The sequence below is a fragment of the Tabrizicola sp. TH137 genome, from assembly GCF_002855575.1.
In the GTDB taxonomy this organism is placed as follows: Bacteria; Pseudomonadota; Alphaproteobacteria; order Rhodobacterales; family Rhodobacteraceae; genus Paragemmobacter.
This window is the reverse complement of the sequence record NZ_PKRQ01000006.1, coordinates 330564-371224: the sequence shown is the minus strand read 5'-3', so window position 1 is coordinate 371224 and position 40661 is coordinate 330564. Positions and strand designations below refer to the sequence as shown.

Sequence of the window (40661 nt, the reverse complement as noted above, 5' to 3'; positions counted from 1 at the left end):
ATGAAACGCGCCCCTCGCAGCCGTCAACGCCATGATTTATATGCGAAATATCACGATTACGACAGCGAAATCAGCGACTTACTTGGAGAATGTGGGTTCTCAGCAGCGGCGGCATAATTTGAGGCTTGGAACAGGTAAGCGCCCTGCTTGTTCAGCTCTGCTATGCGGCTTTCGATAGCGCCCAAAATGTCGCGCAACTTTGCATCCACTGCGTCTCTCGGTTTGGAGAGGTCCCGGTAGCTCTCTTTTTCAAAGACCCCATCTTCAAATGCGCGTAATCTGTTCACGATTGTCTTATTGATTTCTTCTTCTGACGGAATGTCTTCTGGCGGCGTCCAATCCAGTTCATTCGGATCAGGCAATGTCCTATGAAGCGGAGTAAACGTTCCCTTTGTTTCGTCGCTCATTCTTCGTCCTCCATTCCATATTAAGCTTCAAGAGGAGTCATCGCCGAAGCTCCGGGATGTCGCTGCGATCCAATCTAAAATCAGCATTCTTCACCTTTGCCCACGTATCCGCTCGTTTTGCTACTTCAGAGAACTGTTGACCCGGAGCGATCCTATTGAACTCCAAATTTATGATGACGGCCCAATCCCAGAGCAGGTCGCGCAGACCACCTGAAATCCCTTGCCGCATCCAGATCTGTTCAAGATCGAGCCTGTCGCCAAGTCTGTCAGCGGCCACCGAAACGACGTAGGTTGCGATGTTGACCCATCCCTGGCGAAACACCTCCTTTGCTTCCTTGGTCTTGATCATGCTCTCGATTGCTTTGAAAAGAATGACCTTGGCGATCATCGTCCGATACCAACGGGCATCGAGAGGGCTCGGGACAATGGTCGGATTATCATCGAGTGCAGCCATGAAGGCAGCGAAGTTCTTCTCGCCGGCCATGGCGACCTGGTTCGGCTTGCCGCGCCACGCTTCATGGTACTTCGCGATGTCGTTCTTGGTCAGTTTGCGTTTCGGCGGGATCATCTCTTTCAGGTTTCGCCTTTTGGCAGGCGTGGTGCCTTCTCTCAGAAGCATGACATTGTAGGCGCCAGCTGCGCGCTCGTAGAACCATCGCGTTGCACCGTCAGGGCACCACGTGTCGTTCGCGAGTTTCTCAAGCTCTCGGTGGAACGGGCGGTTTGCCGACAGGTCGGACATTTTGACCGCGTTCTGACTGTTCGCATAGCGGGACACGTTGCTGATCAGTCTCTCGCGCGCTTCGTCCTGCGATCCCTTGAGGATGATGATCTTGGCCGGGACCATGACGTGGCTGAGATCGATGGTGCGATCGTCGCGGGATGAGAAGTAGATGGTCGAGGTTGTTTGGCCGCCGTTCACGATCTGCAGACCCTTCAAGAAAGACAGGCCTAGGTTGCCGTCCTCAGTTCGCTCGAAGGCCGCTTCGTCGCAGACAAGTACGAGGCCATTGTTGAACGCGAGGAAGTGCTCCGGCTCCTTTCGGAGCGTCTCAACGATGCCATTGTTCACGGATTTCTTTCGGCTGGCCCCCAAGAAGGTGCGAACATTTGCCTCCAACAATCGAGTTCCGAAACGAAGGTAAAGGTCCCGAATAAGCTGTCCCGGAATTGCCGTCAGGGCGTACTCATAGTCGGCGTCGGGATCAGGTACGTGGACACATGGCAGCGGACGACCGATCGACTGCACAAGACTCACAGAGAGTTCGTCGCGAGGTTTGCCCTCGGTGTGGCGGAACAGCCTCTCCATATCCATGGCCTCGACAGCCACCATCTTCTGGTGAACTTCCTTGTTCGAGAACCGTTTGGTCTTGGTTTTGCCGTCCGTAATTACGAAAACACGAAGTCGGTCGATTTCACCCCAGCGAGAGCGAATGGTTGCCACAAGGTCCCTGACCGGATGGGTCGGATCAATTCTTGCGTCGAGGTTGCCGCTGGCCGCACGAAAGAGAAAGCGAACGCCCTCGCTTGCAGTTGCCGTCGCATCCGAGTCCTTGAGATCGTTCAGCTCGTCGGTCCCGAAATAGTGGGTCACGAAGAGGTCGAGAGACGTTTCATCAGAACTGAGCGCATAACCGGTTATGCGGAGTGTGGCGTTTCCAACCTTGCCGCTCCAGTGGCAAACGATTGGCGACTCGCAGATCCCTGTTTCTGCGACATGCTCCATGACCATTTCCGCAAAGACGAGTTCATCCGAAGGAAATGGACCTTCGCCAGCCTCGACGCGCTCGGCGATTATGGTCTGCAGGTCAGAACGAAAGTTGCGGTGAAATTCTTCGAGGCTCATGTCAATCCAGTCCAAATTCATTGATCAACTCCGAGAGTCTGATCGAGGGAACTTCGAGCGCGTCGAGGTCGAGCACATAGGCAGCTGAGCGGATTGCAGCTGGAAGCATAGCGCGCGTGAGACGCGGCATGTCACCTTCCGCACGGACTACCCTCGCGTCCTTCAATGTCACTGTTCGCCCGTAGAGAGCCGCATGCTCGTCGAGGTATCCCATCACCATGAGCAGCGCTTCGAAGCCGCGTCGCACTCCGGCCATTCCGAACCTCTCCCGGAGTTCCGTCACGAGAGCGACGAGCGAGATCCCATCGGTGTTTTCCTCGAAGCGGAAGGCGCACAAGAAGATGGGCGCCCGGTCACCATCCAGCTGTTCGATGCTGTTGATCCGCGCGAGGAAGCTACCGGTCCGGACCGTGCTCTTCACCTCTACAGCGCCTCCCCGAATGTGGAAGTCCTGCGCCGCCCGCAGCGGTCCCTGCCAGCAGTTGAGAGCGTCCGCCCCAATCGAAGTGTCCGCCAGCAATCTGAGCATCCAGAGTTCGCCAAGCAGGCCGATCTGCGCGTCGGACGAAAGAGGGCGGTGCGTTCGAGCCATGAAAGCCTGCCACTCCCTGACCCGCTCGAGGAAGGCCTCCATGACGTCGCGACCCGCACCGCTGGCTGCAGTCTCCAGCGCTCTCAAGACATCCACGACCATGATGGCGAAGATGTCGGGCGAGCCCTCCGGCCGCCTGACGAGAGAAATCGCCGTCTTGCCTGTGAATACGGATTGACCCTCGATGCGGGAGACGTCGAAGCCCTTGCCTTCAGGAAGCCTAGCCGGATTCACCGGCCACGATCCTGGAAAGGAGACGATCAACGCCTCCCGTCCGAGGGGGAAGTGACACCCAGCTTCGACCGAGACAGCGCCCATATCGGTGAGATGCACAAAGCGCCAGTCTTCCGCCCCTTCCTGTCGTGCGAGCGCTCGCCAGGCGCGTGCAATCCCATCTTCAGTCCACCCAGTCATTGAGGCCTCCCCAAAGTACGCTGTTGGCGATGTACCTCGAATTGGAGACTCTTCTCTCGGAGTTGCTTGATGGAAAACTGATTGCCCATGCGACGACGGGATCGGCATCCTTTAGCTCTTCTACCTCGGCACCCTCGGGATCGAGCAGATAGAGCATCAGGAGACCACGCTCCCGGCGCGCCCGGACGCCTGCTTCGGTGTCTCCTTCCCCGAGAACGTGACGGATCTGCGGACCTCTCGGCTCTGAAGGAGGCTCCTTGCCCTCGTTACGATCGGTATCGTTGCGCCAAGTTTTCTGGCTGAGGCCGAGCGCAGCCTTCCATTCTGCTTCCGTCAGATCGATGGCCTGATCGCGAGGCGAGATCAGGGTCTTGATAGAATATCGATCCGCATGTTCTGTCGTTCTCCTCCGCTTCAGCATGTTGACCGAAGAGCCGCCGACCTTTCGGTACTTGTCGTCCGGGCCCGTGTCCTTTCCGATCAGCGCAACGGTCCAGCTCGTGAGCTCGCTATCCTTGTTCATCTCCTCGATGAAGTCCGCAATCAGCGGACTCATGATCCGGAAACTGGCAGGGTGGGTTCTGTAATCCCGCAGGAACGAGATGACGCTCAGGGCTTGTACAGCTCGCCAAAGGTGACCGTTCCACTTCTGACCTTGTGGAACGAAATGCTGATCATTCAGATCCGTCGATGGACCGAGAGCGTTGATGAACCGATCCGCGGCCTTGAAGTTCGCCGTGATGTCGTCCTTGCGGTTGGGGAAAACGATGGTTTGCAGAAGGTCTCCCGAATAGGTCAGCTGCATCGCTCGAGCGTTTCTCATTTTGGCCCGAGAGGTCACCGTCAGTACTGAATGCGATTTCACCCGCAGACCGAACTGTTTTGGCGTGGCGCCGGCCGCGACCATGTTGTCGAATTCCTGGCGCAACTCTTCGGCAGCATCGGCGATATGGCCGAACCACTCCACCATTTCCTGCGATGTGTAGAGGCGGCAGACATCGAGGTAGCCGTCGCGGTAGCCGAACCAGCGCCCCATCTGCATGAGCGTGTCATACATGCGCGCGGTCCGAAGGAAGTAGCTTGTGCAGAGACCCTCCAGCGTCAGACCGCGCGCCAGCTTGTCGCCGCCGATGGCAATCACCTTGAGGCCGGTGCCATCATTTTCGGCGTAGTCGAGTGCGTCCTTGGCCGTGCCATTTATCTCGCGGACACGAATGTCGGACAGCACATCGGGGAGGACGACGCGAATGTCGGCCCACGAGAAGTCCTCCAGCGCTTCGCCTTCGACGAGGGCGGAACGGATACGCTGCATCCCTGGCAGAAAGGTTTCCTCATACTCCGTGCGCATGGACGCCTCGAGGTCTGCAAGCTCGATGCCGCGGGTGTAGCGGCTCTTCAGATCCCGCACGTACTCCGCGACCTGGTTGACGACGGCGCTCTGCACCGAGGTGAAGCGGGTAACGTGGATGAGCATCGATGAGTGCTTGCTGCCTTGTCCGCGCAGTTTCCTCACGGCACAGGCATAGACGAATGAGCGGATCGCTTCTGCGAGCGAGTCCGGCACACGGTCCTCCCCCTGCCATCGCGGCCGATAGCCGTTCTTGTGTCGTGGCGGCATCCAAGGCTGGAACTCATCGTCCGACAGCGGGCGCACCAGAGGCAGGCCGTCCGGAGTGCTGGAAGCAGATCCAAAGACACGACCTGGCCCGACATAATTCGATGGTGCCGCAAGGCTGGTGATGAAGGCAGCGGGGAAGAGGTCCGGTCCGTACTCCTGAGTTTCCCCTCGGTCATGAATGAAGATGTTCGCAAACGGTGTCGCCGTGTAGCCGACATAAGCCTTTCGCGAGAAATGGTGAAGGATCGACCGGATCAACCTGTTGATCGTCTTGGGTTCATGGTCGAGATCCGGATTGCCGAACTCGTCCACCACATCTTCACCGGTGTCGACAGATCCGTGATCGGACTCGTCGTCAATCACCATGAGAGGCAGGTTGGTGACGAGTTTGCGACCCGTTTCGGGGTCGACGTGATTGGCGACACGGTTGCGGATCCAGTGCAGCAGGCGCTCGAGCACCGTCTTGTTCTTCTTGACCACGAACAACCACGGTCGCTGTTCCGGGCTGATGTTCATCTTCGCCGCAACAGCCGTATTGAAATCGCCCTTGTCGCTCCGATTCGTTGCGGCGTTGGGACGGACCGACCTGTCCTTGTCGATCAGCCCCACGCCTACTGCTGGGAGCTCGTCAGCATCCGCAATGGTGGCAAAGCCGAGGAACCCCTCGTCCAGTCGGATCTGGGTCTGTGATCGAAGGTTATTGTGCAGGCCAGCCAGAACGATGATGATCTTGTAACCGGAGTCAGCAGCCTTGCAGATCAGTCCGGTGTAATTGCCTGTCTTTCCCGACTGAACGTGGCCGACGACAAGTCCGCGTCGATCCCAAGCGCCTTCCCGGGTAGGGTCCTCGAGTTGTGCAAGGACTTCGTCAGTGGCGACGTCAAGGGCGTCGAGGGCCGTCCAAGGGATGCGCGCTTCCATGTATTCCGAGTAGCGCTGCCAATAGGTCCAGCCCTTCTTCCTTTCTGCATCAAGCCAGGCGACATGGTCCTCACCGCTCGACAGGGTGGCGTTCTCGCCCACGGTGCGGCTTGAACGGCGGATCAGTTCGTCAACGAGCGCGTCCCGATCAACAAGGGCGAAATCGTCTTCCATCATGATCGACAGCTTGGTCAGCTCCTTCTCGATCATTTCCGGAGTGACAGGGCTCTGAGCGCGTTCCGCAGCAAGGCGAAGCATGTTCTGGGCCATGGAAAGGATTGAATCGAAGGCCTTCTGGTTTGAAATCGTCATTGCGCGTCTTTCGCTTCAAGGGCTGCAACCAGGTCGAGGTGCCGGTCGAATGGGGGCGTGCGACCGAGCCGCTCGCGCGCCTCGGTCGGGCTGAGCCCGCGGAACTTCACCAGTGCTTCAAACATCGAGGACAGGGTCTCCATCACCTCGTTCTCGGCCGCTCCGGTGAAACCAGTTCTCGGCGTCTCCCTGTCTTCCGCAGTATCCAGCCAGATGCGCTGCACGGGCACTGTCTCTTCGATCAGCCTCAGGAGAGCGCGGATGTCGGGCTTGAGAGGGCCGGCGCGATCGAGGATCGAGGCGACAAGATCATGGTCGAGAGCAATCCGGTAAGACGTTCCTTGTGCCGAACGCCGAACTTGCCAGGCTTCAGCGACGGCGTTCGGGCGCGCGCCTGAGGCCGGGGTCACGTGTCCCCGGTGGGCAAAGACCCGCCGCGCCGTGTCGCGTGTTTCTTTTGCGAGACGATGAAGCTGGGATCGCAGGCGCACCGGGGGGCTGGCCGTCGATTTCAGGACATTGATCTTCCATTCGGCATCCGCGCTGTTCGGTATGTCGAGCCGGATACGAGCGAGCCTGTGAGCCTCATCGCGCAGCCATGGTTTGCCGCCATCGCCGAGGCCAAGCCAACCCCCAGCGAGAAGGAGACGCTTGTTGCGGTAGACGTAGAAACCCTCTTGCTGTGTCCATCCTCCGGGCCCCGCCGCGACTTCCTGTTCGACAGGCTTGAGCATGTCGCGATGCGGAAGGACGTGGCATTGCACGGTCACACCGGTGGTGTGGAGTATTCGATACTCAGGGCTTTCGAGCGCCTTGCCAGGATGACCGATGAGGTACGGGTCCCAAGGCTTCACTCCTCTGCCATTAAGAGCCAAGCGCAGCATGGGCAGTTGGCCGTCGAGAAGCCGATGAAAGGTCATAGCAAGATGCGCTTCCACGCGATCCGCGAGCTCGATCATGTCGGTGGCTGCGAAGCCATCAGTCACGATACGGTCCAGTTTCTCCCACAATACGACGGTGCCATGGGCCATCTGGTCCAGCGGCTCAAACAGATGCTCTGATCCCGGAGCCGGCCCCTCGAAGAGCGGCCATTCGGCCCCGGGTTCCTGATCGATGAGATCAAGGTCCCAGCGCAGGCAGACGACTGCTCCACCTTTCTTCCGACTGGCGACGGTCAGGCGACAAGCCTGAGAGAAGCTGGCTGTCTTTAGGCCCAGCCCGAAGCGCCCGAGGTCAGTGGCGGCGCGTTCCGCCCTCGGATCGCGAGCGCCAAGGCGCATGCCTGCCTCCAGAGCCGCGTCGTCCATGCCGTCACCGTCATCAACGATCCTTACCCAGCTCTCTGGACCGGCCCACTCAAGATGGACGGCGACGTCGCGCGCATTTGCGGCGATGGAATTGTCGATCAGATCGGCAAGTGCGGTGGGAGTCGCGTAGCCGAGACCACGAAGGGACTCGAGCATCGAACCGGCATGAGGAGGAGCATTTCTTACACCCATCCCGTCACATCCCCAGCAGTTCCTGGAGCCGACGCTTGCGACCCGGATGGGAAAGTCGATCGAGGCCTTTCGCTTCGATCTGACGAATGCGCTCGCGCGTCACGCCGTAGATCTGACCGATTTCCTCGAGGGTCATGTCGGAATCGCGCCCGATACCAAAGCGCATCCGGATCACATCAGCCTGACGTTCCGGCAGATAAGCCAGTGCGTCTGTCACGATACTTTCGGTTTCTGCTTGGTCGAAGACATCCACTTCTGGAGGTTCGGGCAGCAGATTGTCCCAGTCGTCGAGGCTTGCGGGATATTCGGCTTCACGCGGGATGCCGCGAAACTGTCTGACCTCGTCGATTGCCCATTCCAGCTCTTCGGCGAGATCAAGGTCGGAAACGGCACCACCGACCCAAACGTCCAGCCTGTCGAGGGCGCGATCAAGCTTGGTGACCTTCTCGTTCCGATGCACCGGGATGCGGATCGCCGCGCCTTCATCAGCGCGCCATCGCATGATGGCCTGTCGCATCCAGTAAGTGGCGTAGATGAGGAAGCGATAACCACGTTCGGGGTCAAACCGCCTTGTGGAACGCTGCAGACCCATGAACGCGACCTGAAAGACGTCCTCTGGATCCTCGCCTTCCTCCACGTTTCGCGAGGCAAACCGCCGGACGTAAGGCAGGTGCTCGCGGATAAGGTGTTCGGTAGCGGATTCGGAGATCAGGATTTCGGCTTCCAGCTGACTGGCCTCGGCTTGGCACGCTGGGAACTGCTCCAGTCTGCGGACCAACTCCTTTTGGAATGCCATAGAGAGATCCAATGCCTCGAGCGCACCAAGTGCCTCTCTTCGTCGTTTGCCGTCCATTACCCGGCCAGTAGTGTGCCACGACCTAAGGGTGTCCGCGGCGGCCATTACTTCGGACGTCTCCGCATGGCCCGGTCGCGAGGGAATAATGGTTCTCAGGGAGACCGAGCCAGGGTCTCGCGAACCGTCGCGGATGCGGTCCATGACGTCGAGGATCGTTTCGACGGCGGTCTCGGAGGCCAGAATGCCCAGCTGGAGTTCCTGCTTGGCCCGCATCATGGGCTCCAGCAGTTGCAGCTCTTCTGATTTGTCCATGACGAAGCGCTGTGTGCCGGGAAGCCGCGTCCGACGCGTAAGGGCTGCCTCTATCGCGTCAGCAAGGTCATCGGACGATGTGTCTGAGACGGCGTCCCAGATGTCGGCATGATGCCCCGTCGCCTGAGCGAGATCGAAGCCAGCCGTTTCCATGTTGCGCTGAAGATTGATGCGCAGTTCCTCGAGATCACCATTCCCTTCGCAATGGGCAACCAGGCGGTCGATATCGTCGAGTGAGCACCGACCCTTTGCCAGAATCTCTTCTGCCCAAGTGAAGCAGAGCTCCGGGTCGATCGACATCCGCGTGCCAGTCTGGACGACAGCGCGTTTGACCGATTGTCGGCCGCGGTTCCGGACTTTCAGGAAGTCGTTCTCTGCAGCATGATCGGCCGTCACCGCGGCGTTGGAGCCGATGCCTTCTCCGGCAATCGGCGCAGCTGAAAGGTCGAGATCCCAATCCCCGTCCTCGTTGTCCGAAACCACGGGTGACGGACTGACGAGCGCTACGAATATCCCCGATGCCGCATCGCCCGCGGACTGATCGAAGAATTCCTCTGGTTCTGCCTCAGCTTCGAAAATCAGAAGGCTATCGAGGTCGTCGGCCCTGTCGGCTGGCTCCGTCTCCTGAAACACAGGGACACGATGCTCCGGAATTCTATCGGGCGCGGTGAGATTCTCGACCACAAGTGAAACCTCGCGCTCGCCAACATTCTCGGTTTCCGCCTCCGGAGACCCCGCAACAAGCGAAGACAGAAGCTGCCCGGCGAGGCCGTGACCTTCGGCAAATGCCACATCCGCAGGTGTCTGTCGGTCGTGGTTCAGTGCGCCGGGGTCGGCACCTGACCGAATGAAGAGATCGCAAACGGCAAGATTCCCTATGCGCGCCGCAAGGTGGAGGGGCGTGTCCCCCTTCAGGTCGGCGGCGTAGAGGCGAGAAGATGCCGCAAATTCTGCAAGCCTCTCGAGCTTCCCTTCGGCGATCAGCCGGATCTCGAACGGCCCAAGAACATTGCTTTCCGGTTCGCTCGTAGCCTGGTCGCGACCGCCGAGGCTGCGGGACAGTCTATCCATGATCTTCATGAATGACCTCCCTGTTGAGAAGCACGATCTGCTGGTCCTGCGGCTTCCTCGCGCCGGGATCAGTATCAAGCCCGAGACGCCTGAGCGCGTAGTACAGGAGCGCGCGCCGGACCTTGATCTTCGCCTTGCCGCCATGCATCCCGTAGTCGAGCGCGATGACCTTGGCCTGGGTTTCGGAAAGGGCGGGGTGGGGCCCGATTTCCAGTGTGGCTTCAGTATTCCAGTCGCGGTCGTCCTTCGCGGACACACCGCTTTCACGACACTCTCCAGTATCGAGCATTCGCGAGAGCAGGAAGTCCTTGAAGGCTTCGTCGGTCAGGCAGAACGCCCGTGTGTGCCAGCGGAACCCGTCGAATCCGATGGCGTGCGGAGAGATCCAGCGCCAGCGTGGCTCCGGATTAGACAGGGACTGGTACTTAACCTCGATCGCCTCGGAGCGACGGATGGCGCCGACCACGGAGCGGAGCGTCACCGGATTGACGCCGCGCGCCGGGGTCGGGGCTGAGGCGTAGGGTGGGAGATCGGCGATCCAAGAGTCCTCGCGGTCGAGGATCCCATCCGCTACCGACCGAAGCTGGGCGAGGTACCGGCTTGCGTCGGGTTCGAGGAACCGGGGCTTGAACTGGGGGCCACGGACGTAGGTGCGCGCGCTCTTGTCGTAGACCATGTTGTCGGGCGCAAAGCCGGTGTACCGGTTCAGGTCAGTGGACGCCTGGTTCACCGAGACCCCGAACTGGTCCATCAGGTCGCTTCGGTTCACATGTCCCTCCCAGAACAGGCGGAACTCTATGAACTCGAGACGCTGCTCGACTCCCCAGCGAAGTTCAGACCTCTCGCTGTCCACCGCGGCCTCCCAGCCCCCTGATGCGCATGGTAACTATGCGCGCCCATTTTCTGGGTTGTCGTGAGGCTAGCCACGGGATGATGATCTGGCAATGGAAATGCTTCTCCTTGCAGCATCAATCGCGATCTAAGCGAACAGCGGCCATAAAGGGCTTGGGCAGAGGAGAAGCACACAGTAGCCCCAGCCAGAGCTGACGGGGGGATCGCCAAGCGGATCTTCAAGCTCGTCGACTGCCGGAAACAGATCGCCTTGGCCCGCAAAGGATTTAGCAGCATCCAGTCCGGTTTGACGATCAAGCTCAACCAACCGTGACTCTACCCACTGCAGCATCCGGCCCAAATCCGAGTCGACGGCTAGGCTGGCTTCCTGCGGCAGGCCGGAGATCCATTCGCGGATTTCGCGGGCCTCCCGACGCAGCTCAATGATCTGCCGGAGGTGAGAGAGTCGCGTCTCCTCGCGTTTGAGGCGGGCCTGTGCGAGCTGTCGCCGGTGCTGTAGGATTTTCCACTGCCTCTCGCGCTCCTCACGCTCCTCGCGGCGCACGCGAATGGTCTCTAGAATGAGCTCTATGCCGGCGACTATTTCGGGGACCATCCGTTCCACGCGTTGCGTCTTGCCGTCACCCCACGTCTTCCGCAGGCCGTCCGCCCACGCATCGATCGAGAACACGAGTTCGCCGGTCCACGCAGTCACATAGTCCGGCCAGGGTGGACTGCTGCCGAACGAAATGCTGTCCCAATCGTTGCGCCGAACGGACCGTGCCTGTTTCTCCTTCCTCTTATCCTCCCGAGCGATTTCTTCTGGGGTCGGTACGTATTTCAGCCTTTTCGTTCGTTCGAGCAGGGTGAAGCTGATCTTGTCCGCGCCCTTCTGAACGGACATCTTCCCTCCGTCCGCTGTCAGGCTCAGCCCGACCTCGTCGAGCGTCCGCGCCAACGCGTCGAGGAAGAAGCAAGCACGTTCGGCGGACGCAGCGCTGACGATCACGCCACACTGGCCTGGTGCCGTGGCACTGAGGACGCCCTCCTTGTCCGGCTTCCTGGTCCGAAGGAACTTCACCGTTTTCGCCACCGAGGCGTGTGGGTTTTCTACCAGAGGCATTGGGGATTCTGGCGTCGCTTTGATGGTAGCAGCCCGGACTTCCCGCTCAGCCTTTCGCTTGCGGGCAAGTTCGGCGACGCCGTCAGGAAGAGCTGAGGTGGCCCCGCGAATGCTTACCCGATCGAGGCTTCGATCCCTAAGGTCGAGGAACGGCGGCACTTTCGGTTGTTCTCCGGCAGCAACCTTGGCCCAGTACCCCCGGGGCGGTACGGGAATACGATGACGACTGCAGACCTTCGCGAGCCCCCGATCCGATATCCCGAAGTCCTGTGCAAGCGCTGTCATCGGTTTGCTCCAGACAAGGTCGTAGAGGTCCCGACGACTAAGTATCTGTGAAGGCGACAATTCTTGAACTCTCCGCAATACAGCTTCGCGCGGAAGCAATATCCCGCAGCGCCATTTTAGCTGTCATCGCCACCCGAGTGAAACCTGGAGAAGGTTGGATATCAGGCCCATCCCCTCCGCCACTTGCCCTCGCGAAAGCGTTCTCCCGATCCGGCGGAGGCCGGATTTTTCCGTTGTTTTCGGGGGTTATGCGGGTTGGGCTGAGCACTGGCAGTGGCGCAAGCAGGTCTGGAAGCGGTCTCTCGGGGCCGGTATTCTCCGGACCTCTCGACTGCGCCTATTCTGTGTAGCGCCCGTAACCGTGGGAAAACATAAGGATACTTCCTCGCACAGGCTAAACACTTCGACGCCAGTGGCATGATTGACAAGGTACTGGGATCGGACATAACTCCGCTGCGCTTGACCTGCCACTGAACTTTCATCCAGCCGCGACCGGAGCCGGTAGCTGATCTACGCCTTTTGGCGCGGGTTGAGCAATCGCCCGGCGCGCGGAACCCTCATCGCGTGCAGCGGGTCGGGCGATTGCGGTTGTCAGGTTCAGGGCAAAACCTGCGGGGGTCTGGTAGCCGAGGGCCGAGTGGGGCCGCGCAGTGTTGTAGTCGGTAACCCAGGCCGTAATCAGATCGCGGGCATGGGCGAGGTTGCGAAACAGCGTCTCGTTCAAGAACTCGTCCCGCATCCTGCCGTTGAAGCTTTCGACAAAGCCGTTCTGCATCGGCTTGCCAGGCGCGATGTAGTGCCATTCGATCCTGTGCTCGGCGCACCACTTCAGGATCGCGTTCGAGGTTAGTTCGGTCCTGTTGTCAGACACGATCATCCCCGGCTTGCCGCGGCGTTCGATCAAGGCGGTCAACTCCCGCGCCACGCGGCGGCCCGAGATGGACGTGTCCGGGATTGCCGCAAGGCACTCGCTCGTCACGTCGTCCACCACGTTCAGTACCCGAAAGCGCCGCCCGCAAGCGAACTGGTCATGCACGAAATCCAGCGACCAGCGCGCATTGGCCCGCGCCTCGATCAGGATCGGGGCCCTTTTGCCGGCTGCCTTGCGGCGCGCCTTTCGTTTGCGCACGGTCAGCCCTTCCTGTCGGTAGAGCCGGTAGATGCGGTTGATCCCCGTCGGCTGCTCCCCCTCGCGCCGGAGCAGCACGAAGAGCCGCCGGTAGCCGAACCTGCGCCGCTCATTGGCCAGATCCCGCGATCGACCCCGCAGCGCCGTATCCGGGGCGCGCTGCGACCGATAGCGCACCATCTTCCGGTCCGCCCCGGCAATCTGGCACGCCCGCCGTTCCGACAGCCCGAGATGGGCCTTCAGATGCGCGACAGCCTCGCGCTTCACGGTATCGCCATGGCCTTGAACCAGTGGCGGCACATGGCTCTACGTCACCATTTTTTTGACAAGAGCTCCTTCATCGCCGCCATGTCGAGCATCTGCTCCGCCAGCAACTTCTTCAGCTTGGCGTTCTCGTCCTCCAGCGCCTTCAGCCGATTGGCTTCGGACACCGTCATCCCGGAATACTTCGCCTTCCAGGCGTAGAACGTGCCCTCCGACATCCCATGCTTGCGGCACAGGTCAGCACACTTCGCCCCGTTCCGCATGGCCCTCGAACCAATGGCAGGCTCATGCCTCACCATGCTCCTGCAAGATGCCAATGATCTGCTCTTTCGTCAGTCGTGCCTTCTTCATCGTCCGTCCTCTCCATGGGCCGGACTCTAATCGCAGTTGGAGGAAAAATCCCGTGGCAGGTCACGGCCTGCGCCTGCGCTTCATCTATCGCCGCAGGGGGCCCAGCCTGCTGGTGGCCGAGGGGCGGTTGAACACGAAGGGCTGGGCGTTCGGCAGGCTTACGCAGCCCCACAGGGGCCACGGTCCTGCCTCACCATCACGGTCGAAGACCGGCCGGGGCCTCGTGACCGCGCCGATCTTCCTGCTGGTGCCGCAGGTCAAGCTGCAGAAGCGGCTGGACCTGGCGCGGGATGCGGAGTGGGCGCATGACGCAGTGCCGGGGCTGATCCTGTTGGGGTGGCGCGCATTAAATCCTTGAAAGTCAGGATCGCACTTCAATTCAGTGCCGAAATGTCAAGCGGGATGGAACGCGAAAAACACGTCGCCGTTCAGAAGCAGCTTTCGTCCTGGCAAGGACTCGAAGAAGGCAAGCATTGCCTCTCGGGCCTGCACGGTATGGTCTTTCGAGTGTCTGCAACACACCCTTGTTTTGAAACCCTTCCGCACGCCGTACTCTTCCATGATCTCCTCATGAAACGGCCCAAGATCATCGCTTGCACTCCAGATTTCCCAAACGCCGTTAGCGGAACGAGCCGCATCGTTGAGGCGGCGTTCCAAGTCCGCCTCGCCTAGATCCGAATAGACAGAATACTCAATTGCCATCAGAGTTCTCAATCGTCCCATCGGGACGCACGATCAAGACACGTCCCAGACCGTCAATCGGCCAATCCGCAAACTGCCTTGTGGGTGGAGGGCAATTGGCCTTAGTTGAATCAAGCCACAATTACAAAGAGGACGCCCATGTCTGAAAGTCCTTGAGAAGCCGACGAATACCATCGTTGGAAATGACCCAGTCTGACCTGGATTCCCTGAACCAAAAAGATTCTAGGTTGGTCTGTTCGTCCGACAAAAGCCTTGCTGTAAAGGCGTTCAAGTCGCGCACCGCCTGATCACCATACTGCCGGCGGAAGCTCTTGTAGATTTCATGGCGCGCTGTGGGGGCATCAGAAGCCCAATCCGGATAGACTAGGTCCAGATCCTGGTGGAACTGCAACGTAAAGTCATGGAAGGCTTGGGGCGCTTTCACGTCATTCGTTCCTTGGAAAAGAGGTTACGATAATGAAGCCATTCGGCATTTCAGGCGCATGACGGATGTACGTCCTCACGGAGTATGTGGGGCGCAATCTCATCGGTGAGGATGTCCCGCGAGTCAACCGATAGGCCTCTTGCCCCGTTATGCTGGAGAAAGTGCTTTCGAGGACAGCATCCTCCTGTTGTCCGGTTGCGACGGCATTTACGATGGCGGCGTTCCGCGAAAGGTTCGCGTTCGTGAGCCTTTCTGCCGCCGCAAGCGAGCTGAAAGAACCGTGGCGCCAGCGATAGACAGTCTGGAAGAGAGTCCGCGCGACCGGGACGCTGACCATGCCGATTAGGAAGGATTCACTCTTGCCGACATGCCGTTCAATTGTGTGCCCGCCAGCAGCCTCGTGTTCTGCGAGATCCTGAAGGGGGTAGCCGCTCTCTGTGGGAACATACTCAATAGGAGTGATGTCGATCCGCGATCCCGGCGTGACCGGCTCTGCATAGCACCGACAGTTGTGCGCCTGTCCCGGATGACCGCCTGCGGGCGGCTCGTCCCAACGAAACACCCGATCATCATACTCGGCATGGCTGTCGCGGACTTTCGCGTCGTCCTGGGAACGCCAGATGTACCGCTCGATCCCCAAATCCTGCTGCCGAAGCTGGTTGATAAGACCTGCGAAGGCCCGAAGCAGGCGTTCTTCCATGGCGGTTCGCAGCGGTCGAAGGCGCTGCGGGTGGGTCTCATATTCCTCGAAGATGGCCGTCAGGTGAGTGTCCCACTGGCACAACGCCTCCTCCTTCGCGTCCGAAACGTCGCGCAGGTCGGCTTCGGTCACCCACGGCACGGTCTCCGGGGGCGTGAGCGCATTCAGCAGCATCCGAGTGTTCTCGGCGATCACACGGTCCAGTTGGTCGGTGAAATCGGCCCGCAGGTCCGCAGAGCCAGGGAAAGTCGACTTGATCGAAATTCCCGCGCGATAGCCGAAAATGGCCCCGTTCTGCCGCGCGAAAATGTACTGCCCGCTGCCGCCGTGGCGGAGAAATTCCCGAAGATTGTGCTGCATGGAACCTCCCGCTGACTGGCGGGTGGTTTGTAGAGGCAATTGGTAAAGAAGCGTTCACCCCACCGTACGGTGCCTGCAACACGGCAAAACAAGCCTTTGCGGCTCAGAAAGCCTGCCCTGCCAAAGAAGGACTGTGAAGGTTCAGGGGGCGGAGTAGGTTGGATGGCGGGTCCATCCCCTCCGCCACTCAACCCGATCCTTGTACCTTCAGGCCGATTGGTTAGGCGGCAGTCGTGGCGGCCTGAGGTGGCAGGCGACGTGGCGTGAATGTGTTGGTTGTTCGAAGCGGGGTGAGTGAGATGTCCGGGCGGTGCCGGGCCTCTGCTTTCCTAACCGAGTGGCGCGGGGGTCTGTGGGGCTTGCGGCAGGCCGATTTCCGTCCAGTGCCTGTCGAAAAGATCGCGGAGCAGTCCGGATTGCCGGGCCAGCACGCCGGCCATCGCCTCGGCCCCCGGATAGGTCGCCACGGCCAGAAGATGCGAGATGATGAGACGCGCTTCGTCCACATGCCCGCAATCGGCGAGGATCAGCGCGGCGGGCACATGGATCGAGGCAAAGACATAGGACAGCCGGACCGCTTCGCGCGTCCATTTCACCGCCTCTTCGGTTTCACCGAGACGGAAATGCGCAAATCCGCGCGACAGAAGGGCCGAGGCCATCACCGGATCGAAGGGGCTGAGGGACTGGAAAATCTCCACTTCGCTGATCGCGCGCCTTGGATCGCCCTGCAACGCCTCGATCAGGCCAAGCTCGTAATGGCAGAGGGCAAGGCTGGGGGACAGCGCGATGCCCCGTTCCAGCGCCTGCCGCGCACCGGTCACATCGCCGCCAAGCCAGAAGGCCCGGCCAAGCGACCATTGCGAATAGGGGTCTTCGATATCCAGTTCCACCGCCTTGAGGGCGCAGCGCATTGCGGTGACGACATCGGCTTGCACATCCTGCGAAAGCCCGGACATGACCCGCACATAGCTGACGGCGGACTGACCAGCCCAGGCCCGCGCAAATCCGGGTGAAATGGAGGCCGCCGCGCGGAACCGTTCCAGCGCGAGGTCAAGCGAGGCCGGGTCCGATTTGACAAGGCAGGCCACGGCAAAGTGGAACTGTTCCCAGGCATCCAGGCTTTCGACCGGCAGGGAAAGGACACGGCGCCGTTCGGCCGCCCAGACCTGACTGTGCAGCGCCTGGGCGATCTTGTCCGTCACGCCGCCGACGAGTTCCAGAAAATTGGCGCGGACTTCGGAATACTCGCCCGTCCAGACGGTTGTTCCTTTCCGGGCCTCGCTGATCTCGATCCGCAGGCGCACACGGTCGGATTGGGATTCGCCCGTCCCCGTCACGACATAGAGCACCCCCAGCGCGCTGCCCACGGCACGCGGATCGGTGACGGCCTGCTGGGCGGCGAAGGCGCTGCCCAGAGAGATGACATGCAGGCCTTTCAGCGTGGAAAGACGGTTGATGACATCCTGCACAAGGCCCAGCATCAGGGTCGGGGCGCCCGGATCATCTGACATTGCCAGCGTGAAGGGCAGCACGGCGATGCCATCCGGCCGGAGCGGGGCGCCTTCGCCTTGGGCAGCAGGTGGCGCGACCGCCGCGGAGCCTTCGAAAAGATAGCCCCGACGCGCCACGGTCCGTATCAGGCGCGCCCCGTCCGGCCCGAGCGCGGTGCGGATCTCGTGGATGCAGCGGGTGAGCGAGTCCTCGGTCACCACGACATCCGGCCAGATCGCGGCAATCAGTTCATCCTTTGACAGGACACGGCCTGCCCCGCGCACCATGTGGATCAGCAGCGCGAGGGATTTGGGGCGCAGGGCCACCTCGGTGCCGTTCCGGAAAACCCGTCCCAGTGAGACATCCAGCGTGACCGCGCCGAACTCGAAGACATCCCTCGGTGCTTCATTCACGATCTCGATCTCCCACCAAACCGGCCTGCGGCGCAATTCGAACGTGTTCATCTGTCGGGCGCAGGAAACGCCTGTCGTGGCAGGAGCGTCAACGGAATTCATTCTTCGCAAGAGTGACGGGCAAGTTTCAGAGGTTCTTCAGAACATTTTCATTACTGGCGGATGCCGCCCTGCAAGTCTGACCGGGCTTTTCAAGACGTGTTGCAGATAACTTCAAGGCATCGGTCATGACGCAGATATGGCGTGGTCATTTCGGGTTGGCTCATTACCACTGCTCGGGGCATTGCAATGGCCGTCCGGCGCTGGCGGCACTTTATCGAGGCCTGCGCGGGGGCGTGGCGTCCTTGCGTGTTCTGGCGGCGTCGCTCGTTCTGTCTATCTCTGGCAGCCTGGCGGCGGCCTGCTCTGATCTGGCGATTGTCCTTGCGATTGACGCGTCCGGCAGCGTGAACGACGCCGACTTCCGGCTGCAACAGGAGGGATATGCGCGTGCCCTGCTGTCGCCGCGCGTTCAGGCGGCGATCCAGTCGGCGGGACATGTGGAGATCGGCGTGGTCGTCTGGGGTGACAGCGACTGGCCTCCGCAGGTGCTGCCTCTGGCCCGGGTGGCCAGCGTTGCCGAGTCCGTCGCTCTGGCCGGGCGGATTGCGTCGCTGCCGCGCAACGTCTCGGGCAATACCGGTATCGGGCGTGGCGTCTGGGCCGCGACCGATTTGCTGGAGGCGCAGGCGGCTTGTGCCTTTCGGCGGGTCATCAACGTGTCGGGCGACGGGATCGAGTCCGTCGCGCCCAGGCCAAGAACGCATATCCCTCTCGACTTTGCGCGCAAGCGCGCCGTGGATGCAGGGATCACCATCAACGGGCTGGCCATAGACCCTGACCGGACGGGCATCGGCCTGTGGTATCGCGACCGCGTGATCGGGGGGCCGAGTGCCTTTGCGATGGAGGTGTCGCGCTATGGCGACTTCGCCCTTGCGATCGAAGAGAAGCTGGCGCGGGAGATAGCGCCGCCCAGTGTCGCGGCGCTGACCGCGCTTCCGCCCGAGGCGAGACGGATCCCGGCCATCGGTCCGTGACCGTTCGGGGGGCGGGGGGAAACACACGGCACGACGAAAGAGAAAAGCGCCATGAAGCCGCTGTTCGCCAATGGCGCGGCCCTGCTGGCCGCCCTGACCTGGGGCCTCGGCGGCGTGCCACAGAAGACGGTGCTGGATCACCTCGACCCTGTCACCGTGACCGGCCTGACCTGCCTTCTGGGGGCCATCGTGATCTGGCCCCTTGCCCGGCGCGAGTGGCGCGCGGCGCGGGGCAGGGACCGTCCTGGCCTGGCACAGATATGTGCCGTGGCCCTGCCCTTCAGCGCCGGGGTGCTTTTGTCGCAGATCGGCTATGGGCTGACCTCGGTCACGAATGCCGGTTTCTTCACGAATACCGCAGCCGTCATCACGCCTTTCGCCGCCTGGATCCTGTATCGCAGCCGCCCGAATGTCTGGATCTTTCCGGCCAGTGCTCTGACGGGGGTGGGCCTTCTGATGATGGGCGGGGGCGTCACCGCGATGGCCGCGGGCGATTTGGTCTGCCTTGGCGCCGCGGTCGCATTTTCGTTGTGGATATTGAACCTTGGCAGTCATGTCGGCCATTTTCGCAACCCCAGGGTGATTACCTGTGGGCAGCTCCTCGTGGCGGGGGTTGGCTGCACGATGCTTGGCCTGCTGCTTCACGGGTTTCCGACAAAGGTGCAGCTTCTTTCCGCCTTGCCCGAACTTCTGGTCATCGGCGTTCTGTCGAAGGGATTGGCCTTCCTTCTGAACTCTGCCGCACAGCAATATGTGCATCCCGCCGCGATTGCCGTGCTGATCAGCACCGAAGCGGTGTTCGGGTCGTTTCTGGCCATGCTGTTGATTGGCGAAACGCTGGCGCCGATGCAGGTGGTGGGCGCTTTGCTGGTGATTGCGGGCGTGTTTGTTGTGGCGATCCTTCACGTCGAGAAGAACCCGACTGCGGCCTGTTGAGTGCCCTTGGGCCCTGTGTCGGCCGGGGGCAGGTTCAGCCCGTGATCAGGGCCGCGGCGGCCGCGCGTCCGGTGATCAGCGCCCCGTGGACGGTTGCCGGTTGATCGGCTGAGGTGGCTTCGCCCGCGAAAAACAGCCGACCGTCCCAATCCGCGCCGAACAGGGCTTTGCGGTCCTTGCGGCTGGAGCCGACGGCCTTGAAGGAATAGGCGCCGAGGGCGAAGGGGTCCTGCCGCCAGCGGCTGATCTGGGCACCCGAGGGATCGGGCACCGAAGTTCCGAACATGGCCCGCAGCGCCGCGACGGCGGAGGCGACGGTGTCGCGGTCATCCAGTTCCTCGATCTCTTCGGCCATGCGGGCGGCGTTGAAGCCGACGATGAGAGGGTGCCCGGTGGCGGGGAGGTAGCTGGTCCAGTCGGCCCAGAGCGTCTGGACCGGACCGAGAAAGTCGATCCAATCCATGTCTTCGGGCCAGAAGACCCTGTCGAAGCGCAGGACGCATTTGTTGAGAAGGCCCATGCCCAGACCTTCGATCGCCCGCTGCCGCTTGCGCGAGAGGGGTTCGGCAAAGCGGATGTCGCCCGATTGCAGGACGCCGAGGGGCAGGGTGACGATGGCATGGTCGGCGAAGTGGATGCCTTGCGCGGTGCGCACCTCCACCCCTTCCGGTCTGGGGGTGATGGACCGGACTGCTTCGCCAAGGCGGAGGTCGAGACCCTGCGCGAGATGCGCGAGGATCGGGCCGAAGCCGGGGGTCACCACCGCCTCGTCGCCCGGAAAATCGACACCCTGGTCGAAATTCCAGGCGGAGAGGCGGCTCCAGTCGCCGGAATACTCATGTTCGATCCGCGTGTTGATCGCCAGACGCGCGACGCGGCGGGCATCTTCTGAAAGCTGCTGCCATTCGGGCGAGGCTTCGATGGCCACTTGCAGCGACAGGTCGGCATCGGCCTTGTACACGCGTTTGCGGGCCTTCTCGACCAGCTTGAGCGCCGATTTCGCGGCCTTCACGAAGGGGACCTTCTGGCCGCAGGAATCAAATGTGACCGAGCGTTCGTAATCGGTGGGGGTGATCTTCAGCCCCTGCGCCCGGGCGAGGGCGGTGACTGGATTGCCCTTTGTGCCGTGAATCCAGCTTGCCCCCATGTCCACGGGCAGATCGGGCCAGAGATGGCTGGTATGGGTGCGCCCCCCGATGCGGTTTCGCGCCTCGATCACCTTGACGCTTGCGCCCGCGTCCTTGAGCGCGCGGGCCGCGCCAAGGCCCGCCATTCCGGCGCCGAGCACGAGGATGCTGCGGGGGGATGCCAGTCTGTCAGGCACGGACACGTTCGCCTTTCGGATCGAAGAAGGGTGCCAGCGAAGGGGTTGCGGGGATGCGGCGGTCGTTCACCTCGACCTCCCAGCGATGGCTGCGCAGCATGTCGGCGGTGATGCCGTCGTCATGGGTCACCAGGCCGAGGCCGACCGAGGCGCCAAGGGTCGGGCCGAAGGCCCCGGCGCGGATGTAGCCCGCATCCTTGCCGTCGCAGAGAATGGGTTCGTTGCCGAAGAGCAGGGGTTCGGGGTCCTGTAGCAGGAACTGCACTACGCGCCGGGTCAGGGGGCCGGCTGCCTTCTGCCGCAGGAGGGCATCGCGGCCGATGAAATCGGGTTTGGAGAAATCGACGACGAAGCCGAGCCCGGCCTGAAGCGGCGTATCGGTGTTGTCGATATCCACGGCAAAATCGCGGTAGCCCTTTTCAAGGCGCAGCGATTCCAGCGCCATCATCCCGCAATGGACCGGTTCCACCCCGGCGGCGCGCATGCCCGCGATCAGGGCGTCATGGGCGGCGTGGGAATATTCGGTGGGGATGTAGAGTTCGTAGCCCAGTTCGCCCATGTAGGTGACGCGCACGATCCGCAGGGGGACCGGGCCGATGTCGATGAAGCGGCTGGCGCGGAAGGGCAGGGCCGCATTCGACAGGTCCTCGCCGGTCATGGCCTGAAGGATGTCGCGGGATTTCGGACCTTGCAGCGACAGGATGGTGAAGGCGCTGGTCACGTCGCTGACGGTAACGGCCTCGTCTGCGCGGGTCTGGCGGCGCAGCCAGGCCGGTGTCATGGATTGCAGGATATCGCCGGTGACCAGCAGGAATTCGGCCTCGCCGGTGCGGGTGATGGTCAGGTCGCTGATGATCCCGCCCTGATGGTTCAGCCATTGGGTATAGACATTGGTGCCGAGGGGCACATCGACATTGTTGGCGCTGACGCGGTTCAGGACGGCAAGCGCGTCCCGCCCCTGCACGAGGAACTTGCCCATGAAGCTTTTGTCGAAAAGCCCGGCGGCGGTGCGGGTGGCGTGGTGTTCGCGGGCGGAGAGATCGTGCCAGGCCTGACGGGCGTGGGAGGCATAGTCCACCTTTGGCGGCGGGGCATCGGGGGAGAACCAGTAGGGCATTTCCCAGCCGGACAGATCGTGGAGATAGGCGCCCATCGCGGCATAGCGGTCGTGCAGGGCAAGGCGGCGCATGCCGCGGGCGGTCTTGTGGTGCCAATGCGGCAGCGGGCCGAAGGTGAAGGTGTATCCCAGCGACTTCGGGATACGGGCGCCCAGATAGTGGCGCGTGGCCTGATGCGGTCGCGTCCGGGCGATGTCGAGACCGGTGATGTCCTGTGTGGAGGTGCCGGTGGTCAGAAGCTCGGCCAGGATCGACCCCACGCCGCCGGCCGAGAGAATGCCGAGGGAGTTGAGGCCGGTGGCGAGGAAGAGGCCGTCCACCTCGGGCGCTTCGCCGAGGAGATAGGAGCCGTCGGGGGTGAAGCTTTCGGGGCCGCAGAAGAAGGTCTTGATCCCGGCGGTCTTCATCACCGGGTAGCGTTCGAATGCGGCTTCGAGGAAGGGGGTCATGCGGTCCCAGTCGGGGGGCAGGACCGAGAAGCTGGCATCCTGCGGGATGCCGTTCAGGTTCCAGGCGGCGCCTTCGGGTTCGAAGAGGCCGAAGAGCATCCCGCCGCCCTCTTCGCGGACATAGGTGTAGGTGGTGGGGTCCTCGACCACGGGCATGTCGGGGTGCATCCCGGCAATCGGCTCGGTCAGGAGGTAGTAGTGTTCGGCGGCCTGAAGCGGCACGCGGACGCCGATCCGCGCCGCGATCTGGCGCGACCACATGCCGGTTGCGAGCACCACCTGATCGGCGAGGATCGTGCCCCGCAGGGTGACGACGCCGGTGACGCGGGTGCCGTTCATCACGAAATCGGTGACCGGGGTGCCTTCGAAGAAGCGCACCCCCCTTGCCCTCGCGCCGGCCGCCATGGACATGGTGGCGTCGACCGGGTTCGCACGGCCATCGGACGGGGTGTAGAAGCCCGAGACGATGCCGGCGGTTTCGATCAGGGGGAACTTGGCCTTGATTTCGGCTGGGGACAGCTCGAACCGTTCCACGCCCTGCGAGCGCACGAAATTGGCGTCGCGCCGCAGCACCTCGTGCCGGTCGGCGTCGCAGGCGAGGTGGATGTGGCCGCATTGCCGCCAGCCGGTGGACAGCCCGGTTTCCGCGGGCAGGTCGATGTAGAGCTGGCGGGTGTATTGTTCGATCCAGATGAGCGTTTCGGTGGACATGCCGCCCGAGGCGATCAGGCCCGCCGCATGCCATGTGGTGCCCGAGGTGAGCTTGTCCCGTTCCAGGAGGACGACGTCGCTGACACCCAGCTTGCCCAGATGATAGGCGATGGAGGTGCCGATGGCACCGCCGCCGATGATGACGATCCGGGCATGGCTGGGAAGGGTCTGCATCTGGAATGTCCTTGAGGTGAGGCGGGCGGCGGTCAGTCGGCGGTGACATCGACGAGGATGGCGACGGTGCTCGGTGCCGTGGTCCAGGCGCAGGTGGTGCCTTTCGGGAGAAAGACATGGCTGCCGGGAGCGAAGGATTCGGGTGCGGTCGAGGGGGCGGAGAGGGTGATCATCCCCCGCAGGACGCGCACCAGCCGATGCGTCGCGCAGGGGGCGGGCGGATCGGTCCGGCCCTGCCAGGCGCAGAGCGTGACGGTCATCGTGCCGGCATCGTTGCGGAAGATCACCTCGCGGGTCAGCCCATCGGGGCCGGGGCGGCCCGTCGGGACGCGATCCGGTGCGAGGACGCGGACGCCGCCTTCGGCCGAGGCGATGGGGGCGGCGTCATCCGAGGAGGCCTGAAGAGTGAGGTAGATCTTGCGGAGGTAGCCGTCCTGTTTCCAGCTTACGGGGATGGCGTTGCGGAAGGTGGCGCTTTGGCCGGCATGGCCTTCGACGGCGTTGCCCGCGCCATCAAGGATCGCGAAGCTGCCGTCGAGGACGGTGATGTATTCGTCGCCCGGATAGGGGCCGAAGGATTCCTGCATCGTGGTCGTGTCCCAGATGCCGACGGCAAGACCGATCCGCGCATCCTCGAAGACGAGGGCGTAGTGCTGGACCGGCAGGGCCGACTGGAAGGCCGCGGGATCAAGGTCCAGCGGTTCGAGGGCGAGCGCTGCGGGGTCGATGCGCAGGGGGCGGGGGGCTGGCTGGGCTGTCATGGATCGCGTCCTTTGATGCGCCGGGATCAGAGACGGCGGAGGCTGTCGCCGAGGTGGAATTCGCCGTCCTGTTCGACCGAACAGAAAAGCCCCCGCAGGCGCAGCGGCAGATGGGCAGGCGAGGCGACCCAGTCATAGGCCGCGCGACCGCAGCGCACCTTCCATTTGACGCAGCCGTCATTCGGCACGTCGCTGACACGGAGGATGGCTGTCCCGGCACGCAGCAGCGTGCCTTCGGGCAGGTTCTCGGTCGTCAGGTTCATGTCAACGGCGATGTTGTCGCCGGGATGGGCGACGCGGTCCCTGTCCCGCCAGACGAGGTTCAGCACCTGCCAGGGCATGATCGAGACCTGGATGCGCGGGTCCGGGCTGCCGTCGGGCCGTTCCAGCCAGGGACGGGACATTTCGAAATCGCCGACCACGCCCTGGCTGCGGCTGAAGATCAGCCGATCGGGAAAGCTGCGGGCGTTGGGCTTTGGGCGGGCGCAGAGCAGGTGGGCGATCCCGGCATCGCGCGGGGCGGCGAGCACGGAGGGCAGCGCCTGCGCGAGGTCATCGGCCGTGACGGGATTGGCGGGGCCTTTGGTCATTCGGTTGCCTCCGTCCGGCTGCTGCGGAGGGCGGCAAGATGGGCGTGGCGGGCGTCGCAGCTTGAACAGGCCGGGGCGGGCGCAACGGCCTGCGCGGCCGTCTGCCGATGGTCGAGAGCGGCGATGGCGGACAGTCCGAGAAGGGCGAGGGCGAGAAGGCCGACGGCGTATCGCCGGGCCTGTGGCGGGCGCGCGCGCATCATTCCGCGGCCTGCTGCCATTGGGACGGAGGGACCAGTCCGACATCCACCTTGTCATGGGCCATCGGCAGATCGACATCCACGGCAGTGTCGAGTTCCTGGGCGTAGCGATGACCGGCATAAGTGGCGGCTGCGATGATCGCCGGGGCCTCGCAATCGCCGATGCGCGCGAGGGTGAAGGGCAGATCGGCATGGCTGCCGTCCGGGGCATAGCGCAGCGCGGTGTAGAGGTCATCCACGGGCGCGCGCTGGCCGACAAGGACGAGGTTCGCAGCGGGCAGAAGGCTTTCCCGCCCCGAATAGGCGCAGGACAGCGTCACGGCGGCGCCATCGAACCAGGACAGTTCCTGCGCGGTCATCAGGGTGATCCCGAGGCGCATGAGATGCCCCGGCACGCGCCACCCTTCGCCCGTATTCTCGGCCCAGGGGGAGACGCGGTCATCCGGCGTGACCAGCGTCACCTCCAGCCCGGCGGCGCGGAGGCGTTCGGCGATGACGCCGCCCATGTAATAGCCGTCGGCGTCATAGACGACCGTCGGCCCGTCGGGCAGCCGCCCGTCCATGATGTCGTCGGGGGTGAAGATCGGGGTATCCGGCTCGGCGATGGGGGCGAAGTGCTTGCCCGTGAAGAGGTCGCGCCGCCAGCGCGCGCCGGTGGCGATGACGACATGGTCGGCGCCGAAATCGCGCACATCCTGCGCGGTGAGGCGGCTTTCGCGGAAGACTTCGACATTCGGGAGCTTTGCGATCTGGCCTTCGCGCCAGTCGCGGACGCGGATGTATTCGCGCATGCCGGGCAGTGCCGCCTCGCGCACCACGCGCCCGCCCAGCACGCGCGAGGCCTCGGCCAAAGCCACGCGATAGCCGCGCGCCCCGAGGGCGCGGGCGGCCTCCAGCCCTGCGGGGCCGGCGCCGACGACGAGAACCTGGCTATCCGATCCGCGCGGCTGGCTGCGTTCCGGGTGCCAGCCGCGGCGCCATTCTTCGCCCATCGTGGGGTTCTGCGTGCAGCGGATCGGCAGGGCGAGGCTGTCGCCGGAGTAACAGATGTTGCAGCCGATGCATTCGCGGATGTCTTCGACGCGGCCTTCCTCGATCTTGCGGGGAATGAAGGGATCGGCGATGGAAGGGCGTGCCGCGCCGATCAGGTCGGTCAGACCGGATTTCACCCAGCGGGCCATCGTATCGGGCGAGGTGAAGCGGCCGACCGTGACCACGGGCCGCGTCGTCACCGAACGGACCCAGTGCATGTAGGGTTCCAGCGACCCTTCCTTGACGAAGCGCGAAACGCCCATTTCGAGGGAATAGTCGGCGATGTTGATGTCCCAGAGATCGGGCATTTCGGCCATCATGGCGAACATGTCCTGACGCTCGCCCAGGATGGGCTGGCCGTCCTCGCCCACCTCGGCATCGGCGGCAAAGCGGACGGCGACGGCGCAACGGTCACCGACGGCCTCTTTCGTTTCGGCGATCAGTTCGCGGACGAGGCGGGTGCGGTTTTCCAGCGAGCCGCCATATTCGTCGCTGCGGGTATTGGTTTCCGGGTCGAGGAAATGGGCCAGAAGATAGCCGTGGGTGGCATAGACATAGACGATGTCGAAGCCGGCATCGCGGGCGCGGATGGCCGCGTTGCGATGCCAGCGCCGGAAGGTGCGGATGTCCTCCTTGTCCATGGCGCGGGACTGGAAGGGGTGACCCACGCCATTCGGGCGGCTGGCCACATCCATGGAGACGAGACGCGAGGCGAGGTTGGCGCTGCGCGAGCCGGAGAACCACAATTCGCAGCCCGCAAGCGCGCCGTGTTCGTGGACCTTGTCCGTCATCAGCCGGTGGTTGCGCACGTCGGCATCATCCCAGATCGTGGCCGAGATATGAAGCTGGTCATCCGATGCCGGGTGGATGGAGCAGTATTCGGTATTGACCACGCCCCAGCCGCCTTCGGCCTTGACCCCCCGCATCTCGGCCACGGTGCGCGGGCGGACCCAGCCCATGCCGGTGCAATGCGGCACCTGATAGAAGCGGTTCTTCGCGGTCACGGGGCCGATGCGGATCGGTTCGAAGAGAATGTCGTAGCGGGCATCGCGGGCCATGGGTCAGGTCCTTTGCTGCGGCGGCGCGCCCGGTGCGCGCGAGGCGACCGTTTGCAGGCCGGAGACATGGGCGGGGAAGAGGGCGGCAAGATGTTCGATGGCACGCTGGCGGCAGCCCAGACGCTTGAACTCGGCCGGGTAGAGGAGGTGGTTGAGCCAGAGCCCGTCATAGAAGGCCTCCAGCCCCAGCGCGGTCTGCATCGGATCGCGCTGATGGCCTGACGGATCGGGGCCAAGGGCCTGGATGATCGCAACGGTGGCGTTCAGACGGTCATCGTCCAGCGTGCCGACCACGCGGCGGTAAATCTCGCGGGCGCCCGCATCGCCCCAGAAGGCGAACCAGACGGCCAGCGTGCGGCGATTGCAGATCTTCGCGTCGAAACGCGCGTCCAGCAGGGCCACCAGCCGTTCGGCCGGTGTCAGGGCGGCATCGCCGTTGAACTTTTGCCAGATCGCGCGCTCTTCATCCGCGAGATATTGCAGCGTCGCCTCGAACAGGCGTTCCTTGTTCTCGAAGTGGAAATTGGCCAGCCCGATGGAGGTGCCGGCAATCTCGGTCACCCGGGCGATCGTGGTGCCGGAGAGGCCGTAATCGGCAATCGAGCGGATCGTCGCGTCGATCAGGGTCTGGCGACGTTCGACCTTGGCCTGTGCGCGGCGGGTCTTCGGCGGTTCAGGGGCGTTGTTCTGGTCTTCGAAGGTCATCTGGAGGTCCGGAGTCTGGTCTGTCGGTCAGTCGGCATCTAGCACGGTCATGGCGTCCCGGCTCCAGCCCAGCCAGACGGGATTGTCTTCCATCCCTTCCCATGGATCCTGGCCGCGATGGGCCACGGCGGCGACGGCCACCGGCGCAGCGCGGCCCTCGACGGCGACGTGAAGAAGCTGCCGCCCGCCGAGATACTGCCGCGCCATGAGGCGGCCCGCAACGCGGGGGCCGGGGCCTTCCGGAGGCTGGGGCGAGAGGGCGAAGCCTTCGGGCCGGATCGCGACCAGCACCCTGTCCCCGTCCCTGCGGGCGGAGGGGGCGACCGGATGGCGGCCAAGCCCCGCGATTTCGGCGGATGTGTCGGGGCCTTGCGCGCGGATGCGCGCATCGAAGAAGTTCATCGTGCCGACGAAGGCTGCAACCTGCCGGTTCACGGGCCGGTCATACAGCCCCGAGGGCGTATCGACCTGGATCACCTGTCCGTTCGACATGACGGCGACCCGGTCCGACAGGGTCAGGGCCTCTTCCTGGTCATGCGTCACGAGGACGAAGGTGATGCCCAACTGCCGTTGCAGGCTGCGCAGTTCCAGTTGCATCTGTTCGCGCAATTGCTTGTCAAGGGCCCCCAGGGGTTCGTCCAGAAGGAGGACCTTGGGCTTGAGGATCAGGGCGCGGGCGAGGGCGACGCGCTGCATCTGGCCGCCCGAAAGCTGGGTTGCCAGCCGGTCGCCATAGCCGGGCAGGGCGATCATCTCGAGCATCGCATCCACCATGCGCGCCTGTTCGGCCTTGGGCGTGCCGAGGCGCCGCAGGCCATAGGCGATGTTGTCGCGCACGTTCAGATGCGGAAAGATCGCATAGTTCTGGAAGACCATGTTGATCGGCCGCAGATGCGGCGGGGTGTCCTGCATCGGCTGGCCGTCGATGACGATCTTTCCGGAGGTGACGCCTTCGAAGCCGGCAAGCATCCTGAGCAGCGTGGTCTTGCCGGAGCCCGAGGCCCCGAGCAGCGAGAAGAACTCGCCCCGCGCGATATCGAGCGTCACGTCGCGCACGGCCTGCACCCGGCCGAAGGTCTTGGACACGTTCTGGATCGAGATCACCGCAGGGCTCCTTCAGGATGTCTTTCGACCGGGCAGGTCGCGGTTGAGCCGCGCGAGCCGGAGGCTGGCCAGCACGAGGCCGAAAGAGACGACGAGGATCAGGGTCGAAAGGGCCAGCAGCGATGGGAACGATTGCGGAAAGCGCAGTTGGTTCCAGATGTACATCGGCAATGTCGGGTCGGTGCCGCTGAGGAAGAAGGCGATGATGAATTCGTCGAAGGAGACGGTGAAGGTCAGCAGGAGGCTGGCCATCACGCCGGGTAGGATGGTGGGGAAGGTCACGCGCCAGAAGGTCCACCAGGCATTCTCGCCGAGGTCGGCCGAGGCTTCCTCGAGCGACCGGTTCGCGCCTTCGAAACGCGGCAGCAGGATCGAGATCGCGAAGGGCAGGCAGATGATGATGTGACCAAGGCCGACCGTCCAGAGGGACAGGGGGATGCCGAGGCGGCTGACCAGAACCAGCAGGGCGACGCCGAAGATCAGGCCCGGCACGACCAGCGGCAGCAGCATGAAGCCGAGGATCGGACCCTTGCCGGGGATGCGGTAGCGCGCCAATGCCTTGGCCGCCGGAACGGCCAGCACGGTGGAGATCACCGCCACCGTGAGCCCCACTTGCAGGCTGTTCTGAAGCGCCGCGAAGACCGGGCCGCGGGTCCAGAGTTCGGCATACCAGGCGAGGGTGAAGTCTTGCAGGGGGAAGCGGGCATAGAGGCCGGAATTGAAGGAAAACAGCGGGATGAACAGGATGGGTGCGTAGAGGAAGAGCGTGAAGCCGAGGGCATAGAGCGCCAGCGGGCGGTTCGGGCTGTGGAAGGGTTCTGTCGCGGCCATGGTCCCTACCTCCGGATCATGCGGGTGAGAAGGAGGAAGGCCAGCCCCGCCACTGCGACCGCCAGCGTCATCACCAGCGCCAGGGCCGCGCCCATCGGCCAGTCGTTGATCGGGCCGAACTGCGCCTGGATCAGATTGCCCACCATCATCCCGTCCGGCCCGCCCAGCATGGCGGCGGTGACGTAATCGCCGACCGTCGGGATGAACATCAGGAAGAAGGCCGCGACAACGCCCGGAAGCGAGAGCGGCAGGGTGATCCGCCAGAACCGGCGGGCGGCGTTGTCACCCAGATCGGCAGCGGCTTCGAGGTAGGACTTGTCGATCTTTTCGAGGCTGACATAGATCGGCAGGATCGCGAAGGCGGCCCAGGCATGGGCGAGGGCGATGGTCACGGCTGTCTGGCTGTAGAGGAAGACCTGCATCGGTGCCTCGATCAGCCCGAGGGACATGAGCGCCGAATTGATCACGCCTTCATAGCCCAGCACCACCCGCCAGGCGAAGATGCGCATCAGGTAGCTGGTCCAGAAGGGCAAGGTGAGCAGGATGAGCCAGAGCATCTTGTGGCGGTGGACATGGAATGCCACGAAATAGGCCACCGGATAGCTGAGCAGCACGGTGGCCGCCGTCGCGATGGCCGCAATCTTGAGCGAGCGGCCGAGAAGCGCCGCATAGATCGGGTCGCTTGCGATGATGGCGTAATTGCCGAGGCCGGGCGTCATCAGCATGTCGAAACCCGACATGGACCATGTGCTCATCACGATCAGCAGGATGAGGGGGGCGATGATCGCAACGCCCAGCACGGCGAGGGCGGGGGAGAGAAGGAGATAGCCCCGAAGCGCCTCGCTCCGATGGACCCGGTTGCGCAGGCCGACCGCCAGAGAAGGGCGGCCTGCCGGCGCGGGGCGAAGGTCGGAGTCGAAAGGTGTCACGGGGCCTGCCTTGGCTGGTGGAAAGGGTCCGGGGTGGGGGAGGCGGGATCAGAACCCGGCCTTGATCTTTTCCCAGGTGCTGTTCATGCGCGCTTCCCAATCGGCCGATTGCGGGGTCATGAAATGGCCGGCCTGAAGGATTTCGATGGGGTTCTTGGACAGGCCAAGACCCCGGAGGGTTGCCTCGTCGAAATTGTCGAAGGCCTTCATGTTGGAATGGCCATAGCCATAGGTGCCGATGTTGAAGATGCCCGAGGGCACGCTGATCAGCGAGTCGATCACGTCATAGGCGCGGTCGAGATGCGGCGCGTCCTTGTGGAGCATGACCCCGCAGACCCAGGTCAGCGCGCCTTCCTTCGGCTGGGCGAAGGCGACCGGCACATCCTGCGCCCGCAGCGTGACGGCCGATGAGTTCCAAGTCATGGCCGCCACCAGTTCGCCTGAGGCGAGGGCCTGTTCGAGCGAGGTGGTGTCGTCCGTATAGATGCGGATCAGCGGGCGCTGGGCGCGCATGAAATCGCTGATCCGGGTGAAGGCGTCCTCGGTTGCGATCTCGGAGAGTGGCACCCCGGCCATGATGGCGCCGCACCACCACGCATCCCCGCCCGAAGAGAGCATGCCGAGCCGCCCGGCATGGCGCTGGTCTGACAGCATGGCCCAGGATTCTTCGCCCTGAAGATCGAAAAGGTCGGTGCGGTAGGTGATCGAGGTCTGTCCCCAGTCGAAGGGCACGAGCCAGAACTTTCCCTCCGTCTGGTTGAAATCGGCATTGTAGAGTTCGGGCATCACATTCGGCCAGTTCGACAGGCGCGAGGTGTCGATCGGCTGGAAGAGGCCGGTTTCCACCCAGCGCGGCACGCCGGAGAGGCAGGGATGCGAAACATCCGCGACGAAACCGGAGCGCAGCTTGACCAGCGCCTCTTCGGAGCCGCCGAAGGTGGAGAAATTCGGCATTTCGCCGTGTTTGGCCTGATATTCGACGAAAAGTTCGGGAATGTCGAACCCGCCCCAGGTGAAGAAGGTGGGATGATCCTCGGGCGCGGCGAGGGCGCGTCGCGCGCCCAGAGGCACCGCGGTCAGGCCGATGCCGAGCGCCATCAGCGACCGGTTGAAGGCGCGGCGGCTGAGCTTGCCGCTGCGGACGGCGTGCAGTTGGTCGATGACGTCCATGGCTTGAACTCTCCTCTGTTGGGTCCCGACGGATGGCGGGACAGGGTGATGTCAACGCAAGCTGGAAGCGGCTGTGCCGTTTGCCGCAACGGGCCTGTCTGAGGGCAGGAAGCGGCTGCCGTTCCGGCCATGACCGCAGAGGACGTTGCCGCGGAAAGCGGCCAAGGAGGGCCGTGCAGGCCCGACGGCGTTGCGCGCTGCGCGGGTCGGGACGGCGGACAAAAGCATCGTCAAGCGGCACCCCCGTTGCTGTCGGACATCGCGGTTGCCTGCCGTGGCATTCTGCGATGCCTGCGGGCGGGCCGGACGATGTGCGGCGATCTAATTTGATTGATCGTTCATTCAGTCAACGCTAGGAAACGCGGTTTCGCGAGTCAAGCGCGATGTCGCATTGACTTTGGCCCCTCGGCGACAGGCGCCGCGATCCGGCAGGAAAAGGATGAAGATTTGGGCAATGGTTCCGCTCCGGGCGGGCGTGGCGGAAGGGGGGGAGCCCGGCCGATGACGCGGGTTTCGTCATTCCGACGATTCGGCCTTTGCCCTGGGCGGAAGGTCAGGCGGCGGGGGGCCGCCTTCGGTGGTGCATGGGCTTGCGCAGTGGAGCGGCTATCGCCGGTGCGGGCAGCGATGGGGACTGAAGGCCCCGGAGCGCCTGTTCGGCCAGGCGCGCGGGCGTCAGCGCAGGCGGATCGCGCGGCGGCCGAGGGCGCTGATCGACACTGCCACGAGGATGATTGCGCCGACCAGGACCTGGCGGACATAGCTGTCCACCTGAAGCTGGGTCAGACCGTTGTCCATCACGCCCAGCGTCACCACGCCCGCGACCGTGGCGAGGACATGGGGCTGGCCGTCCCGCGTCACCGTCATGCCCAGGAAGACGGCAGCGATCGCCGTGAGCATCAGGCCATCCCCCTGCACCGGATTGGCGGAGGCCACGCGCGAGGCATACATGAGGCCCGCGACCGCCGCGCCGACCCCGGTGAAGGCGAAGGCCGAAAGCCGCAGGGCCGTGACCCTGACCCCGGCCAGGCGGGCGGCTTCGGCATTGCCGCCGATGGCATAGAGCCTGCGGCCATAGAGCGTATGCTCCAGCACCAGCCAGACGGCGAAAGTCACCGCCGCCGCAAGGAGCGTCAGGGCGGGGAACAGGACGGGTTTGCCGTCCCATGTTCCAAGCGGCAGGCCGGAGCGTGCGAAATCGGCAAATCCCTGCGGGATGTCGCGGCCGAAGATCGTCTTGCCGCCCGAGACGAGGAAGGCCGCGCCCGAGAACATGGTAAGCGTCGCAAGCGTGGCGACGAAGGGGAGGATGCCGAGGAGACTGACAAGGACACCATTGGCCAACCCGCCGAGCAGCCCCACCGCGAGGGCCCCAGCGAGCGCCACCGGCACGGGCAGGCCCTGGGTGAAAAGCACCGCCGCGACCACGCCGGAAAGCGAGGCCATCGCCCCGACGGAGAGGTCGAAATCACCCATGACCATGACCACCGTCATGGTCACCGCCACCACGACCAGCATCGAAAGCTGCTGGCTGATGTTGAGCCAGTTGCGGAGGGTCATGAACGTGTCCGGCAGGGCGATCCAGAAGAAAAGCACGATGGATGCCATGCCGATCAGCGATCCGTAATGCCGCAGGAAGGATGCCATTGTTCAGCTTTCCCTTTGGTAGCAGGCGGTGAGCAATGCGGCCTCGGTCAGCCCGGCGGCGGGCAGGGTTCCGGTGATGCGCCCGGCTGCCAGCACGGCGATCCGGTCGGAAAGGCCGATCAGTTCGGGCAGGTCGGAAGAGACCATGATGACGGCATTGCCCTTCGCCGCCAGATCGCGGATCAGCGCGTAGATGTCGAACTTCGCGCCGACATCCACGCCCCGCGTGGGTTCGTCCAGCAGCAGGACAGCCGGGTCGCCGGCCAGGGCGCGGGCGAAGAGAACCTTCTGCTGGTTGCCGCCCGAGAGTTCGGCGACGGGCTGGTCCGGGCCGCTGGCCTTCAGCCGCACATCCCGGGCGAGGCGGGCCACCAGGCGCGTTGCGGCGCGGCGGCGGATGAAGCCGAGGCGCGATAGCCGGCCCAGATGCGGCAGCACCACCGTTTCGGCCAGGGCACGACGGGGCATGACGCCTTCGGTCCGGCGTTCGGGAGGGACATAGGCCAGTCCCTGCGCCCATGTCCCTGCGGGATCGGTTGCCAGTGCCGCACCGCGCAGCGAAAGGTCGCCCTTGCGCGGCACGGCCCCGATCAGGGCGCGAAGAAGCACCTCCCGGCCCGAGCCGGAGAGGCCTGCCACCCCGAGAACCTCGCCCGCCGCCACGTCGAAGGAGAGCGGACCGAGCCCTGCGGCACGCAGGTCGCGGACGGAAAGCACCGGCTCGGCGGTTGCCGGGATGCGGCGGGGAAAGAGGTCCGTCAGGTCACGGCCTGTCATGTCGCGGATGATCTCGTCCCGCGTCGTGGCACTGCGGTCGCGGGTGGCGACATGCCTGCCATCCCGCAGCACGGTGATCCGGTCGGAGAGCGTCATGACTTCGTCCATCCGGTGCGAGACGTAGAGAATGGCGGCACCTGCCGCCTTGAGCGCGGCGATGGCCTCGAACAGGCGGGCGGCTTCGGTTCCTGTCAGGGCGGCGGTGGGCTCGTCCATGACATAGGCCCAGGGGGCGGCGCCCTCTGTCAGAAGGGTGGCCGCGATCCGCACCAGCATCTGGTCGCCGGTGCCGAGCGACCCCATCATGGCGCGCGGGTCGATATGCGTGGTCCCGAGGCGCGCGAGGGCCGCTGTCGCGGCCTTGTGCAGGGCGGGCCAATCGACCAGCCCGAAACGGTGCGGATAGGGCCGTGCGAGATGCATGTTCTCGGCCACGCTGAGGGCCGGGACGACCTGAAGCTCCTGATGCAGGAAGCGGAAACCTGCCGCCTCGGCCAGAGCGGGCGAGCCCAGACGCAGGGGCGCGCCATCCAGCGTCACCGCGCCGGAATCGGCGGTTTCCAGCCCGGCGAGGATGCGGATGAGGGTGCTTTTGCCCGCCCCGTTTTCGCCCATCAGGGCGTGGACCTCGCCGCCGCGCAAGGACAGCGCCGCGCCGTCCAGCGCCCGCGCCGGACCGAAGGTCTTTACAAGGCCCGAGAGGTTCAGTTCCGGCATGATGACAGGGCATGGGGGCGGCGCGGGCCGCCCCCGGCTGCGATCATTCCTGGGCGTTGGCGCTGGTGATCAGTCTGGTCGGGACGTAGATCACGTTGGATTTCAGCGTCTCGCCCGCGAGAACCCGCGCGACGGTATCCGCCGTCGTGGCCCCGATCCCGGCGAAATCCTGCGCGACGGTGGCTTCGAAATTGCCGCCCGTGGCGACCGCTTCGCGGGCCTGCGGATTGGCGTCGATCCCGGTGATGACGATGCCTTCGCCTTGCCGTCCCGCCGCTTCGATCGCCTGAAGCGCGCCGAGGGCGGGCTGGTCCCAGGCCGCCCAGACGGCCTTGATGCTGCCGGGTTCGGGATTGGCGGCGAGAATCGCCTCCATCTTGGCGCGGCTGTCGGCGATGCCGCCATCCGAGACATCGGGGGTCACGCGATCAAGGACCGTGATGTCGGGATGGTTGGCGAAGACGGCATCGGCGATGGCGCCGCGCACCTGGACGGGCGGAAAGGCATCGAAGACGAACATCACCACATTGCCCGCACCGCCGATCCGGTTCGCGACATAGACGGCCGTTTCGGCGGCCATGGCATAGCCGTTCGACGTGACATTGGCCTTGATGCGGGGATCGGTGCCGGCATCCATGCCGAAGACGGGAATGCCGGCTGCCGCTGCGGCATCGAGGCCCGCGCCCACCTGTGCCGGGTCCACGTTCAGGACGATGGCATCCACGCCCTGCGTGGCCAGATCCTCCATCCGGCTGATCACGGCGGCCACATCGCCTGCCGTGTCGATGACATTGACTTCCCAGCCGAGTTCCTTGGCGCGGGCCTGGAAGGCCTCGACATAGAACTGGGTGCCGGGCTGCGAGAGATAGGGGGTGACCACCGCCACCTTTTCGCCCGCCGCGAAGGCCGCCGTCCCGAGCGTTGCCAACCCGGTGGCCAGCGTCAGCCCTGCGATGCGGCGTCCGATATCGCGCCGTGTAAGTCCAGTCATGTCCCGTCGCTCCCCGTTGGTTTCTCGACCTTGCGGCGGAATGATTGTCAGGCCAGTCTGGCCGCGTCCAGAGGTTTTCGGAGCCTGCGGGGACGGCATCTCGGAGGTCATGTGTCCGCTTCACATCTGATCGGCATTGATATCGGCACCACATCGGTCAAGGCGGTGATGATCGACCTGCGCGGCCGTCGCGTGGCGGAGTTCGCCGCTGCCTATCCGACGCGGCGGCTGGCCGCAGGGCAGGTGGAACAGGATCCGGAGGACTGGCTGCGCCTTGTCCGGCAGGCATTGGAGCAGTTTGCCCGGCAGGGGCGCGCCGCCGCGCTGTGCCTGACGTCGCAGGTGAATACGCATGTCTTCGTCGATTCCGGGCTTTCCGTGCTGCATCCGGCGCTTGTCTGGCAGGATACCCGCGCGGCAGAGGCGGGGGCGGCCCTCGACCGGGGGATTTCGTCTGCGGAGAAGATCGCCTGGCTTGGTGCGCCGATCCCTGTCGATGCCAGCCACGCCTTGGCCCGCATGGCCTGGATGCAGGCGGCCCATCCCGCGATATGGGAGCGCAGCGCCCATGTCCTGCTGCCGCGCGACTGGGTTCTGGCCCGGCTGACCGGGGCGCTGGCGAGCGATCCGATATCCTCTGTCGGGCTGGTCACGCCGGGATTCGCCTATGCCGATCCGCTGATCGCGCGTCTGGGCGGTGCGAAGGAGCGTCTGGCGCCGCTGGCCGATCCCTTTGCGGTGGTGGGGCATGTCGGCCCCGACTGGCCCTTTGAGGGTGTTCCCGTCGTGCTGGGCGTCATGGATGCCTGGGCCAGCCTTTTCGGTCTGGGCGTGGCGCGGGATGGCGAAGCCTTCTACCTGTCGGGGACGTCGGAGGTTCTGGGGATCATGTCGGCCGACCTTCATCCGGAGCCGGGCATCATCACCTTTCCCGAATGGCGCGGTCTTCGGCTGCACGCGGCGCCGACGCAATCGGGCGGGGCCTCGCTTGACTGGGTGGCGCGGTTGCTGGGCCGGTCGGTTGCCGATCTGGCGGCGATGGTCGGGGCGGTGGCGGCGGATGCCCCCCTCTTCCTGCCGCATCTGCAAGGCGAGCGCGCGCCGATCTGGGATGCCGCGTCACGCGGGGGCTTTGCCGGCCTGACCACGGCCCATGGCCCGGCAGAGATCGCCGCCGCCGTGATGGAAGGCGTGGCCTTTTCGGCGCGGCTTGCCCTTGAGGCGCTGGAACGATCGGCGGGTGTGGTGCCGCCTGTTCTTCGGGCCGGCGGGGGCGGATTCGCGTCGGATGGCTGGGCGCAGATGCGGGCCGATGTGCTTGGCCGCCCGGTTCTGAGGGTTGCGGGGCGCGATCCGGGGGCGGTTGGCGCGGCGCTGATGGCGGGCGTGGGAACGGGCGTCATGGCCGACCTCGCCACCGCTGCGGGCACGCTTGTCACATCCGACAGGACTTTCCTGCCGCGCCCGACCGAAAGCGGGCGCGCGGAGGCCCGCTATGCCATCTGGCGCGATCTTTATGGGGCGCTGCGTCCCGTCAGCCATGCGCTGGGTGCAGCGGGATAGAGGCGCCGGCGGTGCCGCGCATGGCGAAAGCCGCGCCGGGGTGGCGCGGTTTCTTCACTGGCCCTGACGGGGCGTCATTCGGCGGCGATGACCGGCTTGCTGCTGCCGCGACCGTCGAGCTTTTCCGTGCGCAGGCTGAGGATATGCACGTCGCCGCCGAGGCGGGCGATGACATCCGCCATGCGGGGCATGCCCGAGAAACGGTGTTCGGTCACGGTCTGGCCGTCCGTCGAGGTTTCGACGATGGTGACCGTGCGGTCCACAAGCGCCGTACGACGGCCCGCACGCGCCCGCTCCAGCAGGTTTTCGGTCGGTTTGCGGCTGGACAGGAGGGTGACGCGGTTTTCAGTCATGGCAATGCCCCTTGGTGAAGGTGGGCACTGCGACGGTGGCCGATGCAGTCCGTTGCCGCATGGGCAAAGGGCGGACCGGGCCGGTGATCTTGAGTCGACGCATCTGTGTCCCCACTCGTTAAGTCGGGCGAAGCGCGGCCCGTGGACCAAATATGGCAAAAACGTGGCGGGTTTGTGATCGTCGTTTGGTCTGACAAATTTTTGGAACTTGGTCCGAAAAAGTCTGAAAATTCAACTATGAACTGCGACAAATTGCCCTTTTCAACCCATGCCGCGAGGTGCCTCGGCGGTTGGTCTGCCGCAGTTTGCCACATTTCCGCCCGATTCGGGCCTAAATCTGCCACCCCGCCACATGGGCGGCTGCGCGGAGAGAGGCGCTGCGGCAGGCGGCGGGAAGATCCGCGCCGCGGGCCAGCTCGGCCGCCAGCGTGCCGCAGAAGCAGTCCCCCGCGCCATGTGTGCTGATGACGGTCACGGGGGATGCGGGCAGGGCCAGCGTGGCACCGTCTGCGCCGACAAGGGCCAGGCCATGGCCGCCCGCCGTGACGATGATGGCCTGACCCGGGCGCGCGAGGTGGCCTGCGGCGCGGGCAGCGGAGGGCAGGTCCTGGACATCGCCCGCCCCCATCATCGCCGCCTCGACGGCATTGACGATCAGGACGGTCACGGCGGAACGCAAGGCTTCGGGCAGGGGGCGGGCGGGCGCCGCGTTGAGCAGGACGGGCAGGCCGCGCTGCCGGGCGGCAGCGGCTGCGGCGAGGTTCACCGCCTCTGGCACCTCGTTCTGAAGGAGGAGAAGGGCCACGTCCTGCCACAGGGCCGGGTCTGCCAGAGTAGCCGGATCGAGCGCGAGATTGGCCCCCGAGACGATGGTGGCGGCATAGTTGCCATCGGGAAGGGTGAGCGCCACGCTCATCCCGGAGCCGTGATCGGGCAGCGTGGCGACGAAGCGGTGATCCACGCCGGCGCGATCCAGCGTTGCCCGCAGAAACAGGCCGAAATCATCCTGGCCGACGGCCCCGACCATGCGGGCGCTGGCCCCGGCGCGGGCGGCGGCGATGGCCTGGTTGCCGCCCTTGCCGCCGAATTTGGGATACCAGCGGCGGCCGACGGCGGTTTCGTCCGGGCGCGGCAGGTGGTCCGTTTCGATCATGATGTCGTGGTGGAGGGAGCCTGCGACGAGGACGACGGGGGAAGCGGTCATGGGCGGTCCTTTCGCGGCGCTGCGGGGGTGATCCTGTCGGTTGGCGCGGCGCGGTCAAGGGGGCGTCAGCCCTGAAGCGTGGTCACCTTGCGGGCCTGCGCCCGATCCTTGCCGAGGCGGCGTTCGCGCCAGATGATCAGGATTCCTGCAAGGATGATGAGCGCGGCCCCGGCCAGCATGGTTATCGTGGGCATTTCGGCGAAGACGAACCAGCCGATGGCAAGGGCGAAGAGCATCGAGGCATAGTCGAAGGGGGCGACGAGCGAGGCATCCGCCTCGCGGTAGCTGGAGGTGAGGAGGATCTGGCCGACGCCCCCCAGAAGCCCCGCGCCGATGAGAAGGGCGAGTTCTAAGGGTTCCGGCCAGACCCAGCCGAAGGGCAGGGTGATCAGTGACAGGAGCGTGGCGGTGAGCGAGAAGTAGAAGACGATGGCGGGGGTTTTTTCCGTCTGCACCAGCTTGCGCACGAAGACCTGCGCGAGGGCGGCGAAGACGGCCCCGCCGAGGACGAGCATCGCCCCGAAGGCTTCGGCATGGCCCGCGCCGCCGTCGAGGACAGTCAGGCGGGGGGAAAGGACGATGAGCACGCCCACCATCCCCAGGGCCACGCAGGAGAGGCGGAAGAGGCGGACATCTTCGCCGAGGAACATCGCGGCGAAGATGACGGTGAGGAGAGGGGCGGCATAGCCGATGGCGGTGACTTCCGGCAGCGGCAGATAGCCGAGGCCTGCAAAGCCGAGGCCCATGGCGCAGGTGCCTGCAAAGCCGCGCCAGACATGGCCCATCGGATGGGCGGCGCGCAGCCCGGTGGCCAGTTCGCGGCGGAGCATCAGCCACAGGACAATGACGGGAATCGCGAAGGCGGAGCGGAAGAAGACGGCCTGTCCTGCAGGGACATGGTCGGCGGTGGCCTTGATCATCGCCGACATCACGATGAAGACGAGGACGGAGCCGAGCTTGAAGGCGATGCCGCGCAGGGGGCGCATGGGGTTCTCCGGGTCTTGGGAGGGTTGGACCATCCTTTCTGCGGGGCTGCAAGGGGGATCGCCCTCCTGTGATCGGGGGCTGTGTCATCGGGGGCTGGACGGGGGCGGGGGCTTGGGCTTTGCTGGGGCAAAGGAGACCGACCATGCCGCAGATTTCCCCCAGGGCCGCCCTTTCCGACCGCATCGCGCAGGGGCGCGGGCAGATGCCCGCCGATCTGGTGCTGCGCGGGGGGCGGGTCTTCGACCTGATCACCGGGGAGTTGGTGGAAACGGATGTGGCGATCTGCGGCGATACGATCGTTGGGGTGTTCGGGGCCTATGAAGGGCGGCGGGTCGTCGATGTGGCGGGCAAGGTGCTGGTGCCCGGGTTCATCGACACGCATCTGCATATCGA

Annotated in this window: 33 protein-coding genes and 2 pseudogenes (1 of these 35 only partly in view); 5 read left to right on the top strand and 30 right to left on the bottom strand. The window is 64.2% G+C overall.

Annotated elements, in window-relative coordinates; all coding sequences use genetic code 11:
- Window positions 1-56: 56 nt before the first annotated feature.
- The 9 genes and pseudogenes from C0V75_RS22785 to C0V75_RS18560 form a co-directional block, all read right to left on the bottom strand.
- Window positions 57-407 (bottom strand): hypothetical protein, encoded by a 351-nt coding sequence (locus C0V75_RS22785; protein ID WP_143710454.1) that lies wholly within the window; start codon window positions 405-407, stop codon window positions 57-59.
- 37 nt (window positions 408-444) lie between these two features.
- Window positions 445-2253 carry an AIPR family protein gene (locus C0V75_RS18595; RefSeq protein WP_101922452.1) on the bottom strand — a complete coding sequence of 603 codons (1809 nt, stop codon included), beginning with the start codon at window positions 2251-2253 and terminating at the stop codon, window positions 445-447.
- A 1-nt stretch (window position 2254) separates the two neighbouring features.
- Window positions 2255-3259 (bottom strand): PD-(D/E)XK motif protein, encoded by a 1005-nt coding sequence (locus tag C0V75_RS18590; RefSeq protein ID WP_101922451.1) that lies wholly within the window; start codon window positions 3257-3259, stop codon window positions 2255-2257.
- Window positions 3243-6110: a Z1 domain-containing protein gene (locus tag C0V75_RS18585; RefSeq protein WP_101922450.1), complete on the bottom strand. Its 2868-nt coding sequence runs from the start codon at window positions 6108-6110 to the stop codon at window positions 3243-3245. Before C0V75_RS18585 ends, C0V75_RS18590 begins: the two co-directional genes overlap by 17 nt.
- Window positions 6107-7573, bottom strand: a complete 1467-nt coding sequence (locus C0V75_RS18580) for an ATP-binding protein (RefSeq protein WP_254216524.1) — start codon at window positions 7571-7573, stop codon at window positions 6107-6109. Before C0V75_RS18580 ends, C0V75_RS18585 begins: the two co-directional genes overlap by 4 nt.
- 40 nt (window positions 7574-7613) lie before the next feature.
- Window positions 7614-9797: a sigma-70 family RNA polymerase sigma factor gene (locus C0V75_RS18575; protein ID WP_173861097.1), complete on the bottom strand. Its 2184-nt coding sequence runs from the start codon at window positions 9795-9797 to the stop codon at window positions 7614-7616.
- Window positions 9781-10641 carry a WYL domain-containing protein gene (locus tag C0V75_RS18570; protein WP_143710453.1) on the bottom strand — a complete coding sequence of 287 codons (861 nt, stop codon included), beginning with the start codon at window positions 10639-10641 and terminating at the stop codon, window positions 9781-9783. The genes C0V75_RS18575 and C0V75_RS18570 overlap by 17 nt, the downstream gene beginning before the upstream one ends.
- A gap of 126 nt (window positions 10642-10767) precedes the next feature.
- On the bottom strand, window positions 10768-12027 hold the full coding sequence (locus C0V75_RS18565; protein WP_254216523.1) for a hypothetical protein: 1260 nt from the start codon (window positions 12025-12027) through the stop codon (window positions 10768-10770).
- A gap of 478 nt (window positions 12028-12505) precedes the next feature.
- Window positions 12506-13771 (bottom strand): annotated as a pseudogene (locus tag C0V75_RS18560) (IS3 family transposase).
- A 64-nt stretch (window positions 13772-13835) separates the two neighbouring features.
- Between C0V75_RS18560 and C0V75_RS18555 the strand changes: the two are divergent.
- A pseudogene (locus C0V75_RS18555) lies at window positions 13836-14129 on the top strand (DUF6441 family protein); the annotation flags it as partial.
- 35 nt (window positions 14130-14164) lie between these two features.
- Here C0V75_RS18555 and C0V75_RS18550 read toward each other — a convergent pair.
- From C0V75_RS18550 to C0V75_RS18535, 4 genes are all read right to left on the bottom strand, one after another.
- Window positions 14165-14473 (bottom strand): hypothetical protein, encoded by a 309-nt coding sequence (locus tag C0V75_RS18550; RefSeq protein ID WP_101922446.1) that lies wholly within the window; start codon window positions 14471-14473, stop codon window positions 14165-14167.
- 121 nt (window positions 14474-14594) lie between these two features.
- Window positions 14595-14897, bottom strand: a complete 303-nt coding sequence (locus C0V75_RS18545) for a hypothetical protein (RefSeq protein ID WP_101922445.1) — start codon at window positions 14895-14897, stop codon at window positions 14595-14597.
- 1 nt (window position 14898) lies between these two features.
- The gene (locus C0V75_RS18540; protein ID WP_101922444.1) at window positions 14899-15957 is read right to left on the bottom strand and encodes a phage minor head protein; all 1059 of its coding nucleotides are present in this window, start codon (window positions 15955-15957) and stop codon (window positions 14899-14901) included.
- 329 nt (window positions 15958-16286) lie between these two features.
- Entirely contained in the window at window positions 16287-17912 is a 1626-nt protein-coding gene (locus C0V75_RS18535) for a winged helix-turn-helix domain-containing tetratricopeptide repeat protein (RefSeq protein WP_158241880.1), read from the bottom strand.
- Window positions 17913-18088: 176 nt separating this feature from the next.
- On the opposite strand from C0V75_RS18535, the gene C0V75_RS18530 reads away from it, so the two are divergent.
- Both C0V75_RS18530 and C0V75_RS18525 read left to right on the top strand, forming a co-directional pair.
- Entirely contained in the window at window positions 18089-18937 is an 849-nt protein-coding gene (locus C0V75_RS18530) for a DUF1194 domain-containing protein (RefSeq protein WP_101922442.1), read from the top strand.
- Window positions 18938-18988: 51 nt separating this feature from the next.
- Window positions 18989-19873, top strand: a complete 885-nt coding sequence (locus C0V75_RS18525) for a DMT family transporter (RefSeq protein WP_101922441.1) — start codon at window positions 18989-18991, stop codon at window positions 19871-19873.
- 34 nt (window positions 19874-19907) lie between these two features.
- Here the strand turns inward: C0V75_RS18525 and C0V75_RS18520 are convergent, their stop codons facing one another.
- The 14 genes from C0V75_RS18520 to C0V75_RS18455 form a co-directional block, all read right to left on the bottom strand.
- Entirely contained in the window at window positions 19908-21197 is a 1290-nt protein-coding gene (locus C0V75_RS18520) for an FAD-dependent oxidoreductase (protein ID WP_254216522.1), read from the bottom strand.
- Window positions 21190-23649, bottom strand: a complete 2460-nt coding sequence (locus tag C0V75_RS18515) for an FAD-dependent oxidoreductase (RefSeq protein ID WP_101922439.1) — start codon at window positions 23647-23649, stop codon at window positions 21190-21192. The genes C0V75_RS18520 and C0V75_RS18515 overlap by 8 nt, the downstream gene beginning before the upstream one ends.
- Before the next feature lie 32 nt (window positions 23650-23681).
- Window positions 23682-24410, bottom strand: a complete 729-nt coding sequence (locus tag C0V75_RS18510) for a hypothetical protein (protein ID WP_101922438.1) — start codon at window positions 24408-24410, stop codon at window positions 23682-23684.
- 26 nt (window positions 24411-24436) lie between these two features.
- Window positions 24437-25000, bottom strand: coding sequence for a hypothetical protein (locus tag C0V75_RS18505; protein WP_101922437.1), 564 nt, complete (start codon window positions 24998-25000; stop codon window positions 24437-24439).
- Window positions 24997-25203, bottom strand: coding sequence for a hypothetical protein (locus C0V75_RS18500; protein WP_101922436.1), 207 nt, complete (start codon window positions 25201-25203; stop codon window positions 24997-24999). Before C0V75_RS18500 ends, C0V75_RS18505 begins: the two co-directional genes overlap by 4 nt.
- Window positions 25200-27290, bottom strand: coding sequence for an FAD-dependent oxidoreductase (locus C0V75_RS18495; RefSeq protein ID WP_101922435.1), 2091 nt, complete (start codon window positions 27288-27290; stop codon window positions 25200-25202). The genes C0V75_RS18500 and C0V75_RS18495 overlap by 4 nt, the downstream gene beginning before the upstream one ends.
- A 3-nt stretch (window positions 27291-27293) precedes the next feature.
- The gene (locus tag C0V75_RS18490) at window positions 27294-27995 is read right to left on the bottom strand and encodes a TetR family transcriptional regulator C-terminal domain-containing protein (RefSeq protein WP_101922434.1); all 702 of its coding nucleotides are present in this window, start codon (window positions 27993-27995) and stop codon (window positions 27294-27296) included.
- A gap of 27 nt (window positions 27996-28022) precedes the next feature.
- Window positions 28023-29099, bottom strand: a complete 1077-nt coding sequence (locus C0V75_RS18485) for an ABC transporter ATP-binding protein (RefSeq protein WP_101922433.1) — start codon at window positions 29097-29099, stop codon at window positions 28023-28025.
- A gap of 12 nt (window positions 29100-29111) precedes the next feature.
- A complete protein-coding gene (locus C0V75_RS18480; RefSeq protein WP_101922432.1) occupies window positions 29112-29930 on the bottom strand; it encodes an ABC transporter permease in 819 nt (272 codons plus the stop codon).
- A gap of 5 nt (window positions 29931-29935) precedes the next feature.
- Window positions 29936-30859 carry an ABC transporter permease gene (locus C0V75_RS18475; RefSeq protein ID WP_101922431.1) on the bottom strand — a complete coding sequence of 308 codons (924 nt, stop codon included), beginning with the start codon at window positions 30857-30859 and terminating at the stop codon, window positions 29936-29938.
- 48 nt (window positions 30860-30907) lie between these two features.
- A complete protein-coding gene (locus tag C0V75_RS18470; RefSeq protein WP_101922430.1) occupies window positions 30908-32029 on the bottom strand; it encodes a PotD/PotF family extracellular solute-binding protein in 1122 nt (373 codons plus the stop codon).
- A gap of 675 nt (window positions 32030-32704) precedes the next feature.
- Window positions 32705-33676, bottom strand: coding sequence for an ABC transporter permease (locus C0V75_RS18465; RefSeq protein WP_101922429.1), 972 nt, complete (start codon window positions 33674-33676; stop codon window positions 32705-32707).
- 3 nt (window positions 33677-33679) lie between these two features.
- On the bottom strand, window positions 33680-35170 hold the full coding sequence (locus C0V75_RS18460) for a sugar ABC transporter ATP-binding protein (RefSeq protein ID WP_101922428.1): 1491 nt from the start codon (window positions 35168-35170) through the stop codon (window positions 33680-33682).
- A gap of 43 nt (window positions 35171-35213) precedes the next feature.
- Window positions 35214-36161 (bottom strand): substrate-binding domain-containing protein, encoded by a 948-nt coding sequence (locus C0V75_RS18455; protein ID WP_101922427.1) that lies wholly within the window; start codon window positions 36159-36161, stop codon window positions 35214-35216.
- A gap of 111 nt (window positions 36162-36272) precedes the next feature.
- Between C0V75_RS18455 and C0V75_RS18450 the strand changes: the two genes are divergently transcribed.
- Window positions 36273-37724 (top strand): FGGY-family carbohydrate kinase, encoded by a 1452-nt coding sequence (locus C0V75_RS18450; RefSeq protein WP_101922426.1) that lies wholly within the window; start codon window positions 36273-36275, stop codon window positions 37722-37724.
- Window positions 37725-37798: 74 nt separating this feature from the next.
- On the opposite strand, the gene C0V75_RS18445 is transcribed toward C0V75_RS18450, so the two are convergent.
- From C0V75_RS18445 to C0V75_RS18435, 3 genes are all read right to left on the bottom strand, one after another.
- The gene (locus C0V75_RS18445) at window positions 37799-38077 is read right to left on the bottom strand and encodes a hypothetical protein (protein WP_101922425.1); all 279 of its coding nucleotides are present in this window, start codon (window positions 38075-38077) and stop codon (window positions 37799-37801) included.
- A gap of 331 nt (window positions 38078-38408) precedes the next feature.
- Window positions 38409-39281, bottom strand: coding sequence for a PfkB family carbohydrate kinase (locus tag C0V75_RS18440; RefSeq protein WP_101922424.1), 873 nt, complete (start codon window positions 39279-39281; stop codon window positions 38409-38411).
- Between the two features lie 65 nt (window positions 39282-39346).
- Window positions 39347-40267 carry a DMT family transporter gene (locus C0V75_RS18435; protein ID WP_101922423.1) on the bottom strand — a complete coding sequence of 307 codons (921 nt, stop codon included), beginning with the start codon at window positions 40265-40267 and terminating at the stop codon, window positions 39347-39349.
- Window positions 40268-40410: 143 nt separating this feature from the next.
- Between C0V75_RS18435 and ade the strand changes: the two genes are divergently transcribed.
- On the top strand, window positions 40411-40661 hold the 5' end (the start) of the coding sequence (gene ade / locus C0V75_RS18430; RefSeq protein ID WP_101922422.1) for an adenine deaminase. 1462 nt of this gene lie beyond the right edge of the window; only the first 251 of its 1713 coding nucleotides appear in the window; its start codon is at window positions 40411-40413; its stop codon lies beyond the right edge, outside the window.

Excerpts from the sequence above, each read along its gene's own strand:
- C0V75_RS18490 (WP_101922434.1), bottom strand. The coding sequence starts at position 27,995 with ATGACCTTCGAAGACCAGAACAACGCCCCTGAACCGCCGAAGACCCGC.
- C0V75_RS18500 (WP_101922436.1), bottom strand. The coding sequence starts at position 25,203 with ATGATGCGCGCGCGCCCGCCACAGGCCCGGCGATACGCCGTCGGCCTT.
- C0V75_RS18480 (WP_101922432.1), bottom strand. The coding sequence starts at position 29,930 with ATGGCCGCGACAGAACCCTTCCACAGCCCGAACCGCCCGCTGGCGCTC.
- C0V75_RS18550 (WP_101922446.1), bottom strand. The coding sequence starts at position 14,473 with ATGGCAATTGAGTATTCTGTCTATTCGGATCTAGGCGAGGCGGACTTG.
- C0V75_RS18585 (WP_101922450.1), bottom strand. The coding sequence starts at position 6,110 with ATGACGATTTCAAACCAGAAGGCCTTCGATTCAATCCTTTCCATGGCC.
- C0V75_RS18530 (WP_101922442.1), top strand. The coding sequence starts at position 18,089 with ATGACGCAGATATGGCGTGGTCATTTCGGGTTGGCTCATTACCACTGC.
- C0V75_RS22785 (WP_143710454.1), bottom strand. The coding sequence starts at position 407 with ATGAGCGACGAAACAAAGGGAACGTTTACTCCGCTTCATAGGACATTG.
- C0V75_RS18455 (WP_101922427.1), bottom strand. The coding sequence starts at position 36,161 with ATGACTGGACTTACACGGCGCGATATCGGACGCCGCATCGCAGGGCTG.
- C0V75_RS18445 (WP_101922425.1), bottom strand. The coding sequence starts at position 38,077 with ATGACTGAAAACCGCGTCACCCTCCTGTCCAGCCGCAAACCGACCGAA.
- C0V75_RS18535 (WP_158241880.1), bottom strand. The coding sequence starts at position 17,912 with ATGAACACGTTCGAATTGCGCCGCAGGCCGGTTTGGTGGGAGATCGAG.
- C0V75_RS18460 (WP_101922428.1), bottom strand. The coding sequence starts at position 35,170 with ATGCCGGAACTGAACCTCTCGGGCCTTGTAAAGACCTTCGGTCCGGCG.
- C0V75_RS18435 (WP_101922423.1), bottom strand. The coding sequence starts at position 40,267 with ATGCGCCCCCTGCGCGGCATCGCCTTCAAGCTCGGCTCCGTCCTCGTC.
- C0V75_RS18495 (WP_101922435.1), bottom strand. The coding sequence starts at position 27,290 with ATGGCCCGCGATGCCCGCTACGACATTCTCTTCGAACCGATCCGCATC.
- C0V75_RS18470 (WP_101922430.1), bottom strand. The coding sequence starts at position 32,029 with ATGGACGTCATCGACCAACTGCACGCCGTCCGCAGCGGCAAGCTCAGC.
- C0V75_RS18465 (WP_101922429.1), bottom strand. The coding sequence starts at position 33,676 with ATGGCATCCTTCCTGCGGCATTACGGATCGCTGATCGGCATGGCATCC.
- C0V75_RS18540 (WP_101922444.1), bottom strand. The coding sequence starts at position 15,957 with ATGCAGCACAATCTTCGGGAATTTCTCCGCCACGGCGGCAGCGGGCAG.
- C0V75_RS18440 (WP_101922424.1), bottom strand. The coding sequence starts at position 39,281 with ATGACCGCTTCCCCCGTCGTCCTCGTCGCAGGCTCCCTCCACCACGAC.
- C0V75_RS18515 (WP_101922439.1), bottom strand. The coding sequence starts at position 23,649 with ATGCAGACCCTTCCCAGCCATGCCCGGATCGTCATCATCGGCGGCGGT.
- C0V75_RS18510 (WP_101922438.1), bottom strand. The coding sequence starts at position 24,410 with ATGACAGCCCAGCCAGCCCCCCGCCCCCTGCGCATCGACCCCGCAGCG.
- C0V75_RS18580 (WP_254216524.1), bottom strand. The coding sequence starts at position 7,573 with ATGCTCGAGTCCCTTCGTGGTCTCGGCTACGCGACTCCCACCGCACTT.
- C0V75_RS18525 (WP_101922441.1), top strand. The coding sequence starts at position 18,989 with ATGAAGCCGCTGTTCGCCAATGGCGCGGCCCTGCTGGCCGCCCTGACC.
- C0V75_RS18505 (WP_101922437.1), bottom strand. The coding sequence starts at position 25,000 with ATGACCAAAGGCCCCGCCAATCCCGTCACGGCCGATGACCTCGCGCAG.
- C0V75_RS18565 (WP_254216523.1), bottom strand. The coding sequence starts at position 12,027 with ATGACAGCGCTTGCACAGGACTTCGGGATATCGGATCGGGGGCTCGCG.
- C0V75_RS18595 (WP_101922452.1), bottom strand. The coding sequence starts at position 2,253 with ATGAGCCTCGAAGAATTTCACCGCAACTTTCGTTCTGACCTGCAGACC.
- C0V75_RS18590 (WP_101922451.1), bottom strand. The coding sequence starts at position 3,259 with ATGACTGGGTGGACTGAAGATGGGATTGCACGCGCCTGGCGAGCGCTC.
- C0V75_RS18575 (WP_173861097.1), bottom strand. The coding sequence starts at position 9,797 with ATGAAGATCATGGATAGACTGTCCCGCAGCCTCGGCGGTCGCGACCAG.